Below are 57,671 nucleotides of genomic sequence, written 5' to 3' on the forward strand. Positions count from 1 at the left end.
ATTTTCAACAATGAAAAGAGGTTTATGATACCGGTCATACAGTTCATTAAGGGAAATTTGTAATCCAGTTGGATCAATTTGCCAGCCCCAATCACTTGCTTTGAGGAACGGATTTTTAACTCCGCCTAATAAATTACCTGCAACAGTTTCGTTAGTTGCAGCAGTAGCATCAATTACACTAGACATATAATAACTAAACGAGATAAAATCAACTGGATATTCTTTCAGCAAAGCTAATTCATCAGTTGTTCTGTCTAAATCATTTTCAGAAACTCCATTTTCTTTCAAATACCGGTGACTATATGAAGGATACTCACCACGAATTTGTACATCAGCACAGAAAAAATTGAAATTCTGATTATTATGCAAATTTGATAGTTGATTAATTGGATTAGAATTATAAGCATAACTCGTTGCATAAAGAATCATACAGCCAACTTTAATTTGCGAATTAAAATTATGTGCAATTTGTACTGCTTTTGAGCTAGCAACGAATTGATTATGCCAAGCTTGAAAAATATTTTTTTTATTTGTCGCACCATTTTCTGGAACTAAGCCTTGACTTAGTGCTGGAAAATGAGCAGCTGAATTAATTTCATTAAACGTCAAAAAATATCTGACTTTTGAACCGAAGCGAGTAACTACAATCCGGACAAAATGTTCAAAAAAATTGATTAGCTGTTTATTCTTCCAACCACCATATTTTTTTGCCAAATTAAGTGGCATCTCGTAGTGCGAAAGTGTAATCAGAGGTTCAATATTATTTTTTAGGCATTCATCAATCAAGTTATCGTAAAATTTTAGTCCGGCTTCATTAGGTTGTGTTTCATCGCCTTGTGGGAAAATGCGGCTCCAGGCAACAGAAAAACGATAAACTTTAAAACCCATTTCCGCAAATAAAGTAATGTCTTCTTTATAACGATGATAATGATCAATTCCAAAATGGTTCGGGTAATTATACTTTTTTTCATCAATAGTCCAATCAAAATTTGGTTGGTTAATAACCTGCATTCTTTTTTTGCCCCCAGGTAAAGCATCCGCAATTGAAGGGCCACGATTATTTTCTTGCCAACCTCCTTCAAGTTGGTTGGCGGCAGTTGCTCCACCCCATAAAAAATTATTTGGAAATTTTGTCATATTCTAAATACCTCCTTATTTTATTAGCTGCTTAATATTAGATGTCCATAACTTAACTTGTTTAGTTGCATCTTGTTGGTGGATATTAGCTGTATATATTTTTTCGGGTGGAAAAGTTAATCCATGATTATTTTTACCGCTCATTGCTGCACCAACTCCGCTTAACTCTTGGATAGAGGAGATTAAAACTGATTGTTGTGAAATATTAGCTAACTGTTGCATTAAGTAACGGTTTGCAATCATTCCACCATCCACATGAACGGTGGAGCTAATTTTTGCAGATGCTTGGTACATTAAATTCATAACATCATTAATTTGGTAAATAACTGCATTCAAAGCTGCACGCACAATTTCATTTCGTCCAGTCAACTGAGACATTCCAACTAATGCAGCTTTGAGTTGTGGATAATTGTATGGAGCAGCCATTCCACTGAATGCTGGAATTAGAAATGTAGTATCATTGGGATTGGCAGCTTCTGCCATAGCGTTGGTTTCTGACGGATCATTGATTATGTTTAAGTTATTTTTAAGCCATGTAATTAATGAGCCGGAATAGTTAACGTTTCCTTCCAACGCATAAGTTGTTTTTTTATTTTTTCGCCAAGCAATTGAAGTATTTAAACCATCAATATGAATTTGTTTCTCACCAGTATTCATCATAATTGAAGAGCCTGTACCAAAAGTAATTTTAATTTGACCAGCCTGCAAACAATTTTCTGCGAACAATGCTGCTTGAGAATCACCCAATATACTTATAATTGGGATTGGTGTAGATAGTTCACCAAAAAGGGTGGTTTCACCAAAAATACTATCTGAATCAACAATTTGTGGCAAATTATTGATATTAATTCCAAATAAAGTACATAATTCTGGATCCCAATTACCAGTGTCCAAGTTCATCAACAAGGTTCGGCAGGCATTACTCGGTTCTGTTTTATAAATGCCACCGCTTAAAATATACAGTAACCAGCTATCAATAGTTCCAAAACACAGATTATCAGCAGTAAGTGCATCGCGAACAGCAGGTTCATAAAGTTGCATCCATTCAAATTTAGCAGCGGTAAAATAGGGTGAGAGTGGTAATCCGGTTTTTTGCTTAATTAGGTGAGCATGTTCTTTTAATATAATAGATTCAGTGAGCGAAACAGCTCGATTATCCTGCCAAACGACAGCTAATGCCAAAGGTTCTGCTGTTGTTTTATCCCATGCAGCAGCAGTTTCACGTTGATTACTGATTGCCACTGCCACGATCTTATCAGTCGTATGGCTTAAAGCAGTATGAATCAGTGTTTTGAGATTATTTTTAATTTCGATTAAATCGTGACTGATCCAGCCGTGAGGACTAATAATTTGTCGGTGTCCTTTAGTAACCTTATATGCAATTGTACCATCTGGATTTATGAGCAATACTTTTGTTCCTTGGGTACTCTGGTCAATTGCCAATGTTAATTCAGTCATTTTTTCACCACCTATTTTAGCCATCCAGCAATTTTCTGATTCAAAGTAGCAGCATCCATACCATAGTATTTGAAAACTTCTGGCTGAGGACCAGCAATTATAGGCTCATCAGGAAAAGCGACAATTTGAATTTTTGTATCACCACGTACTGCTAAGGCTTCAGCAACTGCTGATCCTAGGCCGCCATATTTGCTGTGTTCTTCAAGAGTAACAATTAACTCTGTTTGATCAGCTAAAAGATTTAGTAAATTAGTATCAAGAGGTTTGATACTAACTAAGTCGACCACTTTGATATTTATTCCTTGGCTTTTTAATAATATGGCAGTTTCGACTGCGATATGCAAAGTTTCTCCAGAACTGATTAATGCTGCATCTGTACCAAAATTAATAACAATATTCGCTTGACCTGGTTTAACAAATGCACTTGCAGAATCTTGATAAATGTTAGGGAGGGCAATTTTACCAATTCTGACATAGGCAGGGCGGTTTGAAACTGCAAGATATTGAATTAAACCACTTGCTTGATATTGATCAGCAGGAGTATACACTTCTAAATTTGGAATTGCACGAGTAATTGCAAGATCCTGCAACGAGTGATGGCTTGCTCCTAAATCACTGTAAGAGTTCCCCCCAGAAATACCAATTAATTTAACATTATTATTAGAATAAGCAACATCAATTTTAACCTGTTCAATACTACGCATTGTTAAAAATGCTGCTGGAGCAAAAACAAAAGGACGTTTACCAGAATGAGCCAATCCCCCAGAAATGGTAACTGAATTTTGTTCTGCAATCCCTACCTCTACTAATTGTTTCTGATGTTCTTCAATATAAGGAGATAGTGAAGCAGAACCACGTGAGTCGCTAGTTACTGCCAGAATATTTTGATCTTTTTCTGCTTCCTTTGTTAATTGGGCAACTATTGCGTCACCAATTTTCATCTGTTCACTCATTTTTCAAACCTCCTATTATGGTTTGTAATTCTTGAACACCTTGTTGATATTGTTCATCAGTGGGAACCTTATGATGCCATTCGGGTTTATTTTCAGCAAAACTTATCCCATAGCCTTTAATTGTATCTGCTAGTATCAAACGTGGTTTGCCGGCAACATTGGGGATTTTAAGTGTCTTTACCAGCTCACTTATATCATTGCCATTAATTTCGATAACATCAAACCCAAATGCTTCGTATTTTGCAGCAAGTGATTCTGAATTCATTACCTTGGTTGTTGGACCTGAAATCTGTAATCCGTTATGATCAATAATTGCAGTAAGATTATCAAGATGATAGTTGCTGGCAAACATAGCTGCTTCCCAAACAGAACCTTCAGCTTGTTCTCCATCTCCCATTAACGTATAAACATGGTAATCACTTTGATCGAGTTTAGCAGCTAAAGCAATACCCGCAGATAAACCTAGGCCATGGCCGAGAGAACCAGTATTTTGTTCAATACCATTGATATGATTAGTTGGATGTCCAATATATGGTGAATTAAATTGTGAATATGTTGCAAGTTCTTTTTTTGAAAAATATCCACGATCAGCAAGTACATTATAAAGAATTTCAACTGCGTGACCTTTTGATTGAATGTAACGATCACGTGTAGGATCGGCGAAAGTTGCCGGTGTTTGCTTAAGTACCGAATAATAAAGAGCCACTAAAATATCCGTACATGATAAGTCCGAGCCAGTATGTCCCGTTCCTGCTTTAAAAATCATTTTCCAAGTAGCTAAACGCATTTGAGCGGCTTTAAGTTCTAATGTTTTTGTATCCAAGATAATGACCTCCTTAAAGTTCTTTTACAATACTGTTAATATCGCCACGCAAGTAAGCTTGAATGTCTTCTTCAATCGGATCGTAAAAATCTGGTGTGATATCTAAATATTTACATGCTTCATATAAGACTGGGACTACATCTGCTCTTACTGCTGCAATATGATGGATATACGGCCCGTAAACTAGTTTAGTTTCAAAACGATTTAAATTAGCAAATTTTAACCATAGATAAGTTCCTTGTTCATAGGGACCTGCACAGGTTTGAGCATTTCCAAGAAGCAGAGAATATTGTCCATTGTCACCATCAAAACGACATAAAGTATAGTTTCCATCTTTAGCCTCGAATGCTACAGAACCAGGGTAATCAAATACAAAATGCGATTTGGGAAGAACGGGTTGATTTTTTGCCGTTGAAAATGGGAAAACACCTAAATGTTGGAGCAACTCTCCATTTTTTTCTTCCGGATGTCTGCAATTAACATCAGCAAAAATAGCTTTCTCATCACCTAATGTAGCAGCTTCAATCAATAATTCAGAAATTACTCCATGAATATCAGTCTCACAAGTAACAGGAGTTCCCTCATCTTGCAAAAGTGATTCAGAAGCATAGGGTAAGATACCTATTTCATCTTGTAATGCTGTCCAACACTGGATTGCTCCTGCATTACAGCCGTATTTATGCATTTTATTGGTTAGTGCGACTTTTAAAGTAGCAACCATTCTCAGATTTTCTGTAGTAATCTCGATTTTAGCTAGGGATTGCAATTTTTCAATGACATTGGTAATTGTAGGATCATTCGTAGCCTGCAAGTGTTTGATTTCTTGGACAAGCTCTGTTAATGGAATCGGTGATAGAGAAATATTGAATTTTTCAAGTAATTCACCTTCATTTATCATTGTTGACCAAAAGTCAAACGGACGTGGTCCAATTTGTAAAATTCTCGTATTTTTAAAAGTTTTAACAATGTTGCAGACCTTTATGAAATCACAAATTCCTTGTTTAAATTCAGGATCTTCAAGATCGACATTAACTAAATAAGTAAAAGGAACTTGAAAACGACGTAGAACTTTACCAATTGCAAATAAACCGCATTGTGTATCACGCAACCGTGAACCATCTGCAGTAGGTGCTTCATCTTTGGGACCCCATAATAGTACTGGAATATCAAATTCTTTTGCTAAGCGAGCGCATTCATATTCTGTACCAAAATTTTCATTCGCTAAAAATAGCCCATCAATTTCAGCGTTTTTAAATTTTTTGGCTATTTTGTGCATTCCATCATCATCATAGAGTAACCCATCAGCGTTAATATCATTAATATCGACATAGTTAATCTCTAATTCGTTGAGCTTATTACGAGTTAAGTTCGCAAACTTGATTGCTGCATCTGCAGAGAAAATATTGCGACGAGTTGGGGCGAAGCCAAGAGTTATTTTTTTTGACATATTAAATCACCTTTCTAAACTAAAATTCTTTATTTACAAAAACTAGTTTATTAGTTTATAAGAAAAAAAGCAACTAATTTGCAAAATCTCTCTTAATTTAGTATTATTCTAGTTGAACTAAAAAGGAGGAGAACCATGACACTTAAAATGAGTGATATTGCTAAAATTGCGAATGTGTCTAAGTCAGCTGTATCGCTTGCGATTAATGGTAAGGACGGTATCAGTGAAGAAACACGACAAAAAATTTTAAGAATTATTTCGGAACAAGGATACACTCCCTTACGTAAAAGCCATAAGGATATCTCTCAAGGAATTGGAGAGGTTACTTTCCTTGTAGTAACCAGTAGCGGTGTAGTTCAAGATGATTATCGCAGCCTTCCGTTTTTTAACAGTCTGATTTCAGCATTGTCTTTAGATACAAGTCGTTTGAATGGAACACTGAAAACAGTGACAATTTCAGCTGATAATTTGGCCAATAGGCTGAACGATACGGTTTTCTCAAGTGGTGTTTTAGTATTGGGAACAGATCTGACTAAAAAACAACTATTGCTAATTAAACAGCATGTGCCAAAGGCGGTTTTCTTGGATACTTATTTTGAAGATATTGTTGCGGATTTTGTAACAATGGATAACTATCAGGGTGCGCAACTTGCCGGAAATTATATAATAGAAAAAGGATATCAAAACATTGGGTACTTTGCTTCTGAAAACTTGATGTCAAATTTTAATGAACGTCGTAGAGGGTTTCGTGAAGTTTTAGGTAACGCGGGTATCAAAGTAGCAAATGATCATTTCTACTTTATTTCTCCAACCAATCTTGACCCAAAAGGATTAGATTTGAGGAAACTTGGAAGTCCTTTACCAGATGCTATTTTTTGTGAGGATGACTATATTGCAATTAGATTAATCAAAGCAGCTCAAAAAGAAGGAATCCGTGTGCCAGAAGATCTTGCTGTAATGGGTTTCGATGATATTTTCGAAGGAACACTTATCTCACCTGAATTGTCGACAATCCATGTACCAATTGATCAAATTGCTCGTCAAGCTTTGACACAACTTCAAGGACAGTTGGGCACTGATAAATGGAATCCGCAAAAGACTTTAGTTGCAACAACATTGATGAAGCGGGAATCAGTATAATTAAAATTAACAGTAATTTATTTGAGCAGGTTTTGCATTACAAAATCCTGTTTTTTTATTTTAGTCTTAATTTAGAAAATTAAGGTTGACTATACTAAAATGACATGCTAATCTATGGATGGTAAATGAAACTAAAATATCATATATGATTATCTGTTGCTTTACTAGTTTAGTTTTTAAATGATAAATTAATTAAATAAGGAGGTGGCAACGTGCTCTCAATTAAACAGGATCAATTCTATGAGAATGACAAACCTTTTTTTTACTTGGCTGATACATGTTGGAGTGCGTTTACAAATATTACATTAGATGAATGGCAGTATTATCTTGATTACCGCGCGAATCAAGGATTTAATGTAATACAAATTAATATTTTGAGTCAATGGGATGCGAGTGCAGCACCATTTGAATTACTACCATTCCCAATCACTCATAATAAGAATCGATATTCTTTCGATTACAGCAGGCTTAATCCAGAATATTTTGACCGTGCTGAAAAAATGCTGCAAATGGTACGCGAACACAACATGGTCCCGGCATTAGTCTTACTTTGGTCTAATTATGTTCCAGGAACATGGGCAAATGATATAGCAATTAATAATCATTTTGTGTATGGAGAGCTCGAAAATTATGTTAGTTTTGTAACTGAAAAATTCAAAAGATTTAATCCGGTTTATTTTGTAAGCGGTGACACTGATTTCTCAACAGCAAAAACTATCAGTTACTATGAAAAAGTACTTCAAGTTGCTAAACGACATGATCCAGATGCATTATATTCATTTCATATAAAAGGTCGCTTAGCAGAGATACCAGAGCAATTTTTAAGCGGAATTGACTTTTTTAGCTATCAATCGGGGCATAATCTTACAGGTCAAAAAACTGCCTATACAATTCCGCTTGAATTAAGAAAGAAAGGTTTTACTCGACCAATTATTAATACTGAACCATGTTATGAACAAATCAGTTACAGTCGCAATATTTATGGACGCTATAGTGCACGTGATGTTCGTCAAGCTTCATGGAGTTCGGTATTGTCTGGTGCAGGAGCTGGAATAACATATGGAGCACATGGTATTTGGAGTTGGCATCGTTCGGGATATAAATTTGGAATTGTAGAAGGTGAAGGTTTCGACATTCCATTTGACTGGCGTGATGCACTTCATTTTGATGGCGCAAATGATATTACTTATTTGAAAACAATTATTTCATCTTTATTTACAAATGGCATTGACCCAGTGGATATTTCTTTAAAGGGCGAAATGAGTATCCGTGTAGGAGTAGATATCAAAAAGAAGCGCTATATAATTTATTTGCCAACAAATACGGTCATTGATGTCGCGAAACTTGGTTTGAAAAAGGAGAACAGTCATGCACAAGTATTTTATCTTGATGAAAAAACCGTTCATCCACTTGAATATTCAGATAAAACTATATTGCGGATGAGTCATGCAGAGGCAGACTCGGTAATAGTATTGGATAAGGAGGAATAACCATGAAAGATCAAGAACTTGCTAACCAGATTTTGGATAAGGTCGGTGGCAAAGAAAACATAAATAGTTTAATTCATTGTGTAACACGGTTAAGATTTAAATTGAAAGATGAAAGTGTTGCTAAAACCGAAATGATTAAAAATCTTCCTGGGGTAATTTCAGTTGTTAAGGGCGGTGGACAATATCAAGTAGTTATTGGGGATAAGGTTGACGACATTTATGATTTAATTATTCCTGCTTTAAAAAATAGTGAAAATCAAAATAATTCAGAAAATCAAGAAGATAATATTTGGAACAAAGCAATTAATTTAATTTCTTCGTTATTTTTACCAGTCCTTGGTCCTTTGGCTGGTGCGGGTGTCTTCAAAGGACTACTCAATTTATTTACAGTCGTGGGTTGGCTCTCTGAAAAATCTGGTACCTATATGATATTATATGCTGCAGCGGACTCTATGTTTTATTTCTTACCAATCATATTGGCGGTGACGGCAAGTAAGGTATTCAAAACAAGTGAATACTTAAGTATTATTGTTGGAGGCGCTTTAGTATATCCAACGTTAATTTCTGCGTATAGTGCACAGCAAACAATTACCTTCCTCGAAATACCCGTAAGATTGATGAATTATAGTTCAACAATGTTACCAATTGTATGTGCAATATATTTATTAGCATATATCGAAAAAATACTCAAAAAATGGTTACCCAAAGCGCTCCAAATGGTCTTTGTACCGTTACTATGTTTAGCCATTGTTGTACCTTTGACATTCCTAATAGTTGGACCAATTATGACCTATGTCAGTCAGTTTTTAGCCGATATTATTCTCTGGTTGTATAACGTTGCTCCAATTGCTGGTGGTGCAGTCCTTGCTGGTATTTGGCAACTTGCTGTAATGGTGGGATTACACTGGGCATTTATTCCAATTGCTTTGAATAATATTGCAACCCAAGGCCATGATCCTATTTTAGGGATTACTTTTTGTACTGTATTTGGTCAAGTTGGTGCTGCACTAGCAATGGGAATTAAAGCCAAGAAAAAAACATTTAAAGAACTTTCCTTTTCGGGCGTGCTCTCTGGATTTTTGGGAGTAACTGAACCAATTATTTATGGAATTACAGTTCCACACAAAAAATCCTTTGTGATGGCGTCAATTGCCTCTGCATTTGGTGGTGCTATTGCAGGATTTTCCGGAACTCAGGCTTTGACAGCTGCTGGAGCAGGAATCTTTGGTTTACCAGGTTTTATTAGTAAAGGCGGTTTGGGACTACCATTTATCGGTGCAATTTTATCGGCAATTGTAGCCTTTCTTCTGGCACTTGTGTTAACTTATTTATTTGTACCATCAGTAAAAGACGACAAAAGTGATGAAACAGTAATTATTAATGAAAAGGAAACTTTTCTGTCAAATGAATCTCTAGTTTCACCTATTACCGGTGAATTAATAGAACTTGAAACTGTGAATGATGATGTGTTTTCTAAAAAAATGATGGGTAACGGTTTTGCAATTGTACCTGATAAAGGTAAGGTACATGCACCGTTTAATGGCACCGTGATAATGGTAGCAGATGCAAAACATTCACTTGGACTTCGTTCTGATACTGGAGTGGAACTTTTAATTCATTTGGGAATAGATACAGTTGAATTAAATGGCAAGAATTTTACTGTTAAGGTAGAAAAGGGGCAGAAAATTAAAAAAGGTGATCTGCTTGAAGAATTTGATCTAGATGCGATTAACAAGGCTGGTTACGATCCAACTTCTATGATTATTGTGACTAATAGTGGCAGTTACAACTTTGATTATTTATCAAACAAAAAAGAAATTATAGATGATAGGCCAATAGTCAAATTAACACCTAAAAATGAAGCAAAGACTAATGATTTGTCTGTTGGAGTGAAAGACTATTAATTTATATTGGATTGTAGTATGAGGAGGTTATTATGAAACATTTTAAGCTTAATATTGGGAAAAATGGAGGCTATGCTGAATTCTATCTTCAGGAGCAAGATTTTGAAATTGATCCTGCGCGTAAATTTCCTACTATAGTAATCTGTCCAGGGGGAGTGTTCATGTGGACATCATCACGCGAAGGTGAACCAATTGCTCAACGTTTTCTTGCAGAAGGATTTCATTGTGTTATTGTACATTATGCAACTGAAGGAATTAAAGCATATCAAACTGATAGAGTTGAAAAGTTACCGCAAAGTCCTGTTTCAAAGTTTCCCAATCCAGTAGTAGAGGTTGCTCAAGTACTTGTATATCTGCGGGAAAATAGTGACCAATTTGCAGTTGCAAAAGATCAAATTACTGTAATGGGTTTTTCCGCTGGAGGTACAGTGGCAGCATGGCTAGGAGTCTTTTGGAATACCAAATGGCTAGCTGAAAAGGTTCAGAAAAAAAATGACTTCTTTAAACCAAATTCATTAATGCTTGGCTATCCTGCGCTAGATGTATCCTTGAAATCAGATCGAAAATTTCACACCTCACAACCACAAAAAAGTCCAAAAGGTGTTATTATCGCAGCATATGCCGCTACTGGGGAAATTCATCCGGAGCAAGCTGAACTAGACCGTATGAACCCAAGAAAATATGTTTCAAAAGATATGCCACCGACTTTTATCTGGCATACACAAGAAGATCCACTAGTTCCTGTTTATAATTCTCTTTGGTTTGCAGAAGCGTTAGAAAAACAAAAAATTCCAGTTGAACTACATGTTTTTTCAAAAGGAAAACATGGCTTAGCATTAGGAGATTATCGTACTGGAATTAAGCAGAATCAGACAAGCGCTCAAATTTACAAATGGGTGGATCTTTTTTTGGAATGGCTTTACCCTTATAAAACAATTCGCGGTAGTTTCTACAGGGGTCTGTAACGTTTAAATAATTTTTCAAATTAATACATTAATTAAGAAGACTAGAACATCGCTCATATGTTCTAGTCTTTTTGCATTACTATTAGTAGTTACAATATCTTAATTTTATAATTGTGTAAAATATTTTAAAGTTCTAACTAATTGAGAAGTGTATGACATCTCATTATCGTACCAAGCAACAGTTTTTACTAACTGTTTACCATTAACTTCCATTATTTTTGTTTGTGTCTCATCAAATAAAGAACCATAAGTCATCCCAATAATATCTGTGGATACTATTGGATCTGTATTGTACCCGAAAGATTCATTAGCAGCTAATTTCATCACATGATTAAGCTCTGCTAGGGATGTATTTTTTTCAAGAACTGTATATAACTCTGTGAGTGAACCTGCTTTAACTGGAACTCTTTGAGAAACACCATCAAGTTTCCCACTTAATTCTGGGATTACTTGTCCAATTGCTTTTGCAGCTCCAGTTGAAGTTGGAACAATGTTTTCAGCTGCTGCTCTTGCGCGACGATAGTCACCCTTGCGATGAGGGCCGTCAAGAGTCATTTGATCTCCAGTATAGGCATGAATAGTAGTCATTAAACCTTCTATAATATCGAAATTCTTATTCAAAACCTGAGCCATAGGTGCTAGAGAATTCGTCGTACAAGATGCACCAGAAATAATCTTTTCATTCCCAGTTAGTGTTTTATGATTAGTGTTAAAAACAATGGTTGGCACATCATTTCCTGCAAATGCCGAAATTAAAACTTTTTTTGCACCAGCTTCCAAATGCGCTTTTGCTTTTTCCTTAGAAGTAAAGAAACCTGTGCATTCAAGGACAATGTCAACTCCTAACTTCTTCCATGGTAATTTTGAAGGATCTGGATTTGAAAAGACCTCAACAGGGTGCTCATTAACAAATATTTTACGATCTTTTGCATAAACAGTACCATTAAATTTTCCTTGGGTCGTATCAAATTTCAATAGATTCGCTAACATTTTTACATCAGTTAAATCGTTTATTGCTAGAACTTCGATGCCTTTAACTTCCTGTATTCTTCGAAAAGCTAACCTGCCAATTCTTCCAAAACCATTTATTGCGACTGTAACTGTCATATTAATTACCTCCATATTATTTTTAAATACAGTAACTGACTACACCAAAAGTATAGCTTATAAAATTATGTGATATAATGTGTTATATGAAGATAATAACTATACTATTTGTAGGAGAAATTAGAAATGCCACAACAAGATCATTTTAAAGACAGAATTGTTAATATTGATTTTATCGCTGATAGTCAGTTGGAAGAAATTCCGTATAAAAATAGTTATACTCTTACATTACTTACTTCAGGTTTTTTCAGTGGAATATTGAATGGGATTTCTGTAAACATTAAAACACCATGTCTTTTATGTTTTACAGATCAGGATCAACTGATTATAACCAAACAACAACACGTGGTTGCTCCAACTATAAAATTCGATGCGGCCTTTTTATGTACGCTTAGAACTTCTGAAAATAAATATCTATCATCAAAAAGCCCAAGTATTAAAGTTGGAATGAAACTTTTTGAAAGAAACAATTATTTAGAAAGAACTGGTTCCTATCAACTTAATAATCGAATTTATCCGAAAATTATTGAAAAATTTTTTGTTGCTGGAAGTGAGATTGCAGTTCAAAGTGATGAATTTTGGGTTTGTCGTATAAAAAAATATTTAATAGAATTGCTGTCAATGGTAGATGAATTAGAAAAATCAAGCAAGAATACACCATTTAATAGGGCAGTAAATTATATTCATCTGAATTATGCAAATAAAATAACATTGGATGATTTGATGGCACATTCCTTTTTGAATCGAGAGTCATTAAATCGAAAATTCCGAGAAAAATATGGTTGTACGGCAATGAAATATCTGCTCTTATATAGGATAAAAATGTCTAAGGAGTTATTAACACATACCGGTCTTAGTTTGAACGAGATAGCATGTTCCACAGGTTTTTCTTATGATACATACTTTATAAGGCAATTTAAAAAAATTGTACAAAAAAAACCAACTGACTATAGAAACGCTACTAGAAAAATAGCATTATATCAATAAAATTTGGTTGAGTAGGGTGAAGGTATGATAGACGTCTATAGAAATTGTAACTATAGTATTTTTATTCAAATTAATGCTTACAAAGAATGAGATTAAGGAGATAACATGAAAAAAATAATTTGGTCAACAGTCTTGTTTTTAACGGGTGTAATGCTTATTTTAGAAATTTACTTATTTTTAAAGGCTATATTTACTCAAACATTAGATAGTAATATGTTTATAAATGGTGTATGCATTTTAACAGCTTTTCTATTTTTCACTTCTATATACAAGTTATTTTTAAAAAAGGCACACTAATTTGTTTATTTTTTCATCTTTTGAATATTGAGAAAATAGTAACATGTAGAATTGTAAAGTCTTTTAGAATTGACACATCGCTAAGGCTAATAATTACGATAATTAAAAGATATAATCGTAGCAACTTGTTTTTATGCTTATCTAGATATAAAAAATCACTCCAAAATAACGGGTATCCACAAGGATTGGAAACAACTGGTGGCCTGTGTTATAAAAGGAGTGACTTTTTTATTTTTTCATGATAATTCTATAGTGAACTTAGCAAATTCTTTATTTTATCTTCCGTATCCGTGTTAGGTGCAGGGGCGTTAATGAATAGTTTAAGATTCATGTTGTCTGCCACAAAAAAACTGGTATGTTCAAATATTAGTTTTCCCGCTTTAGGATGATTAAAAGTTTTGTAGTTTCCTTCCTCATGTTCAACATTATGCATTGACCACCATTTGGTAAAATCAGGACTTTTTCTTTTTAACTTCTCTACAAATTCAATTACCCAAGGATCTTCGATATATTTACTGCATTCTGCTCGAAAGCGGGCAACTAGTCCTTGAGCCTGCTTATCCCATTCAGTAAATCTTTTTTTGTACTCGGAGTTTGTAAACATTAACCACACACAATTTCTGTCTTCAGCCTTAATCGTATCAAAGTCGATCAAAACGATTCTTGCAGCATTATTCCAAGCGACAAGATTCCAGCGAGTATCAAGAATTAGTGCAGGAGAGTGTGCTAAGCTATCCAACATTCTTTGCAGCATAGGACTGACAGTCTGTTGTTGTGCGGGAATGTCCATGGGAGCAACTTGATGGGCAAGAGTGTACAAATGACGGGTTTCTTCTGCATTCAACATTAGCACACGGCGCAAACTTTCTAAAACCTGTGCTGAAACTTGTATTTCCCGTCCTTGTTCTAACCATGTGTACCATGTAATGCCAATCCCTGCGAGAGATGCAACTTCTTCACGCCTTAAACCAGGTGTCCTCCGGTGAGAACCCACGGGGAGACCAACTTGTGCAGGAGAAATTTTAGCTCTGCGTGTTTTTAGAAAGTCACTAAGTTCTTGATATCTAGATGTGACTTACGTCGGCACTAAAGTACCGAGCTTCTAGGAACAAGCATAACTTATCTCATACATTTCAGTATTCGACAGCGGTTTACTCTATTTTACTAAGGTTTAGCCCAAACCAAGTTTTAATATATTTTTACTTGCATTTACATCTCTATTTAGCTGTGTATGGCATTGCGGACAAGTCCAAGCACGAATATCTAGTTCATGTTTACCACCATCATACCCACAATTAAAGCAAATTTGACTAGTCTTGTATGGATTAACCACACTAAGGACTTTGCCATACCATTTGCACTTATATTCCAACATTAGTCTAAGCATTCTCCAAGATTGATTAGCGATTGCTCTAGCTAGTTTGTGATTCTTAATCATATTATTAGTTTTTAAGTCTTCAATCACTAGAGTGTCATATTTTCTAACTAGCTCAGTTGTAATCTTATGAAGATAATCTTTCCTTTTATGCTTAAAAGCATAAGTTTTCTTAGTTACCGACCCTATAAAAATAACAGGGGTAATACAAAACATAAGCAGGTAGTATTTATACTACTATAAATGCCTATCTAGTAGAGACATGTAACTCGGAATATACTATGAATAGTACTTATGTAAAGTATAATTCAGAGATGAGGTTAAAAAGTAATGGAAATAAAGAACAAAAAAAACAACAGTAATTCGACAGTTTTAAATAAGCATTTATTTTTAATTATGACAATTTCAGGTGCATTAATAGTGGCAAATATATATTATATTCAACCTTTATTGGCTCAGATTGCGCAATACTATCATGTATCAAAGGGTTATTCAAGTTTACTAGCTACTCTAACACAGGTTGGCTATGCTTTAGGATTGCTAATGATTTTACCGTTAGCAGATATTATAGAAAAGCGAAAATTAATTCTTACGATGCTGCTAGGTGCTACCTTCTTTCTATTATTACTATTTTTTTCACCGACTATATTAATTGCACTTATCGCATCTTTTGGAATTGGTTTTTGTTCTGTAGTACCGCAACTTCTAATACCTCTTGCCGTACAACTGAGTAAGCCAAACGAAAGAGGTAAGATAATTGGTAGCTTGATTGGAGGATTATTGATTGGAATCCTACTTTCGCGTGTAGTCAGTGGCTTTGTTGGTAAATACACGGTATGGAAAAACATGTATTTTATTGCAGCTTGTTTAATGTTTCTTCTTTGGATTGGGCTTCGCTTTTCACTTCCAAAAAATTATGGAGATTCAAGCGTAAAATACAGTGCATCATTAACGTCAATGGTATCTTTAATCAAACGCTTTTCGGTTTTAAGAACATCTGCTATTGTTGGAGCCATGAGTTTCTTAGCATTTAGTTCATTTTGGACCGCACTCACATTTTTACTTCAGGGTCAGCACTATCACTTGGGAAGTGATGCGACTGGATTATTTGGTTTGGTCGGTATAGTGGGTGCTCTTTTTTCTAAAACTGCAGGCAAACTTTCGGATAGGAAAGGAACAAGGTTTACAATTGGGCTCAATATCCTTATCACTATAGCGGCTTATATCGTATTTAGTCTTTGGGGATTTCAACTATGGGGACTTATTCTTGGCGTTATTTTATTAGACTTGGGTGTACAATCTAACAACGTCAGTAATCAAGCTCGGATCCATCAGCTGGGTGATCAAGTTCGCAATCGGGTAACATCCGTTTACATGGTATCTTATTTTTTAGGTGGCGCTCTAGGTTCATGGTTAGGTGCATTTAGTTTTCAATATTTCGGTTGGTTAGGTGTTTGTGTAGTCGGTCTAGTTAGCCAAATTATCGCAGGATGTGTACATCTGAGAAAATGCAAACCTATTTAGTTAGCAGCTTTTAGTCAATATCTTCGCTCAGCGACTTCCTTTTGTTTATTAAAAGATGTTCCCATAGATTTACCAATGGACCAACCAGCAGTACAGCTAGAATTGTCCCGATTCCAATTGCAGTAATGTGATTAATAAAGATTAAACTCAATCCAACTGAAATGATAATCATCGTTAAATCAAACCCAAATTTAGTTTTTCCAAATGAATATTTCAATTTCTTACAGAATACATTAACGATGCCATCTGGTGGGTTCAAAATGAAGTTGGCTTTAATCATCATAAAAACTCCCAGTGAAGTGAAGATAATCGCTAGCAGGGTAACTAGAATTTGTTCCCACAAAGCTTGCAAAATAATTTTTTCAATTCCGATTCTTAGGCCATAGAAATCAACAATCCAACCAAATACGAATGCCACAAATAATTGAGAAACTATCTGCCATTCAATTCTCCATTGCAGACAAAGCTCAGTTAAGACAAAAATAATAAAAGTTAGTGTAGTGGCTTGACCTAAAGTAAACGGTAAAAACAGCGATAGAACTTGTGGCACGGATACTAAGGCACTAACACCTAATTTACCACAAGTAAAAAGAACTGTTCCCAATGCTAAGATATTCAGTCCGCCTATATATATAAATACGCGTAAATAGTTAAAGTGTTTCATAGTATTCAATCTGTATCTTCCCTTCTTATTGTTGGCACGCTACAATATAAATTGAGTTATCCTAGGGCCAAAAAATATTGTGAATTTATCATACCGCTTAGAGTGCGCTATAATGCAAGGAGATTTTTATGAATTATTCAATCAACGAAACTAGTCAATTAACTGGACTCAGTAAATACACATTGCGTTACTATGAAAAAGAAAAGGTAATTCCAGAAGTTAAGCGTGATTCAAGGGGATATCGCGTCTATACTGAACAAGATATTGAATGGTTGACTTTTTTGTTGAATATTAGGCAAACTGGGATGCCCATCAGTAAAATCAAACAATTCTCACAGATGAGATTCAAGACTGAAACAATTCCTGCTCGTCGACAGATGCTTTTAGAACACAAAGAAAGTATTATAAAGCAAGAGGAAAGACTCAAAAAGTCAATGGTAGCAATTGATGCCAAAATAAAGAGATATGAACATTATGTACAATTGCAAGCAGAACAAAATCCCTAGGACAAAGGAGCGTACCTCAATTTCGAGGGAGCACTACAGATTTTCAGTTTTGCCAAAAAGTAGATAAACAATGCAGAAAATGCTTTCATATAATAAATCATAAATTTTTCTTTTTTAAAAAAATAACTAAAATAATAGAAATTAACACCCCGATATTTCCTATCCATGCCAGAGAAAGCATTGGAAAAAATGAAATTATAGTACCACCTAAAACGGATCCCACAGCCATAGATATTTGGCTAACAGATTGATTTAATCCAAGTATCATACTTGATTGTGACGGAACTAGTGATGCTAAGTTGGACAATTGCGCAGGTTGTACACTCCACACAGCAGCCGACCAAAAAAAGAGGAAAATAAAAATGCATAATGTGGAATTTGTAAAGATGGTCAGGAATGAGAGCGCAACAATATCACAAATCATACTCACCAGTAAGGTATTTATTACTCCATATTTGTCGGCACAGTATCCGCCTATTTTTGATCCAACTAAACAGGCAATGCCAAATGCAAAAAGAGCTGATACCACCAAATTACTGTGAAGCTTTAATCCCTGTGTTAAAAAGGGAGATATATACACATATACTAAGGCATACCCACTAAGCCAAAAAAGGGTGATCAATAATCCGATTATTACTTTGGGATTTTTAAACAACTTGAGCTGTTCTTTTATGGATGTGTTTTGATCATTTTCAACCTTGGGTATAAAAAAATATATTATAAAAATTGCAATTATACTTAATAGTGAGATATCTAAAAAAACGCTCTGCCATCCAAATGAAGTTGACAACAACCGACCTATGGGAATTCCAATAATTAGAGCAATTGTAAAACCAATCGTAACTATTGCTATTGAACTTGCTTTTTTGCCGAATGGTGCAATTTGACTAGCAATGCTTAGAATTATGACAACAGATATTCCTGCTCCCAACGCAACGATTATTCTAGAAATTGTAAATAAGACAACACTTGAAGCAAAATAGGAAAGAATATTTCCAAGTATGAAAATTGCAAATGAACACATGATTATTTTCTTTCTATCAATTTTAGCTGTTAAAGATACAATTATTGGTGTAACAATCGCATATACTAAGGCGTAAACTGTCGTAAATTGGCCAGCAGAGGCAACTGATATCCTCATTGAAACAGCTATTTGATCTAAAAACCCTGATGTAACAAATTGCGAGGAACCTATAAGGAAACTAATTAGTGCTAGAATATATATTCTCCACATACAAAAATCAACCTTTCTTGTTCTTACTACAATTATGATATACACTGGCAACAAGAAAAGTAAGTATGCACTTTAAAGTAGTATACTATCGAAAAGGAGAGTATTATGAAAAAATGGTCCAAAGATGAGGGAAATTGTTCTATCTCTTATACACTATCTGTTGCTGGTGGACGTTGGAAGTGGTTAATTCTATATAAATTATTTAGTAAAGGTGTCCTTCGTTATGGAGAATTAAAGAAAGAACTGCCTTCTATTACACATAAAATGTTAAGTCAAATCCTTAAAGAATTGCATTCCGACAAATTAATTGAACGAAAATCATATGATCAGGTTCCACCTAAGGTTGAGTACAGGCTTAATGAAAAGGGTAAAAGTTTAATTCCTATTTTAAAAATGATGGCTGATTGGGGAAAGAAAAATAATCCTAAAAACCACGAGAAGTAATGTGACTTAAGTCGGCAATAAAGTACCAATATAAGTCACTTACGAGAAAGATAAGGTGATATGATGGTTCAAAAATCAATGACGACTATCAGAAAATCACCAAATAAAATTAAATTTAACAATATTCTCCTTATGCTTGTTCCACTAAATGAGAGAGATAACTGTGCTGAGATTAAAAGCTGCTAAGATTTGAGCGGCTTTTTTGTTTCTTTCAGTTCAACAAGTTCTTGTTTATAGCTAGAAAAGGGACTGTGCTGCTGCTTAGCTAAGTTTAAATTAACCACGCAGGATAAACAATGTTACATGACAAATCTTTGTTTCAATCATCAAATACTTATAGACACTTAAAAGTCATTTTTTTGTTGTTTGAAAAGGACTTTTTACTTAATAAAAATGATAAAATTCTTTTGAGGTGAAAATAATATGAATCAAGCAAGCAGGCTTTTAATAATAAAACAGATGCTAAATGAAAAAGATGAATTGACCACAAAAGATTTAGCGGAATATTTTAAAATTTCATTTGATACTGTGCGCAGAGATGTTTTGAGATTGGCCTCAACTGGTCAAGCTGTTCGTTTTCATGGGGGAATAATGAATAATAATCTGAATGGTGTGCCTGGATATCGTACACGCTCACATGTTCAATCCTCAATCAAGTCAAGTATGGCAGCTATTGCTGAGCAGATGGTAATACCTAAAAGACTATATTTTATTGGAGCATCAACAACTCTTGTGTTATTGTGCCAACTTCTAAATAAGAAGAACATAACAGTAATTACAAATTCTATAGATAATGCACTGAATTTATCTCAAAACACACTTCCTCGAGTTGAGTTACTTGGTGGCCAATTAGATAAGGGCAATCGTTATACTCACTCACTAGAAACTTTGACACAATTAGATTCTTTCACATTCGATACTATCTTTGTCGGCACATCAAGAGTATGTGAAGAGGGTGTTTATGTAGTTGATAAAGATGATGCGGTTATTTTAAAAAAAGCCATTATGCGATCCAAAAAAGTTATTGTCATTGCTGAACAGTATAAGTTTAACTCAGAACAATCATCACCTTACAAGTTGGCTGACTGTTCTCAAATTGATGTACTTATTACAGATAATAAATTGTCCGAAGCATATAAAAAATGGTTTAAAAAAACTATTGAAGTAAAATATATCAAAACTAAGGAGGAATAATAATGATTAAGCATATTTTTCTTGACATGGATAATACTTTGTTAAATTCTCAAGGAAGAATCAGTTACTCAACTATTAATTTCTTAAGGGAAACAAGAATTCCGGTTACGTTGGTTTCTGCTAGAGCACCAATGGAAATGGATTTCGCTATTAAAAACTTAGCTTTAAGAAATGCCCAGGTATCATTTAACGGAGGTCTAATTTTTGAAAAGAAACAAAGTGAAAAGGAGAAAATTTTTTCATTACCTCTTGAGTATGCTGATGCTTATAAAATGCTAAATCTAATTACTATTAATTATCCAGAGATATCAATTAGCTGGTATACAAGAAATGCATGGTATACCTCACAAATTGATAGAGGAACCCGTTATGAATCTAACCTGACTGGATTTCAACCTGAATTACTAAAAAGTATCAGTAAGGAAAATTTAAGAAACAATTCAATTTATAAGATAATGATTATTTGTTTTGATAATGAAAAATTGAAAAAGATTGCGAAAGTAATTAGTGAATTATCTTTGAATATATGTGCCAAATTTTCTGGACAAAGTTACTTGGAGATAACTAGTTCTAATGCAACTAAAAATAATGCAATCGCATATATTCAATCCAGTAAGAATTTAAAAAAAGAGGAGTTAGCGGCCTTTGGCGATGGTCAAAATGATATTGAAATGTTCAAGGCGGTTGGAACCCCAATTGCAATGGAGAATGCATCAATCGACGTAAAAAAGTGTGCGAAATTCGTTACACTATCAAATGATGAAGATGGAGTAATGTACGGAATTAAAAAGTATATTCTATAAGAAAGTACTAATTTGATAATTATTGACACAAATAAAGTGCAGTTAGAGTCTAGAAAAGGGTTGCTTATGTCTCATTTGATTAAATAATCTTGTTCAGTATCTTAGCTTATAATTTAAAATACGTAAAGTTTAAGGATTAATTAAAAGTTTCATTATATGGATTATCATTTTTTCTATCTTCGTTATAGGTAATGCCTATATATAATGATTAAAAAAAACAATTATTAAAAAAATTTTTTTCATGTTAGAGTAGGAAACAATAAATACATGAAGGAGTCTTCTTAGATGACAACAACAATTATTGGTTTCCCTCGAATCGGAGCTCAACGTGAACTGAAATTTGCAACTGAGAAATATTTTCGTAAACAAATAACTGCAACAGAATTAACACAAATTGGTAAGGATTTGCGCAAGCGTCATTGGCTAGAATTGCAGAATGCAGGGATTGATCAAATTCCCAGTAATGATTTTTCCTTTTATGATAATCTATTAGATACTGCTTTTTTGTTTAATGCACTTCCAGCAGCAATCGCAAATGCGCCATTGTCAGACTTTGACAAATACTTTGCGTTAGCTCGTGGATATCAGGGGTCTGCAGGTGATTTCAAAGCATGGCCAATGAAAAAATGGTTTAATACCAATTATCATTATCTTGTCCCACAGTTAACCAACAATACTGCCTTTCGCTATCATGGTGGGAAAATCAGAGATGAATTTCTTGAAGCAAAGGAGCTTGGAATAACAACTCGGCCTACTATTATTGGGCCATTCACACTTTTGCAGCTTTCTGAACTTGATGATACTGTAGCAGCCGAAGATTTTACTCAAGATCTATTAACTGCTTACGGCGATTTGTTCAGCGATCTAGCTGCAAACGGTGCCGAATGGATCCAGATTGATGAACCATCTCTTGTTTATGATTTAACAGATGGTCAAATTCAATGGGTTTGCGACTTCTATCAGCAGCTGCTTTCTAAGAAGGGTGTAGCCAAAATATTACTTCAGACTTATTTTGGTGATATTCGTGATATTTATCATCAAGTGCTAAACCTTGACTTTGATGGAATTGGTCTTGATTTCATTGAAGGTAAAGAAAGCAAAAAACTTGTTGAGTCAGGCTTTCCAGCAGATAAAGTTTTGTTTGCAGGAGTCGTCAATGGAAAGAATATTTGGCGTAATAATTATCAGCAGACTTTAAATTTATTGCAAGAGCTACCAGTTGAAAAACTTGTTTTGTCAACTTCTTGTTCACTGTTACATGTTCCTTATACAGTTGCAACTGAACAGTTCAAGCCAGATATTAAGAAACATTTTGCTTTTGCAAACGAAAAGTTAACTGAATTAAATGAACTTAATTTATTACAGCAAAATAAACAGTTGGATCTGTTACAAAAAAATCAGCAATTATTTGCAACTCCTAGAGTTGAAGAAAACTTAGAACTCCACCACCAGATTGAGAAATTAACTGAAACAGATTTTGTCCGTAAACCTGATTTTGAGGAGCGGAAGAAACAACAAGAAAACGCTCTGAATTTACCACTCTTACCAACAACGACAATTGGTTCTTTTCCACAGACTAAACCAGTTAAACATGCGCGTGTTGCACTGCGTAAAGGTGAAATTACCCAAGACGAGTATGATGAATTTATCAAGCAACATATTCAGGAATGGATTAAATGGCAAGAAGATGTTGGCTTTGATGTTCTTGTTCATGGTGAGTTTGAACGCAATGATATGGTTGAATATTTTGGGCAGCATCTATCCGGTTATCTTTTTACAAAAAATGGTTGGGTCCAATCCTATGGAACAAGAGCTGTCAAGCCGCCGATTATTTGGGGAGATGTTAGCCGTAAAGAGCCGATTACAGTTAAGTGGTCTGCCTATGCGCAGAGCCTTACTGATAAACCTGTCAAGGGGATGTTGACTGGTCCAGTAACGATTTTGAATTGGTCATTTCCACGCGAAGATATTTCCTTAGAAGAATCAACGCTGCAGATTGCTTTGGCAATTCAAGCTGAAGTTTTAGATCTGGAAAAGCATGGAATTACCATAATTCAGATTGATGAAGCCGCATTACGTGAGAAACTTCCCTTACGTAAGAGTGACTGGAATAGCGAGTATCTCAATTGGGCTATTCCTGCCTTTCGTTTGGTTCATAGCAAAGTTCAGGCAACAACTCAAATTCATACACATATGTGCTACAGTGAATTTGGTGATATCATTCATGCGATTGATCAAATGGATGCAGATGTCATTTCGTTTGAAGCATCTCGTTCTAATCTAGAGATTTTGCAGCAACTACAAGATCAACATTTTAAAACACTTGTTGGTCCAGGAGTGTATGATATTCATTCGCCTAGAGTACCCGCAAAAACTGAAATTATTAATGAATTGCATCAAATTTTGGCAAAGGTTCCCCAACAGAATATTTGGGTAAATCCTGATTGCGGGTTAAAGACTCGTGGTGAAAGTGAAACAAAAGCTAGCTTGGTGAATTTAACTGAGGCAACACGGCAGGTTCGAAGGGAGTTAGGATATGGACAAAGTATTGACTAAGCCACATCTGTCTTTCGAGGTATTCCCACCGTCAGCCAGTGTTCCAAACGAAAAAATCTATCAAACTGTACAATCTCTTGGTGATTTGCAGCCAGAATTCATCAGTGTTACTTGCAACAATAAAAAATTAAATTTTAATGATTCAACTTTGAAGATTGCTTCATATGTTGAAAATGAGCTCCAATTACCAGGAGTCGTCCATTTAACTGCACGTTATTTTGACAAAAATCAAATTGATTATATTCTTGCAGAATTAAAAAGGCTTGGAATCAACAATATTTTGGCTTTGCGTGGTGATTTGGTACCAGGCAAAGAACCTAAGAATGACTTCAAATATGCAAGTGACTTAATTGAGTACATTAAACAAAAAGATAGTAATTTCAAGATTTTTGGAGCCTGTTACCCTGAAGGTCATCCAGAATCTCCTGATAAAGTGACCGATATTAGGAGGCTGCAAACAAAAGTAGCTGCTGGTTGTGATTGTCTAATAACACAGATGTTCTTTTCCAATGAAACTTTTTACCAATTTCAAGAAGACTGTGCATTAGCTAATATTAATGTTCCGATACTTGCTGGTATTATGCCAATTGTTAATCGTTCGCAAGCGCTTCATGTAATTCAAAGTAGCGCTAGTTATTTACCAAAGAAATTCGTGACAATGCTTGATAGATACAAAACTAATCCAGCTGCACTTAAAGCTGCCGGGCTTGCTTATGCAATTAACCAGATTGTTGATTTGGTAACACAGAATGTAGATGGTATACATCTGTATACAATGAATCATCCTGATGTTGCACGTCATATTTATCAGGAAACGCAAACATTATTTGCAATGTAATGCAATAATTTGTAAACTCGGAGTAGAGGATAAATATGATCATCCCGAACCTATAGATAATGAGCATTCAAAACTAAAGGAGAAAAATTGATAATTGAGACAGAGCGACTAGACTTGATACCACTGACGGTGGCACAGTATCGTCATTGGATAAATAATGTTTCCCTCTTAGAAAAAGAATTAAAATGTAGCTATCAAGCTGAGCCTCTTGAAGGTGTATTCTTAAATATTTTGAGAAAACAGGTGGATTTATTACGGTAATTTGTGACACTTCTGTAGATAAAAAAAGGGAGGGGCAATATTTAAAAAAATTAAAAGCACAACAGGTAGATGGATTGATTGTGATTTCTGGTAGCCAGACTTTTGAAAGTAATCAAATTTCTGAATTTAGGCACATTGTTTGTATTGACAGAGAACCAGCGAATATTCAAAATTATTGTTACGTTGGATCGGATCATTATAGTGGTGCTAAGATTGCCACTCAAGCATTGATTGATAAAGGAACTTTCCCTAGTCTTTTTATGTATGAGTCTGACTCATCTCCTATAAAAGAAAGAATCAAGGGATTTGAGGATACATTGACTGATAATTTTCTCAAAAAAGATGACCTTTCCGTGATCGCTTTTAAACAGACTCTTGATATTGATAAAATAAGATTCAAAATTAGAAAATATTTAAGATATTTAATCGAAAGAAGGCAGGAGCCGTTTGGAATCTTTGCTACGAGTGATGCTTTGGCTGCAGATATTTTATTAGCTGCTAAAAGTATTAATTTAAATGTTCCTGATGATGTTAAAATCGTAGGATTTGATGATGCACCAATTGCAAAGTATTGCTCACCAGAACTTACAACTATCAGCCAAGACATTCAGTCTATTTCAGAAAAAACTGTTGAAATTTTGATTAATAGTATTCAGGATGAACCCATGCAAGAAAAATATAAAAAAGTTGGAGTGAAGCTTATAACAAGAGGGACTTTGTAACATAAACAAGCTTATCTCCAAAAATCAGAAATTCGAATAAATTTTAAACTCCTAAGGCTTTTTCCGATAATCAAGCGGATAAGCCTTTTGATTTGAACAAAATTTTCTCATGGTATAAGCAATTTGAATAATTTGTACGGTACCAGGTTATTTAATAGTTTCAAATAAATCAGAGGTCAATTCGTAGCAAGAGCATTGCTGCAAACAGACTATAATATCCGTAGTCAAACTATTCCAATGATAATTTATGATGCTGATTTATCAGTAAAATACCAATTACAATACAAGCTAAAATATCAGATGAATAATATGAACTCCACAAACCAAAAATTCCATAGTTCAATGGCAAAAGTAGTGCTAGGGGAACCTGTAATAAAATTTGACGTAAGATTATCAAGAAAGTTAACTTTTTATAGTCTTTGAAATATATTGAACTGAATCATAAAAAAATGATTGGAATATTGATAGCGTTATTGATAACTGAACAAAATTATTCAGTATTTTATTTGCTATCTCATTATTTTTTTCTCCGATTGCTATTGTTAAAAATGAGGTACTGTCCCTTTACTAGCAAGAACGGTGAAACTATAAGCAAGGGCATAAATTGTAAATGTATATGTATTCATCGCATTTCCACTGATACATTCTTTTAAATACCATTTATTATTTTGATAAAAATAAGAATATTCAAAATTATGATTTTTTAGTAGTTTTTGATTATTACTTGTATAATTAAGTATCTGTAACGATAATAAAACGTTTGTAGTTTATGGGAAAATTAATTTTCCCTAAGATTTTTTTCGAGAATAAATACCAATAGCTTCAAAATAAATAAACATAGATATTATCCTCTAAACACGTTCTCAGGGATCCGCAATCTTAAATTATATTTGTGCGTAAAAAGTAAAGAAAGTTTTTTTAAGTATGGATTCAAAATCTCATTTTCATTATAGAACAAAAAATTCTGATATTAACTGATTTTCACCAATTAATACCAGAACTAATCTCAGAACGAAGTCAATATTTTTAGAATTTAAATACTTCATATTTTTGGTTTCTAAAAATTTTCACTGGGTTAGTGCATACCGGTTCTTTTACCAAAACATAATCTATATTATAAATTGAAATTACAAAATTGCTTTCACAAGTGTTGTTGAGCATTAAAGTAAAATATCAACCAGACTAACTAAAATAATCTACTACTCTAGTATTATTTAGTTGTTGCTTTCTTTAAGACTTCCTTGAAATATTTCTCTAGTCCAGCTTCCCAAAAGACCAATAATCATAAACGGCAAGAAATCTAATCCGATATCGAAAAGTGGAATATTAGCTGTCGCCCATGAATTAATATCTGTAATAAATGGTAATTTTGAAAAAATCGGTGGGAGATTATGAATGAGATCAAGAATGGCAGGAATCATTGTTAAAATAATAGTTGAACGGTAAATAAATGAGTTTCGACCAATAAATGGGTTTAATATTCCAAGAATAATCAAAGCAATTGCTAATGGGTATAAGAAACTAAGGATTGGTGAAGAATAAAGAATAATCTGTTCCAAACCGAAGTTTGCAATGCAGAAGGAAATAAGTGTTGACGTAAGCAAAAAGCGATGATAACCAATCCTAGGGAAGCGACGTCCCCAATCTTCCGAAAGTGAAGTGATTAGTCCGATTGCTGTTGTTAAGCATGCCAGCAAAGTCAAAGCTGCTAAAATTGCTGCACCTGCTAGGCCTGTATAATGCTCCATAATAGTTGTGAAAGCACTACCCCCAGCAGCACTCATTTTAGTATATACCAAGCTGGAAGCACCTAAAGCAATTAGAAAAATGTATATTAAAGCTTCGAACCCCATGGTCAGAATACCAATTTTTGCAACTGAACGTGAACGTGCTTTTTCTTGATGTTGATCAAAAAGCTTTAACGCTGCAACAATTGTTACCCCGAAACCAAGCCCAGCAAGTGCATCCATTGTATTGTATCCTTGAAGAAAACCATTAATAAAGGAACTGGTTCCCTTTCCAGCAGCTGGTAGTAATGAGACACTTCGCAAATCAGTGCCTTTCAAAAAGAATGCGATGAAGAAGAGTATCGCCAAAAGTAAGACAAAAAGTGGATTAAGAATTTTACCAACATTGCGAGTAATTTTTCCTTCGTTAAAAGAAAGGATGCAAACAGTACCGAAAAAAAGTAAGGAGAAAAGTAATAATCCCATATGCCCCCAAGCTTTCGGGATGAATGGTTGAATCCCAATTGCGAATGTTACTGTGGCAGTTCTCGGAGTTGCAATTAGCAAACCTAGCGAAGCATGGGTCAAGATCAAGAAAAAGAGTGAGAATTTCTTCCCAGCAGGAAGAGCTAAATCGTACATGCTATTGCTTTCAGTCATACTGATTGCCAAAATTGATAACAGAGGTAGACAAATTGCAGAGATTAAGAAGCCAATTGCAGCAGGTCCCCAATTTTGACCTGCCATCTGTCCTAAATGAATTGGAAAGATTAAGTTACCCGCACCAAAGAACATGCCGAATAGTAGTGATGCTAAAATAATATATTGCTTGTTTGATAATTTTTCTGAATTATCCATGTGTATTCCTCCTTAGAAATTATGTATTATTATGTCATTTTCTGATAGCAAAAAAACGCCCTTAACTGTTTTTACAGTTAAGGACGTCTTCACGTGTTACCACCTTTATTTTCACTCATTTCGCAATGATTGACTCAAAGAGTACGACTTGATTTCAAGCGATACTCCATTGCTGTAATGGGCGCAATCCCAGTAACTACTACAATTAAAAATCATAGTTACAACTTGTAGCTTACTTTCATTTTCGTTTTAACTGCCTCATTGCACCAATAGAGACTCTCTTAAAATTATCCCGAAAATTACTCTTCTACGCATTGTCTTTCGTGTATTCCGTTATCATTAGCTAGAAGTTTATAAAAATAATACAAAGTTGTCAAGTACAATTTTGTAATTTCTTAATTATATTTTTTTTACTAGCTATTACTGTACACTCTTAAGAACTTGTGTTCGCTTTATTAGCATGTTAAGCTTGTCTATGATAAATTAAGGGAGGATTTAAAGTGAAAACTGCAATTTTTTTAATTTTAGATGAGTATGCTGACTGGGAAGGATCATATCTTGCCAGTCAACTTAATCAAAGTTCAAATTGGTGTGTCTCTACTGCTTCGATTAAGCCACAAGTAACTTCAATTGGTGGCTTTAAGACTAATGTAGATTATCTTCTTACAGAAATTCCGCAAAAAATCGATTTGCTAGTATTGATTGGAGGAAATTCCTGGTCAATAAGCAATAAGGAATTGCGAGAATTAATTGTTAAGCAACTTAACATGCAACAACCAGTGGCTGCAATTTGTGGTGCAGTGGACTTTTTAGCGCAGAATGGTTTGTTAAGAAATTATAAACATACAGGAAACTCACAATATTTATGGCAAAATTATTCTGAATATACTAACCAAGGTGATTTCATTAAGAAACAAGCAGTTATAGATAATAATTTAGTAACTGCAAATGGTACAGCAACTTTAGAATTTACCAAGTTAGTTTTGAAATTAGTCAACTTTCTTCCAGAAGTGGAAATTGATAAAGCTCTTGCTTTGCATGAACTTGGATTTTACAAATATTGCGCTACGTATGGGAATCCCTATCAATAAAAATAAACATCTGACAATAGTAAAGTTCTATGCGAGTTACTGTTAAATTCACACAAGTACAACAACTTCTTTTAGAACCATTCAAACTAAATATTATTTAATTTTACATATAAAGTAAGTGGTCTTATTTCATTGAGAATTCTTTGATTATCAAAATAATAAATGATAACATCGCAATGGTTCTGTTAGGCATAAGAGAAAGAGGGTAATAAAGTGGACAATGAATGGATTGAAATTTCAAATGCCTATCAAAATAATTTAAAAAATATTTCTGTTAAGGTGCCAAAACATCAATTAACAGTGTTTACAGGTGTTTCGGGTTCTGGTAAATCGACTTTGGTTTTTGACACGTTAGTCGCACAATCAAGACGCGAATTAAATGACACCTTTTCAAGTTACATCCAGCATATGTTGCCTAAATATGGTAGACCAGAAGTTAACGATATTATCAATCTTCCGATAGCCATTCCAATTGAACAAAGAAAAATGTCTGGCAATATTAGATCAACTGTTGGTACATATACTGAAATATATACCTTTTTAAGACTGCTTTTTTCAAGATTAGGCAAGCCCTTTGTTGGTTACTCCGATGTTTTTTCCTTCAATCACCCTCAGGGTAAGTGTGAAGTTTGTGATGGTTTGGGCTTCATAAAAGATATTAATCTGCAATATCTAGTTGATTTCAACCAATCCTTGAATGAAGATCCAATTAATTTCCCGACTTTTGGCAATGATGCATGGCGTTGGAAAAGATATGCATACAGTGGCTTATTTGATTTGGATAAAAAAATAAAAGATTATTCAAAGGAAGAATTAGATTTATTACTTTATGCACCACAGCAAAAATTAACAGCACCTCCTGCAAAATGGCCTAAAACAGCCTTATACGAAGGAATATTACCTAGAATTAAAAGAAGTATCATAAATACTGCTGAGGGAAAGCGTCACAAAAAACAACTTGACCATTTTGTAATAACTAAGGTATGCCCCGCCTGCAATGGTTCAAGACTTAATGTTAAGTCTCTTAGCTGCAAGATTGAAGGTCGAAATATTAGTGATTTAGTTGCCATGCCAATAGACGAGCTAAGTCTTTTTATCAAAAGTTTAAATAGTTCACTGGTCGAAGATGTTACTATACAAATCGTTAAGCGTCTAGATGCATTGACTACAATTGGTTTAGGTTATCTGAACTTAGCAAGAAGTACTGATACATTGTCAGGTGGTGAGGCACAAAGAATTAGAATCGCTAAGCATATTACAAGTTCCTTGAACGATGTCATGTATGTTTTAGATGAGCCAAGTTCAGGGCTGCACCCTAAAGATATTGAACGAATCTATAATTGTTTAAATATTTTAAAAAAACAAGGTAATACGATTATTTTAGTTGAACATAATCCCTTACTAATTGAAAAAGCTGATTATATTATTGATGTTGGCCCCGGACCCGGTGAGGCTGGCGGCCAAATTCAATTTGCCGGAACATATGATGATTTTAAACATGCAGATACTATTACAAGTTTGGCATTACGCGAAAAACAGATAGAAAAAAATGATACGCATAGATTTAATAATTGGTTTTCAATTGAAAATCAAAGCTTAAATACACTAAAAAATATTTCTTTGAAGTTGCCCCTAAACTCATTAACTGTACTTTGTGGTGTAGCTGGTTCTGGAAAAACATCGCTTGCACAGATTATTAGGTTAAAACTTGAGAAAAAAAATATTGATGTTATCAATATTTCACAAAAAAATATTGGTATCAGTCTTAGATCAACACCAATGACATATCTAGATATTTTTAATGATATTAGGAAGCTATTCGCTAAAGCAAACAAAGTCAGTGCGGCACTATTCAGCTATAATTCAAAGGGAGCCTGCCCACACTGCAAGGGCAAAGGGGTCATTGTCAATGACATGTACTTTATGGATGATGTTGTATCAGAATGTGAATTATGTCGTGGTACCCGTTATGCCAGTGAGGTTCTACAGTATAAATACAATAAAAAAACAATAGTTGATGTGTTATCAATGACAGTTAGTCAAGCACTGAGTTTTTTTAATGAAGAGCCTAAAATCTCCGTTGGTCTACAGGCTATTTGCGATGTTGGTCTTGGATATTTGAAGTTGAATCAATCTCTAAAAACATTATCCGGTGGAGAATTGCAGCGAATCAAACTCTCAAGCTTTTTACAAAAAAAGGGTAGTGTCTATATGATTGATGAACCTACGAATGGATTGCATTTAAGAGATATTGATCGGCTATTACAGCTTTTTGCTAAATTAATTGAAAACGGAAATACTGTTGTTATTATTGAACACAGTCTTAAAGTCATTCGCAGGGCTGACTGGTTAATTGAGATGGGACCTGAGGGAGGAAAGAACGGGGGTAAGGTCATGTTCTCTGGTACTTATAAGGAATTAAAAAATTCAAAAGATTCAATTACACGACCTTATTTATAAAAATGCTTGTATTAAAGTGAGAAAAAATTTACTGATTAGTTAAAAATACGGGGCTGATTCAAAAAGTTAAAATTTTGATTCAGTCCCTTTATTTATTAAGATATTCGTAGACTGGAAGATAAAATGTAACTAGAAGTAATTTGGTTATATTAAAATAAAATTACTTATCTGTCTCTCTCTTTAAATATTCCTTTTGTTTATTTTCCCAATAAATTTTATTCTCATTAGTAATCTTGCGAATTGTTCTTGCAGGATTTCCCGCAGCAACAGTATTATCAGAAATGTCTTTTGTCACAATTGAACCCGCACCAATGACAACATTATTACCAATTTTAACACCTGGACAAACTACTGTATTTCCACCAATCCAGACATTATTACCAATCGTAATTTGATGTCCATATTCAAGTTGTTTGTTTCGTACATCTGCATCTATTGGATGACCAGCAGTATAGAGTGAAACCCTCGGGCCTAGCATAACTTGATTACCAATCCTAATTGGTGCAACATCCAAAAATATGCAATCATAGTTTGCATAAAAGTGGCTTCCAATATGCAAATTTGAAGCATAGTCCATTCTTACCGGTACCTCAATGTAAGCATCTTGTGTTGGACAATCAATCATTGAATTAAGTAACTTGCTACGCTCTTGACCTTGATCGACTGGTATAACTTCATTATATAGATAAGTCCATTGTTTTGCTTTCATCCTCATCTGCACCAATTCTGCGTCACTTGAATTATATAATTCTCCTGCGATCATTAACTCTCGTTCGTTCAATATAAAAACCTCCTTATAAAAAATAAATTACAAGATATAAATTAACATATTTAGAATAGTCTTAAAGGCCAGCTTTAAAAGTACCTAGTATCATTTTTATGGTATTTAGCATATTTTCTACGATAAGCACTAGGTGTTACTCCTTTCCATGCTTTAAAATTTCGATAAAATGTTTTATCACTTGCAAAGCCACATTCGCCAGCAATATAACTAACTGCTTTATTTGTTTCCAGAAGTAAACGTCTGGCATTTAACAACCTAACTAAGCGAATATATTTATTTACAGACATTTGTACAGTATAGCCAAATTGTTGATTAAGTGTTGTCAATGAAACATGAAATTGTGAAGCAATCATAGTTCCCGTTATTTGTCGTGAATAGTCCTCATTAATTACATTCATAACTGTATCAACCAACAAAGAATTTGGATTAATATCTTGTTCAATCATAGGAGTTGTAAAAGATTCAGCTAATATTGCCAATACCATGAAAAAATGACTTAAAATTTTCATTCTTATAACGTCATTTGTCTGGCAATGGATAAGATCATGAATTGCTATAAAGTGCTTTTTCAAGGCTTCATATGCAGCAGTAGTTGATTTTGACAAATTTTCATTTTGCAAATTAATCTGCCAATTGGGACTACTTAATAATGATGATTGCAGGACACTATCATCCACGATTAAGCCAAATTCTAACCAATCTACCTTTGAAGGACCACTTATACTATGAATAACACGATGATTGATCGCCCATATATCACCTGGATGATATTCTTTTGTAACCCCATCTGTTACAAACTTTAATGCAGTGCCAGTCACCAAATAGTTTATTTCAATTCCATGATGCCAGTGAGGAGGAACATTAACACCTTTTGTTGCATCATGTTCATAGTATTTAAATGGCAGTCTAGGTGTAAATTGAACGTTCTCATATTGAATAGTCAAGTTTAATCATCTCGCTTAAAAAGTCCAGATTTTTGAAATGTCAAAATAATATATGATGTCGAAATTATAGCATACTCAATCTTCGCGAACAAAGATGCGTACGTTTTTCAGTAGCTAAGTCAATAAAATGACACTAACTGGTTTCAATAATGTCCCTTTAAGAACCAGGTATTATGATAGGGTATTGATAAGATAATCTTGAAACACATTTCTAATTAATTAATAATCATTTTCAAGCTGTCAGATTACTATAAGTGAAAGGAATGAGGAACATGTCTATCAAATTAGTCGCCATTGATATAGATGATACATTACTAAATTCAAAGGGAGAATTGCTATCTAGTACAATCAATGCTGTTAAGAGTGTAATGGAACATAACATCAAAGTGGTTCTGTGTACAGGAAGACCATTAGCAGGAGTTAAGAATTATCTTAATGATTTGGGGATTGAAGGTAATGAGCAATATGTTATTACATATAATGGGGCAGTAATCGAGTCAGTAGCCGGTCATATCATTAATACTAGACTTGTTGACAATGCACATTACCGTTCATTAACTGATTTTGGTCAAAAACACGATATTCCTTTTAATGTTCTTGATAATATGAGTGCAATCTATACAGCTAATCAAAATGTAAATAAGATGACAGTTATACAAGCATGGGAAAACAATGCGGGAATCTTTATACGAACTCCCGCAGAGATGCCAGCGGATTTTGAAATTGCTAAAGGGCTTTTTGTTGGCGAAAAAGATTTAATAGATAAAATTGAACCATTAGTTGTACAAACTTTCGCTAAAGAACTTTATATTGTGCGTTCAAGCATAAATTTTCTTGAAATAATGAATCTCTCTGTCAACAAAGGGCAAGCTTTAAAAGACATTTCATCAATTCTAAACATAAATGCAGATGAAGTAATGGCTATTGGGGATGAAAAAAATGATATTCCCATGTTTAACTTTGCAGGATTAGCTGTTGCAATGAAAAATGGTTCTGAGTTAGCTAAAAAACATGCAGACTATGTTACTGATACAAACGACTCTGATGGTTTAGCAAAGGCTCTTCAAAAGTCTATCTTAAATAAGATTGAGTAACCAAATTTTTAAGTCAAGAACTGAATTGTTGAGTAGTTACCACAGAGAAATATAAATAATACTGCTGAAATTAATAATGGCAACTAAAACCTTTTTTAACTTTAATTTATTCGATGGCTTACACAATCTAATCCAAGAATCTGCTTGGTTTAAAGTAGATACTCTCACTGGGAAAATCTTATCTCTAGGAAATTCTGATCCTGAAAAAAGTGATGTTATGGTTGATCTACAACAAAAATATGTTATGCCCGGCCTAATTAACGTGCACACACATATTAGTGGTGATCCGGATAGTTTCGATGGTAATTTTAATCGATCTGAGTCCGAAATTGCAGTTGAAGCCTACCAAAATCTACAAATATTATTGAAATCAGGGGTTACTTATATCAGAGAATGTGGCTGCGCTTATGATATTGATATAAAGTTGAAAAAATCGCAAAAAGCTGGACGAATAAGCAAAATTCCAAATATGATTACGTCGGGACGTGCTATCAGTATGACGGTGGCCATGGAGATGGTCCAAATGTATCATTTTTAACTGATTCGCCAGATGAAGTACGAAAGGCAACTAGAACAGCCTTTCGTAATGGGGCAGATTGTATAACAGTTATGGCTACTGGTGGTGTTATGTCGCCTGGTGATTTTATGAATGATCCTCAATTGTCAATTGAGGAGATGCAAGCTGCAGTTGTTGAAGCTCACCATAAAAGAAAGACTGTTGCTGCTCATGCTGAAGGAAATCCTGGAATTAAATACGCTATTTTAGCAGGAGTTGATTCAATTGAACATGGCTTTTATGTTAATGATGAAGATATTAGGTTAATGTTAGAGCGAGGAACATACTTAACACCAACTCTTTTGGCAGAAACGCTGATTCCAGAATTTGGTAAAAATATATTGCCTGATTGGGAGTTAAAAAAGGCGGCAGATGCTTTAGACGATACCTTTGAGAATCTTAGTGTAGCTTTTGAAAAAGGGATTAAATTCACTTGTGGTACAGATGCAGGCAGTCCGTTCAATGGTTACGACAAGACTCCCTTTGAATTCGAATTGTTGACAAAATTAGGTATGACTCCCTTTGAAGCCTATCAATGTTCGACAATCAATTCTGCTAAATTATGTCAGATAGATGATGAATATGGTATTCTAGAAGAAGGAAAAGTTGCAGATTTTATCGTCTTAGATTCAAACCCATTAGAAGACGTTAAAGCTGTACAGCAGCTAGATAAGCAAGTATTTCAAAAAGCGATTAGACAATATTAAAAAAGAACTTTTGAGATATATCTTATTTCAAAACTAGATACATTTCCAAAAGTGTCAGTACTAATCACGGGGCCAAGTCGAAATTTAACTTTTGATTTGACCCTTTATTATTACGAGTAAACTTGTTTTATAAGTCAAAATTTTCCATTGCAATAAAGCCCATACTTGTCAACCATTTTTCTATAAGTAATTGTGCCCGTGCTACTAAGCTGGGTCACAACAACATACTGTGTAGATTATGCACTTGAAGCCATATTATATTTTTTTCTTTCCAAATAAATCATAGCAACATTGTTATATCAAACATTCAAATTATAAAATAAAGAAGAAAGAATAAGGTACAACTTAATATTTTAAGACCGATATTTGTATCTATGGTGAAACTTATTTATGTTAATATGACAAAAATGAATTTTACTAATCCTTTTTTTTGAGATACCATTAATCTAGTTGCAATTAAATTAATAGAAAATATTCCTTTCTATTAGTAAAACTAGAGGAGGTTACTCATGAAGTATCATTTTTCAAGTCGTGTACCAAAGACCGAAGTTGATCCCGTTGGGAATATTTTAAAGGTTGTCGAAAGACCGGATATTATATCGTTCGCAGGTGGGCTACCTGCCCCAGAATTATTTCCAGTGAAACAGATTGCTCAAGCAACGGATAAGGTTTTAAGTGAACGTGGGCAAGTTGCACTCCAATACGGTTCTTCTCAGGGAATTCCAGAACTCAGAAAAATTATTGCAGAGCGGGTGAAATTAGAGGGTATCAATACAAGCTCTGAATATATCATGGTAGCTACTGGTTCACAGCAAACACTTGATTTGACAGGAAAGGTATTTATAGATCCTGGCGATACAGTCATTGTTGAAAGTCCAACATATTTATGTGCCGTAGATGTTTTTAAATCCTATGGTGCGAATTTTGTTGGCATTGATATGGATGATGATGGTATGCGGATGGATCATCTGGAACAAGCATTAAGTGAGCATCCTGAAACTAAGTTAATCTATACAATTCCAAATTTCCAAAATCCGACCGGACGAACAATGTCTCTAGAACGTCGGAAAAAATTGGCAATGTTAGCGGATAAATATGATGTTATGGTGCTTGAAGATAATCCATACGGTGCAGTTCGCTTTGCGGGTGAAAACATCCCATCAGTTAAATCATTAGATCCAACTGGGCATGTAATCTACATGGGGACCTTTTCTAAGATTTTGGCACCAGGTATGCGCTTAGGGTGGATTGTCGCTGATGAATCACTGATTAATAAATACAAAATGATGAAGCAATCAGCGGATTTACATACTGATAGTTTGTCACAGTACATTGTTGCTAAATATTGTGAATTATTTGATATCGATGAACATATTAAATTAATTTCTAATCTTTATCAAAAACGAGAACAGTTAATGATGTCAGCTATTCAAAAATACTTTCCTAAGAACGCAAAATGCAGTTATCCAGAAGGTGGAATGTTTATTTGGGTAGAAATTCCGGAAATCGAAGATACTCAAGCTCTATTTGATTTAGCTATTGAACAACGAGTGGCTTTTGTTCCGGGAGAGCCTTTCTACAGTGAACATCCAAAGCCAGGAACTTTCCGTTTAAATTATTCCAACATGTCGGAAGATAAGATTGAAGAGGGAATCAAACGATTAGGCAAGGTAATCCAAACGGCCTTGTTAGCTCAAGATGTTTATTAGTTAATAAATAAGGTTAAATTAAACCTACTGTTAGAATTATTGAACAGTGGGTTTTTGTTTAGCAGAATATAATTTAGGGGTTTAGGGGGTAAAACAAATATTTATTTTTTCTTTACTTCACCATTTAGGTAATATATATATTACTTAAGAAGGTGCTATCATCTATGCTTAAAAATAGGGTAAAAGTATTCAGAGTTGAAGCAGGTTTGTCTCAAAAGGAACTTTCTTTTTCCGCAGATGTGACTCGTCAGACAATGAGTCTGATTGAAAAAGGAGAGTACAATCCATCAATCAGTCTTTGTCTAAGAATTTGTTACAAACTTGATAAGACACTAAATGAAGTTTTCTGGTTAAATGAGGAGAAATTTGAACGTGAAGAAGGTTAAAGATGAAAGGCTCAAAGGACAATTAATAAAGGATTTCAAAACAGCATTCATAATTGAAAATTCTTTTATTCTTATAGTTTTAATGTACGAATCTTTTAAGAATTACGGAGAAATGATTAATTTTCAGAATCCTTTGTGGGTTAGTTTCATGATTGGTGTAATTTCTCTTTCAATCCTGTCCCAAAAGGTGACTGCTGCAGTTGAAGACAAACCAAAAATCTCGAAAAAAAGATTATTAATCTATTTTCTCCTAGAGTTTCTAGCTTTTAGTCTGCTATTTATATTAATAATTCCTAAATATATTTGGCTTTCTGTCATTTGTGGTGGGATAGTCGCATTAATTACTTCAGGGATTTTTATTTATAATAACCACTATAGATATTAGGAGTAGCCTAACATTTCTAAAACAACTCATTGAAGGAGAGTTGTTTTTTAATTACACATCTCTAAAGTCCATTATTTTAAACTATATTTTTAGATCATTTAAATATTGTTGCTACACTTTTCTAACAATTGGAATAGTGTTTGTTGTTCCTCTAAAGTTAAATTACTCAATAGTTTTTCAGAACTGTCCTTTTCAAAACTATGTAATTCAGGATATATTTTTTTTGCTTTATCTGTTGGAAATACTCTCCTTAATCTACCATCTGTACTATCAACTTCTAATCTTAAGTAATTTGTGTCAACTAATCTTTTAATAGTACGAAAAGCAGTTGTTCGATCGATACTTAATTTGTCAGCTACTTCTCCCAAAAACATACCTGGTTTTTCACAAACACGAATTAAATAAATAAAGGAATTATTTCCCAAACCTACAGCTTGAAATTGCTTATTACTCTTAATTTGAAGACTACGGGTAATTTTGCCAATATTTCTAATTATTTTAAACATAATGAATAACTCCTTAAATTATTTTCATTGCATATGCAATTATTATGTGATAAAGTCAAACCAATTAAACTAATTGCATATGCAATTTTATTTTACAGGGGGTAATTTTTAAATGTTAGCTTTTCTTTTATTTGTCGTAGTGATGTCCTTTACTCCAGGTCCCAATACAATCATGGCTATGGTATCAGGACAACAACGAGGTTTCATGAATAGTCTTAGATTGAATTTTGGTATGTTGTTTGGAATTTGTACAATTGGAATTATCACCGCACTATTTGCAAGTTGGTTTCAAAGAACTCCTTCATTTATATTTATAATGAAAGTAATAGGAAGCTGTTACTTAGGTTATTTGGCATATCATGTCTTTACCAGTAAACCTTATCAATCTAAAAGTGATATTGGAAATTTTAACACAGGGTTTTTGATACAAATTACGAATATTAAAGTGTATTTATATTTTGTTACAGGATTAAGTGCGTTTACAATTCATAATTTCCTAAGCGACATACCAGTACGCTGGTTATTAATGGTAATAATTGGAAGTATTGGAACATTTACTTGGACTCTCTTTGGACAAATAATTAGCAAGACATATTTAAAGTACTATAAATATTTTAACGCCTTTATTTCAATGTTGCTAATTTTTTCAATTATAGATCTCTGGCATTAACTGAAATGAAAAATAATTATTAGAACACGAAATACAACTCGGAAGTATTTGGAAAAAAGATAAACATGTATAGTGACAATGGCTTTATATTTTTTGTTCCTAGTGATACATTATCTGTAGATTGATTTTTAGAAGATAAATAAGTTGCCTGTAATGTAGTTAAGTTTAAATAAAAAGATCACTTCCATGTATATTTAAGGAGTGACTTTTTCGGTTTATGAATTAGCTAATTCTCATATTTTATTAATTAGTTGTTCGAACGTATTATTAAATTTTGTTGGTTGAAATTCAATAACATCATAATTGGCTATTCCATTTTTATAAAAGGGGTCATTATAATAAATATTTTTAGCCTCCTCTAAATTATTCGCATTACAGAGAATAACACCTCCTGTACGCGGATTTTTTCTTCCAGAAAAAATAAACTTTCCTTCCTTGTAAAACTTGTCAAGGTACTCATTATGATTATCCAAAAATTTTTCAACTTCTGTCAAAGGTTTTTTATAAGTTAGACTAAAGAAAAACAAAGCACTCACTCCTAGGATTATTATATTTTAGATGAACTCGTTCAGTGTATAATATAAATAAAATAATGTCAAAAGAGGATTCGTATGAAACGAGCTCAGCAAAAAATTCAAACCCGAAAAAATTTATTTCAAGCCGCAATTGAATTATTTAATTGCACTGGTGTCGAAAAAACAAAAATTTCAGATATTGCTAAGAAAGCAGATGTATCTACAGGAACTTTTTATGTTCATTTCAAATCAAAAGAAGAAATTATTAGCGCTATTTATTATGAAGATTTCAATAATTACATGTGTAATAAAATTCAGAAGGTTATACAACTAAATTTGGATTGGAAAAAAACACTTTTAAAAATTGGAATTTTTGAATTAGATTTTGCAAAAAAAGTTGGCCTTGAAGTAACCACAATTGCTTTTGTAGCAAATCTTCAAGCAAACATGAGTACGCCTGGGAATCATTCAAAAAAAAGAATATTTTCAAATGAAATTAAAAAAATCACGGATAGGTTTAGTAATAATAATCTTGCTTATCAAGAATTTGAATCTATCATTCGTGGAGTTATACTTACTTGGTGTTTTAGCAATGGGAAAATTGACATTATTAAATTGGGGAATAGTTTATTGGAAAAATATATGAGCAATCTATAAAAAAGTAGATAAAAGGCGTGGTAACTCCCTGTAATCTAATCTTATTTCTCGAAATATAGAAACTTGAGGAAATACCCATATTTATTAATAAATTTTGATGTACAATAAAATTATATTTTATAAAATTCATTGCCGTATTGAGGGTTTGTTAGATGACAAGACTTATCGCAGTAAAAAGAGGTTTACTTGTTGGGTTGTTTGTTGGCATTATAATAAGTTTCTTTCGTTTTACAATTAACAATCTTTTAGTTATATGGAAACAACTATATCATTTTGCTGGAACTAGCATTTCAGGACTGATTTTAATCATTATATTTTTTATAATATTAACTTTTATAATCGGTCAGTTTATTAAGTTCAATCCACATATAATGGGTTCTGGTATTCCTGAGGTTGAACTGCAATTAATTGATAGATTGAAGTTGAATCCTATTTCAATTCTGGTATCAAAATTCATTGCAGGTTCTTTATCTATAGGTACTGGCGGTTTTCTGGGGCGTGAAGGTCCATCTGTTCAATTAGGTGCAGCTGTCGGACAAATTTATGCTGAAAAATTTAGACTAACTGACAACGATTGGCGCTTACTTGTTGCAACTGGAGCTGCTTCTGGTTTATCAGCCGCTTTTGGGGCTCCTTTAGCTGGCACAATGTTTGTTCTTGAAGAAATATCACACAGCTTTTCTTCCATACTCTGGATAGAAGCCCTAAGCGGAAGCCTAATTTCAGATATGGTCGCTGATCAATTCTTCGGATTAAGACCTGTACTGTATATTCATTATGAGAATAGTTTCCCATTAAGGTATTACTGGCTTCTTTTAATTTTAGGATTAATTCTAGGTATCTTAGGGTATTTCTATCAAAAAGCAACACTAAATGTAAATTTTCTTTATAATTTTCTTGGACGAATTCCGAGAGAGAATCAAATTATCGTTATGTTAATGTCAATTCTTCCTATAGGAATTTTTTATCCTCAATTATTGGGAGGCGGGGAAAACTTAATTAAAGTTTTGTCTACAACTAAAATCAGTTTATCAGTTGGGATAGCTTTTCTTTTAATTCGCTTCATTTTTTCTGCAATTTCCTTTGGTTCTGGGGCACCTGGTGGAATATTTATGCCAATATTGACTTTAGGTGCATTAATTGGTTTAATTGCCGGAAAATTAATGATTATGTGTAATCTAATTTCAGCATTATATTTGCCAAATATTATAATTTTTTCATTAGCTGGATATTTTGCTTGTATCAGTAAGGCACCTTTTACAGCAGTGATTTTAATAACAGAAATGGTTGGTTCACTATCTCATCTTTTATCATTAGCCTTCGTTTCATTAGTTGCCTATTTAATGGTCGATATTTTGGGAGGGGCACCAATTTATGAATCACTTTCCAAGAGAATTGATTTAAAACATGAATTAAAACATATCGATTCAAGACTTGTAAGTTTTGAATTTCTTGTATCTCCACTTGGTGAGTTAAATAATAAAGAAGTCAGAGAAATTAGATGGCCACAAAACGTGATTTTGATTAAAGTATTACGCAATAATTCTGAACTTCTTGCGAAGGGTGATTTAATACTAAAGCCAAAAGATAGGTTAATTTTGTTAGCTCCTGTGGAAGATATAGCAGAAATAAAACATGAGCTTTCAGTTTTAAACTAGTAAGACTATCTGTATAATAATTCGTTAGAGAGGCTATTAGATTGGAGTCAAAAAAGACAAAATGGTAGAATTTGAGTAATATATTTTCCTAACACTGCTGGCATTTGATTGGAGTGCATTGTATGTCATTTATTGGTTCCTTAGTTATTATTTTATTATTTACTACTCTTGCCGGACATTTAACCGCAAGAGTCGGAATTCCTGCGGTTTTAGGCCAACTATTGATTGGTATAATAATTGGTCCTGGTGTTTTAAACATTATTCATCCAACAGATCTCATTGAACAATTTGCTGAAATAGGTGTAATCTTACTTATGTTTATGGCTGGTATAGAAAGCAACATGCAGCAACTCAAAAAATATTTTAAACCTGCTCTAGCGGTCGCTTTGTCGGGTGTTTTACTGCCTGTAATTGTAATGGGTACAGCTAGTTTTTGCTTTGGGTATCATTTTCAAGAAGCATTATTCATTGGCGTTGTTTTCTCCGCTACTTCTGTCAGCATTTCTGTAGTTGTACTACGAGAGTTTAAAGCATTAAACAGTAAAGAAGGGGCAACTGTTCTAGGAGCAGCAGTTGCTGATGATATTCTAGGTGTTTTATTATTAAGTTTAATGATAGCTATTGTGGGCAGTAATAGTGGAACTGGTGGCCAAGAAAGTCCCAAGAATATTTTATTACAGTTAGTTTTGCAAGGTCTATTTTTTGCAGGCGTTTTCCTTCTTGTTCGTTGGATTGCCCCAAGTATCATGTATTTAAGTACTAAATTACTAATTCCAACCAGTCGAACTATTTCAGCAATGATTATCTGCTTGTCAATGGCTTACATAGCTGAAGTAGTTGGTCTATCTGGTGCAATTGGCGCTTTTTTTGCAGGGATTGCTGTCGGGCAAACACCTACTAAAAAAATTGTTAATACTAATATCGAACCAATTAGTAATGCAATTTTTGTACCTGTATTCTTTGTTAGCATTGGGTTAAGTGTTTCATTTAATAATTTTCTTGTTTCACTGCCTTTCATTGTTATTATGACTACTCTTGCTATCCTAACTAAGTGGTTAGGTGGTGAAATGGGTTCGCTAGTAGCAGGTTTTGATAGAAATAGTGGTCGGGTGATTGGAACAGGCATGATTGCCCGTGGTGAAATGGCCTTAATCACGGCTCAAATTGGCTTCAATGCACATTTACTTGATAAGAATCTGTATATTGATATTATTTTTGTAATAGTGATTGCAACATTATTAGCACCTTTACTGTTACGCTGGTCATTGAGAAAGTTAGCTAAGATATAGTGTGTAGATTATGAAAAGTTTTTAAAAGTTCCCTCAAAGTGAACGAGAATACTTTGATTTTGGGAGCTATTTTATTTTAAGAAGGGAACTATGAAATTGAAAAAATGGCAAGCTAATTTAATTTTACTTTTAACTGCAATTATTTGGGGAAGTAGCTATATTTTGATTAAAATGGCTCTTAAGGGGAATATGCCTTCGGGTGTAATCAACACCTTACGAGGAGCAATATTTGCGGGGCTAATTTATATATTTTTTAGAAAAAGATTACATAAATTAACAAAGAAGGATCTAAGGATAGGTGTTTTTGCAGGAATTATCAACTTCTTAGGCTATCAATTACAAGCACTGGGTTTAAAGTTTACTACTCCAAGTAATAGTGCTTTTTTAACTGCAACTTATATTGTTATGATTCCCTTTGTACTTTGGATTTTTAATAAAGAATTCCCAAAATATAAAAGTATTTTAGCGATTATCATTTGTTTTTTAGGGACACTATTTTTAACTGGTACAATTAATACCGGCTTTTCTTTTCATATTGGTGATAGCTTAACCTTGTTGGCAGCTTTTTTTTATGCACTACAGATTGTTTACTTTAGTGACAAGGTCGCAGATGTGGATCCATTTGTAATTTCATTTTTGCTGGGCATAGTTCAAGTAATCGCTAGTGGGTTATGGTCATTAAGCTTTGAATTCTCGTCATATAGCAGTATAAATTGGTCAAGTGCACTAATACCAGTAATAGTATTAGGTGTTTTAGCTTCTTTCGGGGGACAAACATTACAAGTAATTGGTCAAAAGTATACTGATGCTACTTCATCGGGAATTATTTTAATGACTGAATCATTATTTGGCAGTTTATTTTCAGTTACCCTTGGTTTCGAAGAATTAAGCTACAATTTGTTAATTGGGGGAACCTTAATAATTGTCTCTATATTGGTCATGGAAATTAATATCAGACAAATAGTTTTTCAAAAAAAATGGCGTAACTTTAGGAAAGACTAATGCTCACTTTAGTTTCATTGTCTAAAAGATGGTTGCGGGTAATAATAATGTAAATTTATTCTGAAAAGTTGTCAAAATTAATTCATTATTAGAAGGTCAGATACTCATAAAATATTAGCCCAACCGTAAGAATTTTTTTCGATTGTTACTTTTCACGTAACTCATTAATTTCCGTTAACATTTCTGCAAATCTTGCAAGTTCTTTATTACTAAATCTTGCGCCTATTTTATTTAGTTTCTGATTCTCTGTTTTATGATACTGTACATGTAAAATAGCCAAAGTTTGACCAGATTCAGTTAATTTTAAATACACATCTTTTTTATTATCGGTGTGGTGATATTTTTTTACCAATCTCTTTTTTACTAACCGATTAACTATTTTTGAAACTGTTCCTTGAGGGAAGTAGACAGTTTCAACTAGCTCTTTTATTCTAATTTCTGAATGAGCTGCTATCAGATTTAAAATGTCTAAATCAGTCACAGAAACATCAGAGATTACTTCACTTAAGGCTATTTCAGTAGCATGTTTTAATAAATGTTCATGAACTTTCTTTGTATTATCAAATGCTAAATATCGATGTAATTCATTATCAATCTGCTTTAATAGTGGGTTTAATTCCGACATATATATTCCTCCGAATATAAATTGACAGCTTTTTCTTTTACTGTTATTATCATTATATTCCAAGGAATATAAAAATGTAAAGAAGGAATTAATATGCATGTAGTAATTGTACTTGACCATCCGTATACTTTGAAATCAAGTGAAAATATCCCACATAAAAGATCATACTCAGCAGCGCTTACCAAAAATTCCATTGATATCTTAAAAGCACATAATCATACTGTTGATCTTATAGATTTACAAGCAGACCATTTTAATCCTGTTATAGATAAGCAGGGGTTAACAAATTGGCGTACTAAAGAATATGTAGATGAACAAAGTCAAAATTATCTATTACGATTGAAAAAAGCGGATGAAATAATTTTTATCTTTCCTGTTTGGTGGGAAGTAATGCCTGCCATGTTAAAAGGCTTTATCGATAAAGTCTTTTGTAAGGGTCAGATAATAAAAATTGATGGACAACGCCAAATTTTAAGTTTAGATACAAAAATTAGAATTTTAACAGTTATGGGTACGCCTCGTTTTATTTATAAACTACATTATCGAAATCCACTTGGAAACATGCTTAAAAGGGGAGTATTCGGAAAAATGGGGCTAAAAAATTTTAAAATAGCTTACTTCAACGCTGAAGATCAATCTGAAGTAAAAAGAGCTAACAACCTAAAAAATATTGGCAAATATATTCTTTAGGTTGTTAGCTTACTATTTATGCAAAATATGTTAATCAACAAATTTGAAGAGGATTATGATTTAGACAGTGCTTCGACGTCTTGCTTTATTAGCGGAATAGTTCTTGGATGCATAATTCTAATCTTTAATTACTACTTTCAGATTTTTTGACTGAAAAATAATGATAATCATCTGTAGTTTTTAAATTGATTAGTCAGAGAAAAAAGGCGGACTGCCACTAACGCGTTAATATGGAAAAACGATAGACTATAAAAAATGAGCCAAAACATAAGCTTTGACTCAATCCCGCTGTTTACCACTACAGTTAATACTAAAACACATCATCCCTTGTAGTTAATTTTCTCTTTAATCTTAGTTGGTATAAACTTTCTGTTGGACTTGAGCAATACGCAACAGCAGTTTTTTATCATTCTGGTTGTTGCTTTGGGCAGCAAAATTACATAATAAGCCATAATTTACATGTGCATCAGTGATGTTACCACAGACATATTGAATTTTTTTAGCTTTCTTGCTAATCTTTTTGGCTTTTTTAGGGGCGAACTCTATAAAGTAAGTTGCTGAATATCTTAAAGTTTTAGCTTTTTTACGAATACGGTGTACACGAGTATAATCCTTAAAGTCCAAATCATCATAGAGTTGGGATAGTTTCTTTTCCCGCCGGTTTAATTCTTGATAAATATATTTGTTCCAATCGTTTTCTTCATTAAAATCAAGAGTTTTCAACTGATCTTTGACTTGGGCAAGGTTGGCTATTATTTCTTTTTGGACTGTCGGTGTCAAAGTTTTAAGCATTTCTTTTTTTCGTTTGTTATAAAAACTTTGGAAAAAGTGACGATAATCAGTTCTTTTTTCAGGATGATTATAGGCAAATTCACTAGATTTAGCAATCAACACGTCTAATTCTCGTAAGTCATTGAAAACTTTTGCTGCCTTACTGAGACTTTTATCAATATCAACAAAGGTATTGGGGGCAAAATCTCGCTTTAAAAATTTGAATAAGCTACGTAAAGTACGGATAGCAACACGCAAATCATGAGTTTGATCAGCATCATAAGGATTATTTTGATAGCGGATCAGCTCTTTTTCAATTAAATCATATTGTAACTGCAAAATAGTTAAAATTGACTTCATTGTGTATTCCTCCTTTTTAATAATTCAGGTAACAAGAAAATAAGATAAAGTTCAAAAGAACAATTGAATTCAACTTCAACATACCATATCTAGATAAATAATTGGAGAAATAAGGCAGTAAAAACTGAAACAATTAAAAATAAAAAAAGTCATCAAATTCTACTAAATAAATCAAGTTTTTTTTAAATAAAATTTCGGATGACTATTTTTTGAAATTTATTTCTGCCTTTTTCATTCTTAATGAGTATTGTCTAACAAAAATATGATAAAATTACTCATTATTAATACAAAGTATAAGTTTTACAATTAATTACTTAACTAGTGGAGGAAGATATGTTTGAAAAACAAATTGCAGTTTTTTTAACCTTATGTGTTACGGGAAGTTTTACAAAAACAGCTGAAAGATTATTTATGAGTCAAGGTACTGTTTCAAAATATATTGCTTTTCTTGAAAAGAAATTTGGACCATTGGTAAAAAGAAATAATAATGGTGTCGTAGTAAATGAACAAGGAAAATTAGTTTTTGATTACTTTATAAAAATGCTTGATCAGGAATTCCAAATGAAATATGAATTACTTCAGATGGAGGAAGCTCATCCGACTATAACAATATCTACAATTCCATCAATTGTTAACTATCATATTTTTCAAGTGATTAAAGAATTTCAAAAGAAATACCCGGCTATAGAGGTCCGCTTTCAAGAATCCAGCATGCGTGATTGGGAAAAAGATATTTCTCCAGAGAAAATTGACTTTTTATTTTTCCATCAAATGAATGAGCGCATTAGTTTATTAAACTATGAAGCACTCGCTGGAGAGTTCGAAGAATTTGTAGTTGCGGTCAACAGGAATAACTCGCTATCAACTTATCCTGAATTACATTTCAAAGATCTAGTGAATGAAAAATTTTTTTTATTGGACTGGAGTACAAAAAAAGTTGATCCTATTTTAAATGTCTTAAAAAAAGACTTTGCCGAATCTCAGATTTTATATATTGGTCAGAATTTGGATATGATTCTGTCATCGGTTTCTTCAAATATGGGAGTTTCTATTTTACTTAAACGTATAATACCTGATAAAGAAACGCACCAACTAAAGTTAGTTCCTTTTAATGATTTAGAAGGTGGAAAGGTTGTACTAGTTAGACAACGGCAAGTGGATCATTCAAGGCCTGCTAATTTATTTTGGGAATTTGTAATGACAAATCAATTAGTAAAAAGTGGAATTCCAAAATGGAATAGTTAGTTGCTTATTAGATAGCAATGAACAATTAATATTTAACTTAGTGCCTTGATAACGCCTTTATTCGACTCGTGATTAAAATTTGGAAATAAAACAATTGCAAACAAAATGGAATTGGATTATAAAAATGTAATGAGAAACGCTGGAATATTATAATTAATTTATTTTGTTTCTCCAAATTTGAGAAAGAGGGTTTTCACCATGAATAAAGAAGAACAAAAAGTTGTTGCGCAGGTAGATGATTTTTCACTAAGTCGTGTTCCGATGGATAAGCGACAACCATTATGGCAGGTTTTAGCCATTCAGATTGGTGGCTTTGTCGCTTTAAGTCAATTCATGTTGGGAGCCGAACTCGGCTATGGATTGGACTTTAAAACAGCAGTCATAGCTACAATTTTAGGTAGTGTGATTTTGGAGGTTATTGCATTTTACTTGGGACTAGCAGGACAAAAAGAAGGTCTACCAACAAGCCTTTTAGCTAAGTGGGCGGGCTTTGGTACTGTTGGATCTGCATTGGTGGGCGTTGCATTTGCTATTAGTCTTATCGGCTGGTTTGGTATTCAGAATTCAAATTTTGCTGCAGGCATTATTACTATTTCGGGTCAGCATTGGCCCTTTGGTGTGGTAGCAACAATAACTGGCTTATTGGTTACACTTTCAGTTATTTTTGGATTTAAGGGCTTGGCTTGGACGACCGTTATTTCGCTACCTTTGTTCTTAGTAATGATAATCATGGCAACAGTTAATATGTTAGAAGGACACAGCTTAAACACTCTGGTTTCTATGGCTGCTCCTAGTGCAAAATTAACATTAACGACTGCTATTACTTTAGTAACAGGAAACTTTATCATCGGTGCTATCATAATGCCCGATATTACAAGGTTTGCTAAAAGTGGGAAAGATGTTTTTTGGGTTACTGTTGTTGGTACAACAATTGGAGAATTAGGCGTAAATGTTTTAGGAGTCTTGATGGCTCACGCAACTGGAACAGAAGAAATTTTGCCAATTATCTACGAATTGACTGGTAGCTTAGGTATATTATTGGTCATTACGTCAACATTAAAGATCAACGATATTAATTTATATTCGGCTAGCTTAGGATTTGTTAATTTTTTTAAACAGGTATTTAAAATTGATTTCAATCGTGGTGGTGTAACATTAGTTGTTGGAATTTTTGGAACCATAGCTTCGGTTTTGGGAATTATTGATAAATTTGCAGGGTTTTTAACAATTTTAGGTATTGTGTTTCCACCAATAGCCGCAATTATTTTTATTGATTATTATGTGCTGAAGAGAAGTCGTAAAATTTTAGATGAATCGCGTCGGACTGGAACATTGCCCAGTTACACAGAAACCATGCATCCTGTAACATTAGTAGCTTGGATTGCCGGAGCAGCTACGGGATATTTTGTGACATGGGGAGTACAATCCTTTACAGTATTAATCGTATCAAGTGTTGTCTATTACGTTGGTATGAAAATATTTGATAAGAGATAAAAAAGATTGTTCTAAAATCTAGAAATGTACTTCTTTATAAACGGACCATACACCGATTATTATGGTTATCAAAAATCTATTAATACAAAGTTAGAAGGTTTATTTATGACACAGATTAACATTGATGATATTAAACATATTGCAATAGGAGCGTCTCTTTTAGGTGCTGGAGGCGGTGGAAATCCATATGTGGGCACTTTAATGGCAATTTCAGCTGTTCGTGAAAAAGGGCCAGTTCAATTAATTGAGCCAACTGACGTACCAGAAGATGCTTTAGTAATTTCTGCTTCAATGGTGGGGGCACCCGCAGTTTCATTAGAAAAATTCCCCAATGGAAATGAATATGATAAAGCTTTTCCTCTTTTAGAGGAAACATATGGGCAAAAAGCTTATGCTACTTACCCAATTGAGGCCGGTGGTATTAATTCTATGATTCCAATCATGGTCGCGGCTCGTCGAGGTCTTCCACTTGTTGATGTAGATGGTATGGGACGTGCATTTCCAGAGCTGCAGATGACAACCTTTGCTATAGCAGGACATCCAGTTACACCAATAGTTATAACCGATGAACGTGGTAACAATGCATTAGTGAATACCATTGATGCCAATTGGGCCGAGAAAATTATCCGGACAATCACTGTTAAAATGGGAGCAACTTCATCAGTTGCGGGAGATGCGGTTCATGGTAAAGATTTGGTTGCAAATGGTGTGACAGGAATTATTAGTTTAAGTAAACAAATCGGTGAACTAATTGACAGTGCTAGTGATTTTGAAACGGTTGATGCTGCATTAACACAGCTATTGCAGATTACGAAGGGTTATAAATTATTTACTGGAAAAATTACTGATATTAATCATACGACAAAAGATGGTTTCAATTTTGGCGAAGTTACAATAGAAGGATTTGGTACATTTGAGCAGAGTTTCGGTTCTGTATCATTTCAAAATGAAAATATTATTTTTAAAGTCAATGATCAAGTTTTGGCTACAGCTCCTGATTTAATTACTTTAGTAGACGTGGACACCCTAATTCCAGTTACAAATGAGGAATTACGTTACGGTAAGCGAGTCAACGTGCTAGGTCTACCTGCAAATTCAAAATGGCGAACAGAGGTTGGTATTGCGACTGTTGGGCCACGGTACTTTGGTTATGATATAGATTATGTACCACTGGAGCAACTTGTAGAAAAGTATTCAAAGATGGGAGAATAAAAAATGACTTATCAGATTGGTATTGATGTTGGAGGCACTAACACAGATGCCGTTATTTTAGATGAAAGACGTAAAGTGATTGCTGCTACCAAACAACACACCACAAAGGACATTCAAACTGGTATTTCAAATGCACTGCATGAGGTATTGAATCAGTCTGGTGTCAACCCAGATTATATTACAGATGTTATGTTGGGAACTACTCAAGCAACTAATGCCATAGTAGAAAGAAAAAGTTTAGCGAAAGTCGGTGTTATTCGCCTAGGATATCCTGCAACCGCCTCTATTGTACCGTTCACAGAATGGCCAAGTGACATGGTCTCACTTTTATCTGGTACTTATCAGCTAGTCCATGGTGGTTATGAATTTGATGGCAATAATATTTCACCTATTGACTACAATGAGATTCGGAAGGTACTAAAAGGTTGGAAAGGAAAAGTGGACTCAATTGCTGTTGTTGGTGTTTTTTCTAGCTTAAATCCAGATCAAGAAGAAAGTGTAAAAAAACTAGCAACCGAAATTCTAGGTGACGTATCAATATCGATTTCATCGAAAATTGGTTCACTTGGTCTGATTGCACGTGAAAATGCAACAATTTTAAATGCTTCCTTGTATAAAGTTATTAATAAAGTAGCAATTGGATTTGATAAAGCACTGCAAGATGAAGGTATAAAAAAATGTAATAAATATCTTACTCAAAATGACGGTACATTGATGACCCTAGATTATGCAAAACTGTATCCAATATTAACCATTGGATCTGGTCCAACGAATAGTATTCGCGGAGCTGCTTATTTAGCTAAGATCAGAGAATCTCTTGTTTTGGATATTGGAGGCACAACATCTGATATTGGTGTTTTGATTAATGGTTTCCCACGAGAATCATCACTTGCAGTTAATGTCGGAGGAATCCAAACCAATTTTAGAATGCCTGATATTTTATCAGTTGGTCTTGGTGGTGGTTCTGTTGTCAGACAGTTGAGTAATGGAGAGGTGACTGTCGGGCCAGATTCTGTAGGATATAATATTACCCAAGAGGCATTAGTCTTTGGTGGTCAGACTACCACAGCAACGGACATTGCAGTGGCAATGGGTGTAGCAAAAGTAGGAGATTCTAAGAAAATCGATGGACTTGATAGAACGTTTGTAAAAAAAGCATTTAAGAAAATATCAGAAATTTTGGAAGATGCCATTGATAAAATGAAAACCAGTGCCGAAAAAGTTGATTTAGTTCTGGTTGGAGGTGGTGCTATTATTGCACCGGATTATTTAAAGGGTGTTAGTCATATATTTAAGAATGAACAAGGAGGCGTGGCAAATGCAATAGGCGCGACTATTGCACAAATTGGTGGTCAATATGAAAAAATATATCAGTATGCACAATATAAACGCGAAGAGGCATTGCGAGACACACAAAAATTGGCAAAGAAGCAGGCAATTCAAGCGGGAGCCGATCCTGAGAGCGTTCATTTAGTAGAAATTGAAGAAATGCCCCTAGCCTACGCACCAGGTGAAACAACAAAAGTCAAAGCAAAAGTAGTTGGAGACTTCATGAAGAACTAGTATACGTAAAATCGCAGAAGATGGGAAATGAATTGTTTCTAATGAAGAGGCAAAAAAGAATGAATGAAATTTATGGAATTGAAATAGATACGGATGGAAGATGCTATCATTATCATCAACAAAATGATATCGTGGGTCTAAAGTGTCAGAGATGCAACGAATACTTTGCCTGCTATAAATGTCATGATAATTTAAGAGATCATTCATTTGTGTCCTGTGATAAAAATGATTATCCTGCAATTTGCGGTAAGTGTAGGAAGAAAATGACCTTTGACGACTATAAGAATGGATATTGTCCCTCTTGTCACGCAGGATTTAATCCTAATTGTCATTTACACTGGGATATTTATTTTAAATAAAATAATGCAAAAAACCAAGATTAATTGGATAATAAAATTCCTGATCAAGTCCCAATGATATTGTTTGTACTTATTATGTATTTTCTCAAACTAACTAGTAAAATAGAGATTAATATGTACACATAGAGGAGGGCGAAAGATGAAAGTACTTCTAACGGGATTTGATCCATTCGGGGATGATAAAATTAATCCTGCTATTGAGGCTGTCAGAATGATTCCAGATAAATTGCAACAAGCCGAAATTTTTAAATTGGAAATACCGACAGTTTTTAATAAAAGTGCAGAAGTTGTATATGAAGCCATTTTAAAATATCATCCTGATATTGTGTTAAATATTGGGCAGGCTGGTGGTAGATATGGCATAACCCCAGAAAGAGTAGCAATTAATTTGGATGATGCACGTATTCCTGATAATGAGGGTCAGCAACCACTGGAAAAAATTATCCACTCTGATGGAGAAAACGCGTATTTTTCACAATTGCCTATTAGAAAAATAGTGGAAGCCATTAACAAAGAGTCTTTGCACAGTTATATCTCTACTACTGCTGGAACATTTGTCTGTAATCACATTATGTATCAAGTTCAGTATATGATTGATAAGAAGTTTAAACATGTTAAGGGTGGCTTTATTCATATTCCATTTCTTCCTTCACAAGTGATTAATAAACCAAATACTCCTTGTTTGAGTATTCATGATGATGTAATTGGGATTACCAAAGCAATTGAAGTTATTGTTAATGAGTCTAAGTAGTTTTAAAATTGAGGATTGACTCAGCTATAATTTTAAAAAAATGGTGAGTATTCATCAAAGGCAAAGATGGTTAAAAGTTGCTTAAAATGACAAAATTAGAGTAAAAAAATATTTTTCTTTTTAAAGAAAACGCTTGCATTTTTTCAGATATATGGTATATTATTGGTGTAGGGGATTATGGCAGACGCTATAATCGAAGTTTCATCAATATGCTTGCATGTTGATGAAACAAAAATAGCTACCGCAAGGTGGTTAGAAAAGAGGCCAGAGTTTGAAAATCCCTTATAATAGCAGTCCAGTAGTTAATTGATAAAGTTGCTGATGATTTTAAAGTAATTTAAAGTTGTTGCTACGGATATTGGTTAGATTAAAAGAAAAAGTGATGTGTCAAAAGCTGAAACTTTATCTTACTGGGCTGTTTTAATTTGTCTATTAATAATCTACATGGAGCCATGTCAAAAATTAATTTTTTGCTTGGCTCTTTTATCTATATCGAAATATAAATTCAATAAAAATTGACGTTACAAGCTTGATGGTAGAACAAACAGCGCAATAGATTAAAACTTGTATTAATACTACTTTATAATAAATACTTATTTTTCACTTTCCGTATCTGAGAAAGTGTTTTCATTTTAAAGTAAGAAGATATTCTCATTCACAAAAATTTCTTGACACTGCTTAAATTTTAATTTAAGTTTGCTAGTATGGAAATACATCATAACTTCAGCAAGAAGTGAGAAAAAGTGTTCAAAAGAACAACAGAAATTGAACTCACAAATATGTGTATCGTTAAAAATTGTAAGTATAGAAACACTGCAATTGAAGGGCTTCGTAAATTTTGCATTAGACAAGCAGAATAAAGAGTTTATTTTTATCTATGGAGCGGAATATAATTTCAAAATCAAAAACACCGTTATAAAAGAAACTTATGAAGGAAAAGTTTACTGTATTAATATGGAACAACTTAAATCACATAAACTAAATAAAGTAGTTGCTGCTATTTATAATTCTTGGCTTAACGGTGAAATAAAGGAACTTTACTTTGACAAGCAAGAACCCTAACTTTATTTTAATTAGCTACCACTATCTCAAAATCTTGTTTAGTTTAAAAAATGAAAATTATTGACACTTAAGGAAGTGTTATCTTATATTATGAAAAAAAGAATTGCTTTTATTCAATTAAGTTTGGCTATGATAATTTTTGGTACAATAGGTTTTTTTTCACGATTATCGGGCTTACCTTCAATGGAACTTGTTTTTATTCGATGCACTAGCGCATCAATTTTTTTAGCATTATACTGGTTTTTCAGTGGCCGGTATAAAAAAGAAAAATGGCAGTTAAAAGAAGTATCAGTTGTTCTAATTGGTGGAGTTTTACTCGTATTAAATTGGATTTTATTTTTTGCCTCGATTGAACATACAGCCATTACGATTGCAATTTCAATTTATAATCTTGCACCAATTATTGTTCTTTTAATTAGTTGGATATTTTTCAAGACGTCGATTAAAAAATTAGGACTATTTTCTACTGCATTAGCTTTTGTTGGTACGTTTTTCATATCAGGAATTACATTAAAAACTATATACAATAGCCAATCTTTTATAGGACCATTATATGCTCTGAGTGCTGCTCTTTTTTATGCTCTTGTTATTTTAACAGGTAAAAAAATAAAATTTCTCAGTCCTTATGCTGTAACTTTAGTACAAACTCTTGTAGGCGTAATTATGTTATTTCCACTTAACGTGTTGCTTTATTTAATCTGTGCTCCTATAATGATGATATAGACTTGAATATTAAATGATGTAATGGTTGGTGATTGAAGATGAAACTCACAAAATTTACCGCTACAATTATGCTTGTTTTTGCAAGTTTGTTTTGGGCAGGAAACTATGTTTTCGGAAAGTTTGTTATATCAACTCTCAAACCAATTCAAATAAATTTCTTACGTTGGCTACTTGCTGTAATCATTCTTTTTGTACTTTCTCAAATAATTGAGAAACCAGATTGGAAAATGATATTTAAAAAATGGCCCATATTGTTAATCCTTTCTTTATTCGGGATTATTGGATACAATATTTTGTTGTATGACGCTCTTTTCTTTACGACTTCTCTAAATGCAGCTCTAATAAACTCTGTAAACCCTGCAATGATAGCAGTTTTTGCTACTCTACTCTTGGGAGAAAATATGAGTAGAGTAAATGTATTTGGTTTACTAATTTCACTTCTTGGCGTTTTGATTATATTAACACAGGGAAAGCTCATGCAACTTTTTTCAATTAATTATAATGTTGGCGATGTATTTATGTTATTAGTTATAATTTCGTGGACAATATATACATTGTTAGAAAAGAAGGTAAGTAATTTACCACCAATAGGGACTAGCGCAGTTACTGTACTTTTTGGAGTAATACTTATGTTTCCTTTCTTTGTTGCATCACATTTAACATGGTCATTTAAACCTGTAACTATCTACAGTATTCTCTATTTAGCAATATTTCCATCTGTTGGATCACTGGTATTTTGGAATAGCGCTGTTCCAATTGTTGGCGCTAGTAAAGCTGGAATTTTTTTGAACCTAATTACTGTTTTTACAGCAATTATTAGTATATTATTGGGAAACGGTATTAGTTATTCGCAAATTATAGGAGGCGTAATAGTAATAATTGGAGTATATTTAACAAATAAAAAAGAACATTCACGTAACATAGTATATAAATAATTAGCAAACAAATGAATATTAAAAGATAAAATTTTTAAAACAGTTATTGTTTTTATTTATCTTATTCTTTGCATTAATGTTATTGATAATTTTTAAAGGGCTATAATGACCTAATAGATCTTAATGGATGTTGTTATTGTAGTAATTAAGTAATAAGTTTTGTATATCAGGGTTATTAACCTTATATATTGTAAAAAGCGCTCTGTTAGGAGCGCTTTTTTATAACTAAATCTTCAATACTTTATCGTTTAACACTTTGAATAATTCAGAAAAGAGAGGTTAATTGAATATTTTACAAGAACTTGTGTTCGAAAGTGTACCATGATACCATTAATTAGATTATTAATAGTAATTTTTTATATGGTTAAAGGGGATTTTAAATTGAGAACTGCTATTTTTTTTATTTTAGATGAGTATGCTGATTGGGAAGGTGCATATCTTTCAAGTCAACTAAACCAAGACCAGGAATGGAAAGTTAAGACAGCTTCTATAAAAAAAGAAGTTATTTCAATTGGTGGTTTTAAAACTGTCGTTGATTATCAATTAGAGCAAATACCTAATAATATCGATTTATTGGTATTAATTGGTGGAAATTCTTGGTCTCTTGAAAATAATAACTTAAGAGTAATTATTAAGAATCAACTGAAATTGAATAAACCTGTCGGTGCAATTTGTGGAGCAGTTGATTATCTTGCCAAAAATGGTTTGCTTACTAGTTTTAAACACACTGGTAACACTCAGTATTTATGGAAAAATTTTGAGGATTATCAAAATACCGACGATTTTATTGGAAAACAAGTAGTAAGAGACCAAAATCTAGTAACAGCTAATGGAACGGCACCAATGGAATTTACTCAGATGGTACTTAAAATGATTCATTTTAAAAATAATACTCAAATAGATAAAGACATTGATTTATACAAGTTAGGTTTTTACCAGTATTGTACTAAATATGGTAATCCATTTTCTTAATTAAACTATGATTATGAAAAAAATAATTATAATACAATTTATAATTTTGATATATGTTTAGTAAGGGGCTGGGTCAAAAGTG

The 57,671-nt window shown here is 33.5% G+C and carries 51 protein-coding genes, 2 pseudogenes and 1 other annotated feature (1 of these 54 only partly in view); of the genes and pseudogenes, 36 read left to right on the top strand and 17 right to left on the bottom strand.

Annotated features, from left to right (window positions below):
* The 5 genes in view from FFX44_RS00270 to FFX44_RS00290 are tightly spaced (at most 15 nt apart) and all read right to left on the bottom strand, a layout consistent with a single transcriptional unit that may run on beyond the window.
* Positions 1–1,137 carry the 5' portion of a glycoside hydrolase family 1 protein gene (locus FFX44_RS00270; protein ID WP_289976748.1) on the bottom strand. It extends 321 nt beyond the left edge of the window, so the window shows 1,137 of its 1,458 coding nt (coding positions 1–1,137); its start codon is at positions 1,135–1,137; its stop codon lies beyond the left edge, outside the window.
* Between the two features lie 15 nt (positions 1,138–1,152).
* The gene (locus FFX44_RS00275) at positions 1,153–2,595 is read right to left on the bottom strand and encodes an FGGY family carbohydrate kinase (RefSeq protein WP_289976752.1); all 1,443 of its coding nucleotides are present in this window, start codon (positions 2,593–2,595) and stop codon (positions 1,153–1,155) included.
* 11 nt (positions 2,596–2,606) lie between these two features.
* The gene (locus tag FFX44_RS00280) at positions 2,607–3,548 is read right to left on the bottom strand and encodes a transketolase C-terminal domain-containing protein (protein WP_289976755.1); all 942 of its coding nucleotides are present in this window, start codon (positions 3,546–3,548) and stop codon (positions 2,607–2,609) included.
* Complete coding sequence (locus FFX44_RS00285) at positions 3,541–4,371, bottom strand: transketolase (RefSeq protein WP_289976756.1); 831 nt, start codon at positions 4,369–4,371, stop codon at positions 3,541–3,543. Before FFX44_RS00285 ends, FFX44_RS00280 begins: the two co-directional genes overlap by 8 nt.
* 13 nt (positions 4,372–4,384) lie before the next feature.
* Entirely contained in the window at positions 4,385–5,818 is a 1,434-nt protein-coding gene (locus FFX44_RS00290) for an L-fucose/L-arabinose isomerase family protein (RefSeq protein WP_289976757.1), read from the bottom strand.
* 135 nt (positions 5,819–5,953) lie between these two features.
* Between FFX44_RS00290 and FFX44_RS00295 the strand changes: the two genes are divergently transcribed.
* The 4 genes from FFX44_RS00295 to FFX44_RS00310 all read left to right on the top strand — a co-directional run bounded on the left by FFX44_RS00295 (position 5,954) and on the right by FFX44_RS00310 (position 11,317).
* On the top strand, positions 5,954–6,958 hold the full coding sequence (locus FFX44_RS00295) for a LacI family DNA-binding transcriptional regulator (RefSeq protein WP_289976760.1): 1,005 nt from the start codon (positions 5,954–5,956) through the stop codon (positions 6,956–6,958).
* Between the two features lie 212 nt (positions 6,959–7,170).
* A complete protein-coding gene (locus FFX44_RS00300; RefSeq protein WP_289976764.1) occupies positions 7,171–8,448 on the top strand; it encodes a DUF4038 domain-containing protein in 1,278 nt (425 codons plus the stop codon).
* Between the two features lie 2 nt (positions 8,449–8,450).
* Positions 8,451–10,352, top strand: coding sequence for a beta-glucoside-specific PTS transporter subunit IIABC (locus tag FFX44_RS00305; RefSeq protein ID WP_289976767.1), 1,902 nt, complete (start codon positions 8,451–8,453; stop codon positions 10,350–10,352).
* A gap of 32 nt (positions 10,353–10,384) precedes the next feature.
* A complete protein-coding gene (locus tag FFX44_RS00310; RefSeq protein ID WP_289976769.1) occupies positions 10,385–11,317 on the top strand; it encodes an alpha/beta hydrolase in 933 nt (310 codons plus the stop codon).
* Between the two features lie 105 nt (positions 11,318–11,422).
* On the opposite strand, the gene gap is transcribed toward FFX44_RS00310, so the two are convergent.
* Positions 11,423–12,424 (bottom strand): type I glyceraldehyde-3-phosphate dehydrogenase, encoded by a 1,002-nt coding sequence (gene gap, locus FFX44_RS00315; protein WP_289976771.1) that lies wholly within the window; start codon positions 12,422–12,424, stop codon positions 11,423–11,425.
* Positions 12,425–12,550: 126 nt separating this feature from the next.
* Here gap and FFX44_RS00320 point away from each other — a divergent pair, with 126 nt between their 5' ends.
* On the top strand, positions 12,551–13,411 hold the full coding sequence (locus FFX44_RS00320; RefSeq protein WP_289976772.1) for an AraC family transcriptional regulator: 861 nt from the start codon (positions 12,551–12,553) through the stop codon (positions 13,409–13,411).
* Positions 13,412–13,955: 544 nt separating this feature from the next.
* Here FFX44_RS00320 and FFX44_RS00325 read toward each other — a convergent pair.
* The gene (locus FFX44_RS00325; protein WP_354669242.1) at positions 13,956–14,702 is read right to left on the bottom strand and encodes a helix-turn-helix transcriptional regulator; all 747 of its coding nucleotides are present in this window, start codon (positions 14,700–14,702) and stop codon (positions 13,956–13,958) included.
* Positions 14,703–14,879: 177 nt separating this feature from the next.
* Positions 14,880–15,236 (bottom strand): annotated as a pseudogene (locus FFX44_RS00335) (RNA-guided endonuclease TnpB family protein); the annotation flags it as partial.
* Between the two features lie 177 nt (positions 15,237–15,413).
* On the opposite strand from FFX44_RS00335, the gene FFX44_RS00340 reads away from it, so the two are divergent.
* Positions 15,414–16,607: an MFS transporter gene (locus tag FFX44_RS00340; RefSeq protein WP_289976773.1), complete on the top strand. Its 1,194-nt coding sequence runs from the start codon at positions 15,414–15,416 to the stop codon at positions 16,605–16,607.
* A gap of 10 nt (positions 16,608–16,617) precedes the next feature.
* Here the strand turns inward: FFX44_RS00340 and FFX44_RS00345 are convergent, their stop codons facing one another.
* On the bottom strand, positions 16,618–17,271 hold the full coding sequence (locus FFX44_RS00345) for a DUF6198 family protein (RefSeq protein ID WP_289977693.1): 654 nt from the start codon (positions 17,269–17,271) through the stop codon (positions 16,618–16,620).
* Positions 17,272–17,399: 128 nt separating this feature from the next.
* Here FFX44_RS00345 and FFX44_RS00350 point away from each other — a divergent pair, with 128 nt between their 5' ends.
* Complete coding sequence (locus FFX44_RS00350; RefSeq protein WP_289976775.1) at positions 17,400–17,777, top strand: MerR family transcriptional regulator; 378 nt, start codon at positions 17,400–17,402, stop codon at positions 17,775–17,777.
* Positions 17,778–17,874: 97 nt separating this feature from the next.
* Here FFX44_RS00350 and FFX44_RS00355 read toward each other — a convergent pair whose 3' ends face one another.
* On the bottom strand, positions 17,875–19,011 hold the full coding sequence (locus FFX44_RS00355) for an MFS transporter (RefSeq protein WP_289976776.1): 1,137 nt from the start codon (positions 19,009–19,011) through the stop codon (positions 17,875–17,877).
* A gap of 105 nt (positions 19,012–19,116) precedes the next feature.
* Here FFX44_RS00355 and FFX44_RS00360 point away from each other — a divergent pair, with 105 nt between their 5' ends.
* The 7 genes from FFX44_RS00360 to FFX44_RS00390 all read left to right on the top strand — a co-directional run bounded on the left by FFX44_RS00360 (position 19,117) and on the right by FFX44_RS00390 (position 25,829).
* Positions 19,117–19,455: a helix-turn-helix domain-containing protein gene (locus FFX44_RS00360; protein ID WP_289976779.1), complete on the top strand. Its 339-nt coding sequence runs from the start codon at positions 19,117–19,119 to the stop codon at positions 19,453–19,455.
* 423 nt (positions 19,456–19,878) lie between these two features.
* On the top strand, positions 19,879–20,649 hold the full coding sequence (locus tag FFX44_RS00365) for a DeoR/GlpR family DNA-binding transcription regulator (RefSeq protein ID WP_289976782.1): 771 nt from the start codon (positions 19,879–19,881) through the stop codon (positions 20,647–20,649).
* Between the two features lie 2 nt (positions 20,650–20,651).
* Positions 20,652–21,452, top strand: coding sequence for a Cof-type HAD-IIB family hydrolase (locus FFX44_RS00370; RefSeq protein ID WP_289976783.1), 801 nt, complete (start codon positions 20,652–20,654; stop codon positions 21,450–21,452).
* Between the two features lie 285 nt (positions 21,453–21,737).
* Positions 21,738–24,008: a 5-methyltetrahydropteroyltriglutamate--homocysteine S-methyltransferase gene (metE, locus tag FFX44_RS00375; protein ID WP_289976785.1), complete on the top strand. Its 2,271-nt coding sequence runs from the start codon at positions 21,738–21,740 to the stop codon at positions 24,006–24,008.
* On the top strand, positions 23,989–24,846 hold the full coding sequence (gene metF, locus FFX44_RS00380; protein ID WP_289976787.1) for a methylenetetrahydrofolate reductase [NAD(P)H]: 858 nt from the start codon (positions 23,989–23,991) through the stop codon (positions 24,844–24,846). Before metE ends, metF begins: the two co-directional genes overlap by 20 nt.
* Before the next feature lie 87 nt (positions 24,847–24,933).
* On the top strand, positions 24,934–25,107 hold the full coding sequence (locus tag FFX44_RS00385) for a hypothetical protein (RefSeq protein WP_289976789.1): 174 nt from the start codon (positions 24,934–24,936) through the stop codon (positions 25,105–25,107).
* On the top strand, positions 25,107–25,829 hold the full coding sequence (locus tag FFX44_RS00390; protein WP_289977696.1) for a substrate-binding domain-containing protein: 723 nt from the start codon (positions 25,107–25,109) through the stop codon (positions 25,827–25,829). Before FFX44_RS00385 ends, FFX44_RS00390 begins: the two co-directional genes overlap by 1 nt.
* Before the next feature lie 1,214 nt (positions 25,830–27,043).
* Here FFX44_RS00390 and brnQ read toward each other — a convergent pair.
* Complete coding sequence (gene brnQ, locus FFX44_RS00395; protein ID WP_289976791.1) at positions 27,044–28,414, bottom strand: branched-chain amino acid transport system II carrier protein; 1,371 nt, start codon at positions 28,412–28,414, stop codon at positions 27,044–27,046.
* Between the two features lie 76 nt (positions 28,415–28,490).
* Positions 28,491–28,738, bottom strand: a binding site (T-box leader).
* Positions 28,739–28,914: 176 nt separating this feature from the next.
* Between brnQ and FFX44_RS00400 the strand changes: the two genes are divergently transcribed.
* Both FFX44_RS00400 and FFX44_RS00405 read left to right on the top strand, forming a co-directional pair.
* Positions 28,915–29,505, top strand: a complete 591-nt coding sequence (locus tag FFX44_RS00400) for a type 1 glutamine amidotransferase family protein (protein ID WP_289976793.1) — start codon at positions 28,915–28,917, stop codon at positions 29,503–29,505.
* Positions 29,506–29,718: 213 nt separating this feature from the next.
* The gene (locus tag FFX44_RS00405; protein ID WP_289976795.1) at positions 29,719–31,965 is read left to right on the top strand and encodes an excinuclease ABC subunit UvrA; all 2,247 of its coding nucleotides are present in this window, start codon (positions 29,719–29,721) and stop codon (positions 31,963–31,965) included.
* Between the two features lie 160 nt (positions 31,966–32,125).
* Here FFX44_RS00405 and FFX44_RS00410 read toward each other — a convergent pair whose 3' ends face one another.
* Both FFX44_RS00410 and FFX44_RS00415 read right to left on the bottom strand, forming a co-directional pair.
* Positions 32,126–32,746, bottom strand: a complete 621-nt coding sequence (locus FFX44_RS00410; RefSeq protein WP_289976796.1) for a sugar O-acetyltransferase — start codon at positions 32,744–32,746, stop codon at positions 32,126–32,128.
* Between the two features lie 74 nt (positions 32,747–32,820).
* Positions 32,821–33,693: an AraC family transcriptional regulator gene (locus FFX44_RS00415; RefSeq protein WP_289976797.1), complete on the bottom strand. Its 873-nt coding sequence runs from the start codon at positions 33,691–33,693 to the stop codon at positions 32,821–32,823.
* Positions 33,694–33,965: 272 nt separating this feature from the next.
* On the opposite strand from FFX44_RS00415, the gene FFX44_RS00420 reads away from it, so the two are divergent.
* From FFX44_RS00420 to FFX44_RS00440, 5 genes and pseudogenes are all read left to right on the top strand, one after another.
* Positions 33,966–34,787 (top strand): Cof-type HAD-IIB family hydrolase, encoded by an 822-nt coding sequence (locus FFX44_RS00420; RefSeq protein WP_289976801.1) that lies wholly within the window; start codon positions 33,966–33,968, stop codon positions 34,785–34,787.
* Between the two features lie 76 nt (positions 34,788–34,863).
* Positions 34,864–36,050, top strand: a pseudogene (locus FFX44_RS00425) (amidohydrolase family protein).
* Between the two features lie 509 nt (positions 36,051–36,559).
* Positions 36,560–37,759: a PLP-dependent aminotransferase family protein gene (locus FFX44_RS00430; protein ID WP_289976803.1), complete on the top strand. Its 1,200-nt coding sequence runs from the start codon at positions 36,560–36,562 to the stop codon at positions 37,757–37,759.
* A 164-nt stretch (positions 37,760–37,923) separates the two neighbouring features.
* Positions 37,924–38,145, top strand: a complete 222-nt coding sequence (locus FFX44_RS00435; RefSeq protein WP_289976805.1) for a helix-turn-helix transcriptional regulator — start codon at positions 37,924–37,926, stop codon at positions 38,143–38,145.
* Positions 38,132–38,530, top strand: coding sequence for a hypothetical protein (locus FFX44_RS00440; RefSeq protein WP_289976806.1), 399 nt, complete (start codon positions 38,132–38,134; stop codon positions 38,528–38,530). The genes FFX44_RS00435 and FFX44_RS00440 overlap by 14 nt, the downstream gene beginning before the upstream one ends.
* A 98-nt stretch (positions 38,531–38,628) precedes the next feature.
* Here the strand turns inward: FFX44_RS00440 and FFX44_RS00445 are convergent, their stop codons facing one another.
* The gene (locus FFX44_RS00445; RefSeq protein ID WP_289976807.1) at positions 38,629–39,036 is read right to left on the bottom strand and encodes a MarR family winged helix-turn-helix transcriptional regulator; all 408 of its coding nucleotides are present in this window, start codon (positions 39,034–39,036) and stop codon (positions 38,629–38,631) included.
* Positions 39,037–39,148: 112 nt separating this feature from the next.
* Between FFX44_RS00445 and FFX44_RS00450 the strand changes: the two genes are divergently transcribed.
* Positions 39,149–39,706, top strand: a complete 558-nt coding sequence (locus FFX44_RS00450) for a LysE family transporter (RefSeq protein ID WP_289976809.1) — start codon at positions 39,149–39,151, stop codon at positions 39,704–39,706.
* A gap of 233 nt (positions 39,707–39,939) precedes the next feature.
* Here FFX44_RS00450 and FFX44_RS00455 read toward each other — a convergent pair whose 3' ends face one another.
* Positions 39,940–40,233 carry a YciI family protein gene (locus FFX44_RS00455; RefSeq protein ID WP_289976811.1) on the bottom strand — a complete coding sequence of 98 codons (294 nt, stop codon included), beginning with the start codon at positions 40,231–40,233 and terminating at the stop codon, positions 39,940–39,942.
* 84 nt (positions 40,234–40,317) lie between these two features.
* Between FFX44_RS00455 and FFX44_RS00460 the strand changes: the two genes are divergently transcribed.
* From FFX44_RS00460 to FFX44_RS00475, 4 genes are all read left to right on the top strand, one after another.
* The gene (locus FFX44_RS00460; RefSeq protein WP_289976813.1) at positions 40,318–40,878 is read left to right on the top strand and encodes a TetR/AcrR family transcriptional regulator; all 561 of its coding nucleotides are present in this window, start codon (positions 40,318–40,320) and stop codon (positions 40,876–40,878) included.
* A gap of 152 nt (positions 40,879–41,030) precedes the next feature.
* Entirely contained in the window at positions 41,031–42,536 is a 1,506-nt protein-coding gene (locus FFX44_RS00465; protein WP_289976814.1) for a ClC family H(+)/Cl(-) exchange transporter, read from the top strand.
* Positions 42,537–42,658: 122 nt separating this feature from the next.
* The gene (locus FFX44_RS00470; RefSeq protein WP_289976815.1) at positions 42,659–43,825 is read left to right on the top strand and encodes a cation:proton antiporter; all 1,167 of its coding nucleotides are present in this window, start codon (positions 42,659–42,661) and stop codon (positions 43,823–43,825) included.
* 90 nt (positions 43,826–43,915) lie between these two features.
* Positions 43,916–44,827 (top strand): DMT family transporter, encoded by a 912-nt coding sequence (locus tag FFX44_RS00475; protein WP_289976816.1) that lies wholly within the window; start codon positions 43,916–43,918, stop codon positions 44,825–44,827.
* 145 nt (positions 44,828–44,972) lie between these two features.
* On the opposite strand, the gene FFX44_RS00480 is transcribed toward FFX44_RS00475, so the two are convergent.
* Positions 44,973–45,452, bottom strand: coding sequence for a MarR family transcriptional regulator (locus tag FFX44_RS00480; RefSeq protein ID WP_289976817.1), 480 nt, complete (start codon positions 45,450–45,452; stop codon positions 44,973–44,975).
* 93 nt (positions 45,453–45,545) lie between these two features.
* Here FFX44_RS00480 and FFX44_RS00485 point away from each other — a divergent pair, with 93 nt between their 5' ends.
* Positions 45,546–46,142: an NAD(P)H-dependent oxidoreductase gene (locus FFX44_RS00485; protein ID WP_289976818.1), complete on the top strand. Its 597-nt coding sequence runs from the start codon at positions 45,546–45,548 to the stop codon at positions 46,140–46,142.
* Positions 46,143–46,493: 351 nt separating this feature from the next.
* Here the strand turns inward: FFX44_RS00485 and FFX44_RS00490 are convergent, their stop codons facing one another.
* On the bottom strand, positions 46,494–47,273 hold the full coding sequence (locus FFX44_RS00490) for a CHAD domain-containing protein (protein WP_289976820.1): 780 nt from the start codon (positions 47,271–47,273) through the stop codon (positions 46,494–46,496).
* A gap of 333 nt (positions 47,274–47,606) precedes the next feature.
* On the opposite strand from FFX44_RS00490, the gene FFX44_RS00495 reads away from it, so the two are divergent.
* The 9 genes from FFX44_RS00495 (at position 47,607) to FFX44_RS00535 (ending at position 57,589) form a co-directional block, all read left to right on the top strand.
* The gene (locus tag FFX44_RS00495; protein WP_289976822.1) at positions 47,607–48,518 is read left to right on the top strand and encodes a LysR family transcriptional regulator; all 912 of its coding nucleotides are present in this window, start codon (positions 47,607–47,609) and stop codon (positions 48,516–48,518) included.
* Positions 48,519–48,716: 198 nt separating this feature from the next.
* Positions 48,717–50,012: a cytosine permease gene (locus tag FFX44_RS00500; protein WP_289976824.1), complete on the top strand. Its 1,296-nt coding sequence runs from the start codon at positions 48,717–48,719 to the stop codon at positions 50,010–50,012.
* A gap of 105 nt (positions 50,013–50,117) precedes the next feature.
* Positions 50,118–51,224, top strand: coding sequence for a DUF917 domain-containing protein (locus tag FFX44_RS00505; RefSeq protein WP_003689106.1), 1,107 nt, complete (start codon positions 50,118–50,120; stop codon positions 51,222–51,224).
* A gap of 3 nt (positions 51,225–51,227) precedes the next feature.
* Positions 51,228–52,787, top strand: a complete 1,560-nt coding sequence (locus FFX44_RS00510; RefSeq protein ID WP_289976830.1) for a hydantoinase/oxoprolinase family protein — start codon at positions 51,228–51,230, stop codon at positions 52,785–52,787.
* A 59-nt stretch (positions 52,788–52,846) separates the two neighbouring features.
* Complete coding sequence (locus FFX44_RS00515; protein ID WP_289976831.1) at positions 52,847–53,146, top strand: CHY zinc finger protein; 300 nt, start codon at positions 52,847–52,849, stop codon at positions 53,144–53,146.
* Positions 53,147–53,285: 139 nt separating this feature from the next.
* Entirely contained in the window at positions 53,286–53,897 is a 612-nt protein-coding gene (gene pcp / locus FFX44_RS00520) for a pyroglutamyl-peptidase I (protein WP_289976834.1), read from the top strand.
* Between the two features lie 1,152 nt (positions 53,898–55,049).
* Complete coding sequence (locus tag FFX44_RS00525; RefSeq protein WP_289976836.1) at positions 55,050–55,682, top strand: DMT family transporter; 633 nt, start codon at positions 55,050–55,052, stop codon at positions 55,680–55,682.
* Between the two features lie 38 nt (positions 55,683–55,720).
* A complete protein-coding gene (locus FFX44_RS00530; RefSeq protein ID WP_289976837.1) occupies positions 55,721–56,617 on the top strand; it encodes a DMT family transporter in 897 nt (298 codons plus the stop codon).
* A 381-nt stretch (positions 56,618–56,998) separates the two neighbouring features.
* On the top strand, positions 56,999–57,589 hold the full coding sequence (locus FFX44_RS00535) for a type 1 glutamine amidotransferase family protein (RefSeq protein ID WP_289976840.1): 591 nt from the start codon (positions 56,999–57,001) through the stop codon (positions 57,587–57,589).
* The last annotated feature ends 82 nt before the right edge of the window (positions 57,590–57,671 follow it).

Source organism: Lactobacillus sp. UCMA15818, assembly GCF_030400225.1.
Classification (GTDB): domain Bacteria; phylum Bacillota; class Bacilli; order Lactobacillales; family Lactobacillaceae; genus Liquorilactobacillus.

Coding starts and splice junctions, on each gene's coding strand:
- FFX44_RS00275 (WP_289976752.1), bottom strand. CDS start 2,595: ATGACTGAATTAACATTGGCAATTGACCAGAGTACCCAAGGAACAAAA.
- FFX44_RS00280 (WP_289976755.1), bottom strand. CDS start 3,548: ATGAGTGAACAGATGAAAATTGGTGACGCAATAGTTGCCCAATTAACA.
- FFX44_RS00290 (WP_289976757.1), bottom strand. CDS start 5,818: ATGTCAAAAAAAATAACTCTTGGCTTCGCCCCAACTCGTCGCAATATT.
- FFX44_RS00295 (WP_289976760.1), top strand. CDS start 5,954: ATGACACTTAAAATGAGTGATATTGCTAAAATTGCGAATGTGTCTAAG.
- FFX44_RS00305 (WP_289976767.1), top strand. CDS start 8,451: ATGAAAGATCAAGAACTTGCTAACCAGATTTTGGATAAGGTCGGTGGC.
- FFX44_RS00310 (WP_289976769.1), top strand. CDS start 10,385: ATGAAACATTTTAAGCTTAATATTGGGAAAAATGGAGGCTATGCTGAA.
- gap (WP_289976771.1), bottom strand. CDS start 12,424: ATGACAGTTACAGTCGCAATAAATGGTTTTGGAAGAATTGGCAGGTTA.
- FFX44_RS00320 (WP_289976772.1), top strand. CDS start 12,551: ATGCCACAACAAGATCATTTTAAAGACAGAATTGTTAATATTGATTTT.
- FFX44_RS00340 (WP_289976773.1), top strand. CDS start 15,414: ATGGAAATAAAGAACAAAAAAAACAACAGTAATTCGACAGTTTTAAAT.
- FFX44_RS00345 (WP_289977693.1), bottom strand. CDS start 17,271: ATGAAACACTTTAACTATTTACGCGTATTTATATATATAGGCGGACTG.
- FFX44_RS00350 (WP_289976775.1), top strand. CDS start 17,400: ATGAATTATTCAATCAACGAAACTAGTCAATTAACTGGACTCAGTAAA.
- FFX44_RS00355 (WP_289976776.1), bottom strand. CDS start 19,011: ATGTGGAGAATATATATTCTAGCACTAATTAGTTTCCTTATAGGTTCC.
- FFX44_RS00360 (WP_289976779.1), top strand. CDS start 19,117: ATGAAAAAATGGTCCAAAGATGAGGGAAATTGTTCTATCTCTTATACA.
- FFX44_RS00365 (WP_289976782.1), top strand. CDS start 19,879: ATGAATCAAGCAAGCAGGCTTTTAATAATAAAACAGATGCTAAATGAA.
- FFX44_RS00370 (WP_289976783.1), top strand. CDS start 20,652: ATGATTAAGCATATTTTTCTTGACATGGATAATACTTTGTTAAATTCT.
- metE (WP_289976785.1), top strand. CDS start 21,738: ATGACAACAACAATTATTGGTTTCCCTCGAATCGGAGCTCAACGTGAA.
- metF (WP_289976787.1), top strand. CDS start 23,989: ATGGACAAAGTATTGACTAAGCCACATCTGTCTTTCGAGGTATTCCCA.
- brnQ (WP_289976791.1), bottom strand. CDS start 28,414: ATGGATAATTCAGAAAAATTATCAAACAAGCAATATATTATTTTAGCA.
- FFX44_RS00420 (WP_289976801.1), top strand. CDS start 33,966: ATGTCTATCAAATTAGTCGCCATTGATATAGATGATACATTACTAAAT.
- FFX44_RS00430 (WP_289976803.1), top strand. CDS start 36,560: ATGAAGTATCATTTTTCAAGTCGTGTACCAAAGACCGAAGTTGATCCC.
- FFX44_RS00435 (WP_289976805.1), top strand. CDS start 37,924: ATGCTTAAAAATAGGGTAAAAGTATTCAGAGTTGAAGCAGGTTTGTCT.
- FFX44_RS00445 (WP_289976807.1), bottom strand. CDS start 39,036: ATGTTTAAAATAATTAGAAATATTGGCAAAATTACCCGTAGTCTTCAA.
- FFX44_RS00450 (WP_289976809.1), top strand. CDS start 39,149: ATGTTAGCTTTTCTTTTATTTGTCGTAGTGATGTCCTTTACTCCAGGT.
- FFX44_RS00460 (WP_289976813.1), top strand. CDS start 40,318: ATGAAACGAGCTCAGCAAAAAATTCAAACCCGAAAAAATTTATTTCAA.
- FFX44_RS00465 (WP_289976814.1), top strand. CDS start 41,031: ATGACAAGACTTATCGCAGTAAAAAGAGGTTTACTTGTTGGGTTGTTT.
- FFX44_RS00470 (WP_289976815.1), top strand. CDS start 42,659: ATGTCATTTATTGGTTCCTTAGTTATTATTTTATTATTTACTACTCTT.
- FFX44_RS00475 (WP_289976816.1), top strand. CDS start 43,916: ATGAAATTGAAAAAATGGCAAGCTAATTTAATTTTACTTTTAACTGCA.
- FFX44_RS00480 (WP_289976817.1), bottom strand. CDS start 45,452: ATGTCGGAATTAAACCCACTATTAAAGCAGATTGATAATGAATTACAT.
- FFX44_RS00485 (WP_289976818.1), top strand. CDS start 45,546: ATGCATGTAGTAATTGTACTTGACCATCCGTATACTTTGAAATCAAGT.
- FFX44_RS00490 (WP_289976820.1), bottom strand. CDS start 47,273: ATGAAGTCAATTTTAACTATTTTGCAGTTACAATATGATTTAATTGAA.
- FFX44_RS00495 (WP_289976822.1), top strand. CDS start 47,607: ATGTTTGAAAAACAAATTGCAGTTTTTTTAACCTTATGTGTTACGGGA.
- FFX44_RS00500 (WP_289976824.1), top strand. CDS start 48,717: ATGAATAAAGAAGAACAAAAAGTTGTTGCGCAGGTAGATGATTTTTCA.
- FFX44_RS00505 (WP_003689106.1), top strand. CDS start 50,118: ATGACACAGATTAACATTGATGATATTAAACATATTGCAATAGGAGCG.
- FFX44_RS00510 (WP_289976830.1), top strand. CDS start 51,228: ATGACTTATCAGATTGGTATTGATGTTGGAGGCACTAACACAGATGCC.
- FFX44_RS00515 (WP_289976831.1), top strand. CDS start 52,847: ATGAATGAAATTTATGGAATTGAAATAGATACGGATGGAAGATGCTAT.
- pcp (WP_289976834.1), top strand. CDS start 53,286: ATGAAAGTACTTCTAACGGGATTTGATCCATTCGGGGATGATAAAATT.
- FFX44_RS00525 (WP_289976836.1), top strand. CDS start 55,050: ATGAAAAAAAGAATTGCTTTTATTCAATTAAGTTTGGCTATGATAATT.
- FFX44_RS00530 (WP_289976837.1), top strand. CDS start 55,721: ATGAAACTCACAAAATTTACCGCTACAATTATGCTTGTTTTTGCAAGT.